41 protein-coding genes and 1 riboswitch are annotated in these 53,092 nt (G+C 50.3%); of the genes, 24 read left to right on the plus strand and 17 right to left on the minus strand.

Annotation, left to right across the window (positions count from 1 at the left end; translation table 11 throughout):
• Window positions 1–343: 343 nt before the first annotated feature.
• From BZG25_RS15925 to BZG25_RS14230, 3 genes are all read right to left on the minus strand, one after another.
• Window positions 344–697: a hypothetical protein gene (locus BZG25_RS15925; RefSeq protein ID WP_198531499.1), complete on the minus strand. Its 354-nt coding sequence runs from the start codon at window positions 695–697 to the stop codon at window positions 344–346.
• A 9-nt stretch (window positions 698–706) separates the two neighbouring features.
• Window positions 707–964 carry a glutathione S-transferase N-terminal domain-containing protein gene (locus BZG25_RS14225; protein ID WP_025744429.1) on the minus strand — a complete coding sequence of 86 codons (258 nt, stop codon included), beginning with the start codon at window positions 962–964 and terminating at the stop codon, window positions 707–709.
• A 185-nt stretch (window positions 965–1,149) separates the two neighbouring features.
• On the minus strand, window positions 1,150–1,668 hold the full coding sequence (locus BZG25_RS14230; RefSeq protein WP_077639306.1) for a GNAT family N-acetyltransferase: 519 nt from the start codon (window positions 1,666–1,668) through the stop codon (window positions 1,150–1,152).
• 466 nt (window positions 1,669–2,134) lie between these two features.
• Between BZG25_RS14230 and BZG25_RS14235 the strand changes: the two genes are divergently transcribed.
• The 4 genes from BZG25_RS14235 to BZG25_RS14250 all read left to right on the plus strand — a co-directional run bounded on the left by BZG25_RS14235 (window position 2,135) and on the right by BZG25_RS14250 (window position 4,447).
• Window positions 2,135–2,815, plus strand: a complete 681-nt coding sequence (locus BZG25_RS14235) for a hypothetical protein (RefSeq protein ID WP_052708106.1) — start codon at window positions 2,135–2,137, stop codon at window positions 2,813–2,815.
• Window positions 2,816–2,907: 92 nt separating this feature from the next.
• Window positions 2,908–3,240, plus strand: a complete 333-nt coding sequence (locus BZG25_RS14240) for a hypothetical protein (RefSeq protein ID WP_077579430.1) — start codon at window positions 2,908–2,910, stop codon at window positions 3,238–3,240.
• A 146-nt stretch (window positions 3,241–3,386) separates the two neighbouring features.
• On the plus strand, window positions 3,387–3,842 hold the full coding sequence (locus tag BZG25_RS14245; RefSeq protein ID WP_369795711.1) for a CreA family protein: 456 nt from the start codon (window positions 3,387–3,389) through the stop codon (window positions 3,840–3,842).
• Between the two features lie 50 nt (window positions 3,843–3,892).
• Window positions 3,893–4,447, plus strand: a complete 555-nt coding sequence (locus BZG25_RS14250) for a DUF1415 domain-containing protein (RefSeq protein WP_077579431.1) — start codon at window positions 3,893–3,895, stop codon at window positions 4,445–4,447.
• Here the strand turns inward: BZG25_RS14250 and BZG25_RS14255 are convergent.
• The gene (locus tag BZG25_RS14255) at window positions 4,408–5,103 is read right to left on the minus strand and encodes a fumarylacetoacetate hydrolase family protein (protein WP_077579432.1); all 696 of its coding nucleotides are present in this window, start codon (window positions 5,101–5,103) and stop codon (window positions 4,408–4,410) included. The genes BZG25_RS14250 and BZG25_RS14255 overlap by 40 nt on opposite strands.
• 154 nt (window positions 5,104–5,257) lie before the next feature.
• Between BZG25_RS14255 and BZG25_RS14260 the strand changes: the two genes are divergently transcribed.
• Window positions 5,258–5,950, plus strand: a complete 693-nt coding sequence (locus BZG25_RS14260) for an HAD-IA family hydrolase (RefSeq protein ID WP_077579433.1) — start codon at window positions 5,258–5,260, stop codon at window positions 5,948–5,950.
• On the opposite strand, the gene BZG25_RS14265 is transcribed toward BZG25_RS14260, so the two are convergent.
• Entirely contained in the window at window positions 5,906–6,625 is a 720-nt protein-coding gene (locus BZG25_RS14265) for a GntR family transcriptional regulator (protein ID WP_077579434.1), read from the minus strand. The two genes, BZG25_RS14260 and BZG25_RS14265, sit on opposite strands and share 45 nt — an antisense overlap.
• A 269-nt stretch (window positions 6,626–6,894) precedes the next feature.
• On the opposite strand from BZG25_RS14265, the gene BZG25_RS14270 reads away from it, so the two are divergent.
• On the plus strand, window positions 6,895–9,741 hold the full coding sequence (locus BZG25_RS14270) for a diguanylate cyclase (protein ID WP_198531500.1): 2,847 nt from the start codon (window positions 6,895–6,897) through the stop codon (window positions 9,739–9,741).
• 78 nt (window positions 9,742–9,819) lie between these two features.
• Here the strand turns inward: BZG25_RS14270 and putP are convergent, their stop codons facing one another.
• From putP to BZG25_RS14290, 4 genes are all read right to left on the minus strand, one after another.
• The gene (gene putP, locus BZG25_RS14275; protein WP_046075580.1) at window positions 9,820–11,316 is read right to left on the minus strand and encodes a sodium/proline symporter PutP; all 1,497 of its coding nucleotides are present in this window, start codon (window positions 11,314–11,316) and stop codon (window positions 9,820–9,822) included.
• 47 nt (window positions 11,317–11,363) lie between these two features.
• Window positions 11,364–12,074 carry an aldehyde dehydrogenase family protein gene (locus tag BZG25_RS14280; RefSeq protein ID WP_046075581.1) on the minus strand — a complete coding sequence of 237 codons (711 nt, stop codon included), beginning with the start codon at window positions 12,072–12,074 and terminating at the stop codon, window positions 11,364–11,366.
• Window positions 12,075–12,105: 31 nt separating this feature from the next.
• Window positions 12,106–15,219 (minus strand): bifunctional proline dehydrogenase/L-glutamate gamma-semialdehyde dehydrogenase PutA, encoded by a 3,114-nt coding sequence (putA, locus tag BZG25_RS14285; protein WP_077639307.1) that lies wholly within the window; start codon window positions 15,217–15,219, stop codon window positions 12,106–12,108.
• 231 nt (window positions 15,220–15,450) lie between these two features.
• A complete protein-coding gene (locus tag BZG25_RS14290; RefSeq protein WP_077606648.1) occupies window positions 15,451–16,227 on the minus strand; it encodes an AraC family transcriptional regulator in 777 nt (258 codons plus the stop codon).
• 583 nt (window positions 16,228–16,810) lie between these two features.
• Between BZG25_RS14290 and BZG25_RS14295 the strand changes: the two genes are divergently transcribed.
• Together BZG25_RS14295 and BZG25_RS14300 are read left to right on the plus strand one after the other, a co-directional pair.
• Window positions 16,811–18,664, plus strand: a complete 1,854-nt coding sequence (locus BZG25_RS14295) for an SUMF1/EgtB/PvdO family nonheme iron enzyme (RefSeq protein WP_046075584.1) — start codon at window positions 16,811–16,813, stop codon at window positions 18,662–18,664.
• Between the two features lie 501 nt (window positions 18,665–19,165).
• Window positions 19,166–19,864, plus strand: a complete 699-nt coding sequence (locus BZG25_RS14300) for a PAS domain-containing protein (RefSeq protein WP_077639308.1) — start codon at window positions 19,166–19,168, stop codon at window positions 19,862–19,864.
• A 96-nt stretch (window positions 19,865–19,960) separates the two neighbouring features.
• On the opposite strand, the gene pdxH is transcribed toward BZG25_RS14300, so the two are convergent.
• Window positions 19,961–20,599: a pyridoxamine 5'-phosphate oxidase gene (pdxH, locus tag BZG25_RS14305; protein ID WP_077639309.1), complete on the minus strand. Its 639-nt coding sequence runs from the start codon at window positions 20,597–20,599 to the stop codon at window positions 19,961–19,963.
• Between the two features lie 244 nt (window positions 20,600–20,843).
• Between pdxH and BZG25_RS14310 the strand changes: the two genes are divergently transcribed.
• Genes BZG25_RS14310 through BZG25_RS14335 form a run of 6 tightly spaced genes read left to right on the plus strand, consistent with a single transcriptional unit; the run spans window position 20,844 to window position 28,924 of the window.
• Window positions 20,844–22,244 (plus strand): HlyD family type I secretion periplasmic adaptor subunit, encoded by a 1,401-nt coding sequence (locus BZG25_RS14310; RefSeq protein ID WP_077579440.1) that lies wholly within the window; start codon window positions 20,844–20,846, stop codon window positions 22,242–22,244.
• 16 nt (window positions 22,245–22,260) lie between these two features.
• Window positions 22,261–23,589: a TolC family outer membrane protein gene (locus tag BZG25_RS14315; RefSeq protein ID WP_077639310.1), complete on the plus strand. Its 1,329-nt coding sequence runs from the start codon at window positions 22,261–22,263 to the stop codon at window positions 23,587–23,589.
• Window positions 23,586–24,194, plus strand: coding sequence for an OmpA family protein (locus BZG25_RS14320; protein ID WP_077639311.1), 609 nt, complete (start codon window positions 23,586–23,588; stop codon window positions 24,192–24,194). Before BZG25_RS14315 ends, BZG25_RS14320 begins: the two co-directional genes overlap by 4 nt.
• A 13-nt stretch (window positions 24,195–24,207) precedes the next feature.
• Window positions 24,208–24,873, plus strand: a complete 666-nt coding sequence (locus BZG25_RS14325; protein ID WP_077639312.1) for a transglutaminase-like cysteine peptidase — start codon at window positions 24,208–24,210, stop codon at window positions 24,871–24,873.
• A 6-nt stretch (window positions 24,874–24,879) separates the two neighbouring features.
• The gene (locus tag BZG25_RS14330) at window positions 24,880–26,814 is read left to right on the plus strand and encodes an EAL domain-containing protein (protein WP_046075591.1); all 1,935 of its coding nucleotides are present in this window, start codon (window positions 24,880–24,882) and stop codon (window positions 26,812–26,814) included.
• Window positions 26,807–28,924, plus strand: coding sequence for a type I secretion system permease/ATPase (locus BZG25_RS14335; protein ID WP_046075592.1), 2,118 nt, complete (start codon window positions 26,807–26,809; stop codon window positions 28,922–28,924). The genes BZG25_RS14330 and BZG25_RS14335 overlap by 8 nt, the downstream gene beginning before the upstream one ends.
• Before the next feature lie 22 nt (window positions 28,925–28,946).
• On the opposite strand, the gene BZG25_RS14340 is transcribed toward BZG25_RS14335, so the two are convergent.
• The 4 genes from BZG25_RS14340 to BZG25_RS14355 all read right to left on the minus strand — a co-directional run bounded on the left by BZG25_RS14340 (window position 28,947) and on the right by BZG25_RS14355 (window position 35,290).
• Window positions 28,947–30,611 carry a DUF342 domain-containing protein gene (locus tag BZG25_RS14340; protein WP_046075593.1) on the minus strand — a complete coding sequence of 555 codons (1,665 nt, stop codon included), beginning with the start codon at window positions 30,609–30,611 and terminating at the stop codon, window positions 28,947–28,949.
• A 363-nt stretch (window positions 30,612–30,974) separates the two neighbouring features.
• On the minus strand, window positions 30,975–32,999 hold the full coding sequence (locus BZG25_RS14345; RefSeq protein ID WP_077639313.1) for a GNAT family N-acetyltransferase: 2,025 nt from the start codon (window positions 32,997–32,999) through the stop codon (window positions 30,975–30,977).
• Between the two features lie 101 nt (window positions 33,000–33,100).
• Window positions 33,101–34,072 (minus strand): ParB/RepB/Spo0J family partition protein, encoded by a 972-nt coding sequence (locus tag BZG25_RS14350; protein ID WP_077639314.1) that lies wholly within the window; start codon window positions 34,070–34,072, stop codon window positions 33,101–33,103.
• A gap of 9 nt (window positions 34,073–34,081) precedes the next feature.
• A complete protein-coding gene (locus tag BZG25_RS14355; RefSeq protein WP_046076018.1) occupies window positions 34,082–35,290 on the minus strand; it encodes a ParA family protein in 1,209 nt (402 codons plus the stop codon).
• Window positions 35,291–36,648: 1,358 nt separating this feature from the next.
• On the opposite strand from BZG25_RS14355, the gene BZG25_RS14360 reads away from it, so the two are divergent.
• The 3 genes from BZG25_RS14360 (at window position 36,649) to BZG25_RS14370 (ending at window position 40,567) form a co-directional block, all read left to right on the plus strand.
• Window positions 36,649–38,628 (plus strand): replication initiator protein RctB domain-containing protein, encoded by a 1,980-nt coding sequence (locus BZG25_RS14360; protein ID WP_046075596.1) that lies wholly within the window; start codon window positions 36,649–36,651, stop codon window positions 38,626–38,628.
• Window positions 38,629–38,902: 274 nt separating this feature from the next.
• Window positions 38,903–39,778: a DMT family transporter gene (locus BZG25_RS14365; protein WP_338013044.1), complete on the plus strand. Its 876-nt coding sequence runs from the start codon at window positions 38,903–38,905 to the stop codon at window positions 39,776–39,778.
• Between the two features lie 159 nt (window positions 39,779–39,937).
• Window positions 39,938–40,567 (plus strand): GNAT family N-acetyltransferase, encoded by a 630-nt coding sequence (locus BZG25_RS14370; protein ID WP_077579449.1) that lies wholly within the window; start codon window positions 39,938–39,940, stop codon window positions 40,565–40,567.
• On the opposite strand, the gene BZG25_RS14375 is transcribed toward BZG25_RS14370, so the two are convergent.
• Window positions 40,535–42,793 (minus strand): EAL domain-containing protein, encoded by a 2,259-nt coding sequence (locus BZG25_RS14375; protein WP_198535234.1) that lies wholly within the window; start codon window positions 42,791–42,793, stop codon window positions 40,535–40,537. The genes BZG25_RS14370 and BZG25_RS14375 overlap by 33 nt on opposite strands.
• A gap of 478 nt (window positions 42,794–43,271) precedes the next feature.
• Between BZG25_RS14375 and BZG25_RS14380 the strand changes: the two genes are divergently transcribed.
• From BZG25_RS14380 to BZG25_RS14395, 4 genes are all read left to right on the plus strand, one after another.
• Complete coding sequence (locus BZG25_RS14380; RefSeq protein WP_077639316.1) at window positions 43,272–44,054, plus strand: HAD-IA family hydrolase; 783 nt, start codon at window positions 43,272–43,274, stop codon at window positions 44,052–44,054.
• Window positions 44,055–44,072: 18 nt separating this feature from the next.
• A complete protein-coding gene (locus BZG25_RS14385) occupies window positions 44,073–44,336 on the plus strand; it encodes a DUF3081 domain-containing protein (protein WP_074214461.1) in 264 nt (87 codons plus the stop codon).
• 73 nt (window positions 44,337–44,409) lie between these two features.
• Entirely contained in the window at window positions 44,410–46,305 is a 1,896-nt protein-coding gene (locus tag BZG25_RS14390) for an ATP-binding protein (RefSeq protein WP_077639317.1), read from the plus strand.
• Window positions 46,302–48,059: a bifunctional diguanylate cyclase/phosphodiesterase gene (locus BZG25_RS14395; RefSeq protein ID WP_077639318.1), complete on the plus strand. Its 1,758-nt coding sequence runs from the start codon at window positions 46,302–46,304 to the stop codon at window positions 48,057–48,059. Before BZG25_RS14390 ends, BZG25_RS14395 begins: the two co-directional genes overlap by 4 nt.
• Before the next feature lie 48 nt (window positions 48,060–48,107).
• Here BZG25_RS14395 and BZG25_RS14400 read toward each other — a convergent pair whose 3' ends face one another.
• A complete protein-coding gene (locus tag BZG25_RS14400; protein WP_077606658.1) occupies window positions 48,108–48,242 on the minus strand; it encodes an entericidin EcnAB in 135 nt (44 codons plus the stop codon).
• A gap of 127 nt (window positions 48,243–48,369) precedes the next feature.
• Window positions 48,370–48,470, plus strand: a riboswitch (TPP riboswitch).
• A gap of 61 nt (window positions 48,471–48,531) precedes the next feature.
• Here BZG25_RS14400 and thiD point away from each other — a divergent pair.
• Window positions 48,532–49,383, plus strand: a complete 852-nt coding sequence (gene thiD / locus BZG25_RS14405; protein WP_077639319.1) for a bifunctional hydroxymethylpyrimidine kinase/phosphomethylpyrimidine kinase — start codon at window positions 48,532–48,534, stop codon at window positions 49,381–49,383.
• 113 nt (window positions 49,384–49,496) lie between these two features.
• Here thiD and BZG25_RS14410 read toward each other — a convergent pair whose 3' ends face one another.
• On the minus strand, window positions 49,497–50,522 hold the full coding sequence (locus BZG25_RS14410; RefSeq protein ID WP_077639320.1) for a potassium channel family protein: 1,026 nt from the start codon (window positions 50,520–50,522) through the stop codon (window positions 49,497–49,499).
• A 174-nt stretch (window positions 50,523–50,696) separates the two neighbouring features.
• Between BZG25_RS14410 and BZG25_RS16215 the strand changes: the two genes are divergently transcribed.
• Window positions 50,697–51,797, plus strand: a complete 1,101-nt coding sequence (locus BZG25_RS16215) for a methyl-accepting chemotaxis protein (RefSeq protein WP_305794099.1) — start codon at window positions 50,697–50,699, stop codon at window positions 51,795–51,797.
• 80 nt (window positions 51,798–51,877) lie between these two features.
• A complete protein-coding gene (locus tag BZG25_RS14420) occupies window positions 51,878–52,780 on the plus strand; it encodes a homocysteine S-methyltransferase family protein (protein ID WP_077606662.1) in 903 nt (300 codons plus the stop codon).
• The last annotated feature ends 312 nt before the right edge of the window (window positions 52,781–53,092 follow it).

Here is a 53,092-nt window from a genome sequence, read left to right on the forward strand (position 1 = left end):
CCGGCAGTAATCAAACCCTGAGTTTCACCTTCAATCGAGATATAACATGGCGTTGGCATAATCGCTCCTTTGTATGTCATGGAAGACACATCGCCACCGTGGCGGTGTGCCTGCTCGCTGTCTTATCTTGCGAAATGCATGCCAAGTTTTTTGTCGATATAAATCAGCACCTTAGAATATGGCTGACCAATTTTTTGCACGTGCCAAGCAACTTCTTGCCAAGCCAAGCAAAAAGTTGCTTAGCCAGCAGGCTAACGAGTTGGTATTTGTGTTGTCATTTTCATCGCTATTTTTTTGAACCCACTTGGCATTGTTAGTGGGTCATCGCACACTTATTACTTCGTTACGATCGCTGTTTGCGTGCCCAGTGAATGTAGTCTTGGATCACAGGCTCAGCGAGTAAAAGGTCGAGGCTGTGTAATACGCGACCCAGGTGTTTTTCACTGAATTGGCGATGAATAAAAGCATGGCAAGGCCGACATACCCAAATACCGTGCTCACGCATGTAAGGTCGGGAAAAGCGCTTGGTGAACCATTTGTTGTTATGACAAGTTTTGGGGATCAAGTGATGGAAGGTCAGCGGCCTTGAGTGCTGACACAGTGCACAGGGCGTTGAAGAAGGCGGAGAGGCAGGCATACAGGTAATAATACTTAAAAAGAAGGTCGCATCGATAACTACGACCCTCGTAACCAGCATCTGGTTCAATTACGCGAAGTTGTCACGCAAGTATTCAATAATGTCGTCCGATTCATACATCCACTGTGTTTCGCCGCCTTGGTCAATACGCAGACAAGGCACCATGCCTTTGCCGCCTTCGGTCTGTAGGCGTTGCCATTCTTCGGCGTTAGCGTTCATATCCACCAGCGGAATATCTAACTTGAGCTCTGTCATGACTGCACGCACTTTATGGCAAAATGGGCAGTGCTCTTTGTGATACAAGCTTAGTCCGTTCAAATCAGCCATTATGTTTCCTTTTAGGTCATCAGGGCGGATTTTCAAATGCCGCCATATGTGTGAATTCATTCCACGTAATGATGGCATTGAACTTGGTCCCAACGCTAGTCATTAGCCTGTTTTATTGGCACTAAATGAGCAACTGAGTGCATACTGGAAATTAACCCATCACCTCAAGGTCGCTTGCTCATCACTCAAACACTGGATAATGTGTTCCGGTAACAAAGACAGTCAATCGTTTTACCAGCCACGTGTGCCACGTTGAATTTTTTATCGCATAGGTTAAACCCATTCCGCTCTAACACCGTTTGTGATGCAATGTTGGTCGTAGACGCCATGGCGTTGAGTGTCACAAGTCCGTGCTCGCGCGCGATCTCTAACGCATACTTTACCGCTCGAGAGGCAACCCCCTTCCCGGTATGTTGCTCTGCAATGCGATACCCTAACGAACCTGATGCAGATACCGCATCAATTTGGCTGATATTAACCCGTCCCAAAAGCTGGCCCTCGGCATCCGTAATCAACATCGATACGTGTTGTCCTTTCTGATGTAAGGCAAGTAATTCGCAGATGTGGTCATAAACGCCTGCTCGGCGATAAAACGCCTCACCGCGCGATTCAATATAGGTTTCAAAATAAGCACGGTTTTGTTGTTCAAAATGGAGCAACAAGTCCGTATCAGCCAGGATAAGAGGGCGGAGCAGTAACTGCATAACACGACCGAATTAATCCGGCCCATGTTCAAACTGTTTTAATGACTCATTAGGGGTGTGTTTTAAACCACCACATAGGCAGCTAGCAGAGAGCGTGGACATGAGCATATCCCTATCTAAAGTATCAGACTTCATTGTCTACTCTTGCCTAGTAAAAAACAATTAAAATGTTTGATTTCATAGGCATAACTGTCAGTTAATCTGCGCCAAAGATGTTTCCTTATCTCGTCGTCAAAGTATTTACAGTGTAAATACTTTGACACTGCGTCGATCCAACTAGACGCTTGACGAGCAAACGCTCACAATCCTGACGCCACCCTGAACATATAGTGACATTAGTCACATAAATTATTGCAGTTTATGAAAGCGCCCCGTAATATCATTGTCATAAAATTTGGGATAAAGGTCACATATACGTGACGTGATCTACGGACGGGCTGATCGTTTTTATCAAGTTGAGGGTGATATGACACTACTACGATCTTCATGTGCTGCTCGTGCCGTGCTCAAAGGGGCAGGCAAGTTTTTTGCTGTCGCGTGCTATCTCGCCGGTATTGCCGGCATTATTCATTACAGTGTGGCCGCGCATAATGTCGCATCAGAGTCTTCACTTATTGAGCTCTCACAGTTGCTCCTGCTGATCCTCACCGTATTCACGTTTCGCCGCGTCGCCAAGTTCAACCCTACGCTTTGTCACGCAGCAAAGCTTATGAGTGGTTTTTTCTTAGTGCTGATGATCCGTGAGCTCGATGCCACACTCGATATCGTAATGCATGGTTTCTGGAAGGTACCGGCATTGCTGGTCACCGGATTAACTCTTTGGCCAGCGATCAAACACGGCCGTGACACATTCACCAGCCTTGCCCATGCGCTGAGTGCCAAAAGCAGTACGATGCTGATTGTGGCATTGGGGCTACTGCTGGTTTACTCACGCTTATTTGGAATGGGCGAGCTATGGGAGCAAGCCATGGGAGCCATGTATGTGCGAGACGTTAAAAATATCGCCGAGGAAAGCACAGAATTAGTGGCATACTCACTCATTTGGCTCTCGGCACTGGGTTATTGGTTAGAGTCGGTAAAGCCAGGCCATATTGCCACTCCCGCCTCACTCACGCACTCGGCGGAGCATGATTTACCCGCTCAGTAACGCTTCAATTTCGTTCACAATTGCTCGGCGCCGCCAGTAGGCGGCGTCGTGGCTTGATGCTATCATTGGGGAAAAGAGCAGCAGGAGCCAAGATGATGGCACGGACGTTTGTTTTCCTTTTAATTGTTTTTTCTATATTTTCCTATGCAAACTCGGATGACTCATCTCAATCCGACAAAGTCATAACCCACAAAAACGAGACGATTTGCAAATCGACCTTTAGCCAAGAAATGATTAGCCAGCAAATGACGTTTAGTAATCAAGCTAATGCGCAAGACGTTAGGCGCATTGCCGAGCGTAAAATTGCTGCAGCCCGAAAAAAATTCGCCGATACCGGCAGCTACTGCGATGCCGCCCAAGTATTAATGACGTTCGAGCCTAAATCCCTAGCAGGTCAAGACGGAGATGCGCAGTTTCGCGAGTAATAGCGAACAGCCTGCCATTGACTTACATCTTTTTGTCGGCGACCAACAATCATAGGCCTTCTTGGTCAACGCACACTTTTCCTCCTCCCGTCTAGGCTGTGATACACTCCCGCCACGGATAAACAAGGGCTTTGATGATGAAAAAAATGCTATTTGTAGTCGCGCTAGCCGCGGCGCTGGCTGGTTGTGACAACGATGAAGTTGGGGACGTAAGCTTGGGGATGTTTACCATGAAAGACATCAAGCTTAACCATCTTGTTGATCCTGTGGTGAGCGGGGTAACGTGCCATGTCGCCTCTGTTGAAGCTGACTTAAGCTTTTCTGATCCCAGTGATAGTGCCATCTCTTGTCGTCAAACCGGTGAAATTACGCCAGAGATGATTGCCAATATCGATAAAAGCGCATCGGGCGAAGTGGTATTTAGAAAATCAAAAAGTATTTTCTTCAAGTCGATGAAGATTCGTCGGATCTTTGATGTAAAAAATCAAACCTTGATGTATCTCTCTTACTCAACAAAAGAAACATCCGGCAGCTTTAAGCATAGCTTGTCCACGGTTCCTCTTTGGGGCACCAAAGCCTATCAATCACAGTCACAACAATAATCGTCGCTGCGTGCCTTTTAGGTGCATGTGCTGATTTAGGCAACAACTCGATGAATACAGTAGAAACACACATAAACGCGTGGCTAGATGACGTGGTGATCGGGCTAAATCTTTGCCCTTTCGCTGCTAAGCCCCGTCGCAAACAACAAATTCATATTGATATTTGTGACGCCCAAGATGATAACGAGATTTTAACCGCGATTTATCAGGCTTTAGTCCATCTTGATCACACCGATCCTGCCATCACTGATACCACGGTGGTCGTGGTGCCCAACGCGCTCGCTGACTTTGATCACTACCTCGACTTAGTCGATGCTACCGAGGCGATGATTGACCACTACCACTGGCGGGGAATTTTCCAAGTTGCCAGTTTTCATCCCGACTACTGTTTTGAAGGCTGCGCCCCTGAAGATAGCGAGAACTTAACCAATCGCTCACCCTATCCATGCTTTCACTTAATCCGTGAGGCCAGTATGTCGCGCGCGCTCGCCCATTATGGCCAAGACCCAGAACAGATCCCCGCGCGTAACATTGCCCGTGTTTCAGCACTGACCCACGAAGAGCGTCAAGCACTCTTTCCTTGGGTAAAAGCCTCATCAGACTGAACCACTACCTGGGTTTGGGCAAGGTGTTGCCCCTCAAGCGACAGCGATAAAAGGTCGCCGTTTTCCAGCACACCAACCCCTTCGGGGGTGCCCGTCAACACAATGTCGCCTGGGTTCAACCAAAATGTTTGGCTTATATGCTGAATAAGCGTGATCACAGACATTAACATGGTCGCGCTATTTCCCTGCTGCCGCATCTCGCCATTGATGGACAATGAAAAGGCGACCTCACGCCAATCATCAGGCACCGCGACAAAACGTCCAACCGCTGCGCTCCCCGCGAACGCTTTCGCCCGCTCCCAAGGTAACCCTTTTTGTTTTAAGCGGCTTTGCGTTTCACGACGGGTCAAGTCCAGCGCCAGTGTCATCCCGCCCAAGGCGTCTTCAACGGCTTGCTTAGTGGCATGAAATAAAGGTTTGGTGATCAGCACCGCCAACTCGGTTTCGTAGTGAACGGGGGCAAATGACGCCACTATCGCCAGCTTGTCATCCAGAGGTTGGATTGCACTCGGCGGTTTCATAAACAGAACCGGCTCATCCGGAATAGGATTGTTAAGCTCTCGCGCATGGGCAGCATAATTACGTCCTACACACACCACCTGTCCAACGGGCAAATCGATCGCCCCACTCTTTAACCATTGATGTTGATAACGCATCGGTTTTGTCCTTGCTAATGAAAAGTCGATCCCTGACTAATTTTGATAACGAAAAAGGCAAGAATGCAAGACACAGTTGGCATTTCCCGTGTCACTGACTTGTTGATTTTTCTATCTCGTCCAAGGATACAAAGAGAGATTGAAGGGAGCACCTATGCCGCAACATCCATTTGATCCCCCCATTCATTGCGTCATTTTTGATTGCGAGGGAACCTTAGTTGACTCAGAGAAATTATCCCACCAAGCCTTGGTAGAAACCTTCTCTACCTTTGGTGTGCGTGTTGACCTGCAAGACTCGCTCGATCATTTTGAGGGCGGAAAACTGACCGATGTCCTCCAGCAAACCTGCGAGCGAAGCGGCGCACATATTCCTATTGATCAACTCGAGCCACGTTTTCGCCACTTATGTCGTCAGTATTTCGAGGCTGAGTTAGCGCCAGTAAAGGGCATTGAAACCGTCTTACAGGCGCTTGAACAGCAAGGGATTGATGTTTGTGTCGCATCAAATAGTCCGGTAGAAAAAATGGCCCATGCACTTCAACTCACCAAGCTGTTGCCCTATTTTGAGCATCGCTTATTCAGTGCCTTTGAGACTAACAGCTGGAAGCCGGCCCCGGATCTTCTTCACTACGCTGCGATGAATATGGCATGCCCCACTGCCCAGTGTGTGTTCATCGATGACACCAACAAGGGCATACAAGCGGGGATCAATGCCGAGATGCGTACCATCCACTTTAACCCCAACCCCAATGTACCCACTACGGTACACCCTTTGGTGACGCGGCTGTTTAAAAGTGAAGACTTACTCTCGTTTTTTCACAGGGCCAGCCTGAGCATCACGCGCTGAGCAACCACAGAGTGTCACCGCATGCTGCCGCCACCACTCCGTATCAATCCGGATAGTCTGGCCCCCGTGGGCGTGCTGGATGTGCCACTCTCGGGTCACCATTAACACTGGCGTACCAGCAGGCACGGCCAATACACTAGCACGCTCACTGTCTAGCGCTTCCCATGTGCTCGACCAATACACATCCGCATCGGCTGGCGTGTTTAACAACGTTGCTTGGTCGCCAGTTTGCCAGATGCTGGGGAAATAATCAGGATGGAGATACGTACGCACAAAGCCAACAGGGAGCTGTGCGATCTGAATCAGTCCCTCTCCCTCGAAGACCTGAGCAAATGGAGGCAGTTGCATCTGATCACTCACCGACGCCGACGCCATGGGCGTCTTTTGCGATAGCCAAGAAAATTGGCCACCGTGTTGAGAGAAATTGTGCTGCCAATCGACGAGTTGGCTGGGATCATACGCACAAGGGGTGGGCGCCACAAACCAGCCACGTCGCTCTCGCCGATATATGCGTCCTTCCGCCTCAAGCACTGCAAGTGCCTCTCGCAAGGTGACACGGGTAGTGGAAAAGGTGTCTGCAAGCTGGCGCTCACCTGGGAGTTTTTTGTCCGGCGCCAATAAACCGCGATCAATTTGCGCTAATAACTGCTGGCGAATCACCATAAATTGCATCATGAGCTGTCAGGCCTGCGTGATCTTTGTATCGCTAGTGTGATCTTTCTCAATTTGCTGTCAAAACCTGTCCATTATGTCCAAGAAATAAACAGTGATTAAGATAGAATCGCCAGTCTACTCGGAATCGGAGCAAAGAACAAAAGATGCACTTAAGGAACACGCTGAGACATATTTCCCCACAACTAGGCCGACGTCTCGTGTGTATTACGCTTTTTTGTTGGTTAGGTTTGGCAGGGCATATCACGCCCAGTTATGCCAAGGATAACCAATTGTCTGATTATTTTATTGAAACCTGGACCTCTGCCAACGGATTGCCGCATAACAGCATCAATGCCATTGCCCAAACCTCGGATGGCTACTTGTGGTTTGCCACCTGGGAGGGTGTGGCACGTTATAACGGTTTAGAGTTTGTGCGCTTTGACCGCGGCCCTGACACACAAATGAAAGATTCAGGTACGCGCGCCCTGGCGACAGGGCCTGACAATCAACTTTATGCCGGAGGGGCACGAGGCAGCTTAGTGATGCGACAAGGCTTTTCGTGGCAGGGCCTTCCCACAGCCCCCAGTCTCATTAATGATGCGCTCCATGACCAGACAGGTGGCTTGTGGTTAGCCGTAGAGGGAATGGGGATTGCTTACTACGCCCCTGAACAGCTCTCGCAACCCGATCCCACCCCACAGACATTTATCGATACCCTCAGTAGCTATCACTTGACCCAGACCGCCGATGGTCAAGTCTATGCGGCCACCGAAAAAGGGGTCTACCAACTGTCTTTGCAAAACGGCGCGACGCCTCTCTCTTTTCACAACCTGTTTCGCAAAGCCTTTTATGTCTCGAGTGGTCAGGATGGGAGCCTCCTAGTCGGCTCCGAAAATGGCGCTTGGCGCTATAAAAACAGTCGCTGGACGCCACTGGCGAGTGAGCTACTCCACCAAGCGATTACCATGGTTGAACAAGACAGCCGTGGCGCCTATTGGTTCGGGACCCTTAGCCACGGTATTGCTCACATGAAAGACCAACATATTGATTTTCTCGACGATCACCGCGGCCTGCCCAACAACCGGATATTATCCTGGTTTGAAGACAATGAGGGCAGCATTTGGATAGGCACTAACGGCGGTGCAATGCGGCTTAGATACGCACCTTTTGTGACGCTGACTAAAGACAATGGGCTAGCCGGTGACTATGTACGCACCGTACTTGCTGACGATAAAAATACGGTGTGGGCAGGGGCCAGTGAGGGGTTAAGCCAAATTGATATCGTACAAGGTAATGCCAAAGTACTCGCCAAGGACATATCGGTGCTCAGTCTCGCGCCTCGAGCACAAGGTGGGGTATGGGTGGGGACCTACCAACAAGGCCTCTACTACTGGCACCAAGGCGCGCTCACTCCCGCCGAAACACTGAACGATCAATTGCCTGACAATGAAGTCAGGGCGATTGTCGAACGTGATGGTGCATTATGGGTGGGCACACCACGTGGCTTGGTCACGTTTTCGTCTCTCCCAGGCAGTCAATCCGCGCACTCGTCAACCGTTTATCAAAAGCGTGCACGCTACAATAGTCAAAATAGTGCCCTACCCGGTAACTATGTTATGTCGTTAACGTTCGATGAAACGGGCAAGCTATGGATAGGCACCGGCAGCGGAGCCGGGTATCTGATCAATGAGACCATCACGCCGCTCGATTTCACCGATCAAGAGCAAGCGCAGTATGTTTTTGGCTTTTTTCACGAGCCTGGCTACGTATGGATGGCCACTGATCGGGGTATTGTCCGTTATCGACAATCTGATAGCCAACTCGCGTTAGTCGGCCGACCACATGGTCTACCGATTGATAAGTTCTTTCAAATCATCAAAGGCGATGACCAAAGTTTTTGGTTGTCCAGTAACCGAGGGATCTGGCGGGTCAACTATCATCACGCGCATCAAGTGGCGGATAAAACCCGCGCGCGTATTGACTTTGAGCATTATGATCAAAGCGATGGCATGCTGAATAGTCAGGCTAACGGCGGCTCTAATCCTGCGGCGACAAAAACCGCGGCAGGCGATATTATCTTCGCCACCGCCCAAGGCGTGACGAGTGTTAAACCCGCTCGATTGTCACAGATGCTCAGCCAGCCCTTGCCGATCGTGATGCAGAACGTGCACTTTGATGGCCAAGCGATTAACCCAGAGGCGAGCAACAGAGCTCCTGCTGGTACCAATCGCGTCTCCTTTTCCTATGCTGCGCTTGGCTATACCATGCCAGAACAAATCCAGTACCGCACCCAACTAGAGGGCTTTGAGTCTGAATGGGCCTACCGTCACGAAAACCATATTGCCGAATATACGAATTTACCACCGGGTGACTACACCTTTAAAGTCAGTGCTCGCTACCCCTATAGCAACTGGAGTGATGATGTGCTTAGCTATCGCTTCAGTGTGACCCCCTCGCTTTGGCAACGGTCAGATATACGTGCGCTGGGGTTCTTGGCCTTAGTCACCCTCGCCTACGGCGCCTTTATGTGGCGAATCCGCCGAATGCAACAAAAAGAGGCGCAGCTAAAAGCGCTGGTGGAAGAGAAAACACACGCGCTACAAGCGCAAGCTGACGATTTTGAACGTATGTCGAAAGAGGATGCATTAACCGGCCTTGCGAATCGACGCGCCTTTGACGAATACTGGCACCTGGCCTTTGATGAAGCCAACCAGTCGGGGCAGCCCTTGCAAGTAGCGATTTTAGATATTGATCATTTTAAGCGCATCAACGATCAGCATTCACACCTGGTTGGCGACCAGATTATCCAACGAATCGGAAGCTTTTTAGATAAAGAACGCGAGCAATTAAGTCATATCGCCCGCTGGGGCGGCGAGGAATTTACGTTACTGTTTGCAGGGACACCGGCCGATGGTTATCACTACTTTGATGGATTACGCCGTCGTATCGCGGCATTGACCCTTGACGACATTGCGCCGTCATTAAAAGTGACGGTCAGCATTGGTGTGGCTGGCAATCATCAGGCTAGCGATTATGTCGATGGCCTCAAGCAAGCTGACCAAGCCTTGTACCGTGCCAAGCGTGACGGACGGAACTGTGTGCGCCAACGTAGCGGACACGAGTCACAGCCATCCTAAACGTGAACGCCAAAGAAAAAAGGAGCGCGAATGCGCTCCTTTATACGATGCTTTGAATAGAGGCTTTATGGCCAAGGCTTAGGCCATGGTTTCTAAGCTCTTTTCATAAGACTCGTATTGTTTTGATACCGACTCGCTTGGGCCACCGGTTGCTTTACTCACCACAATCGCGCCCAATCCAGCAAAGATAAAGCCAGGAACGATTTCATACAAATCGAAAATGCCGCCTGAAAGCTGTTTCCATACCACAACTGTCACGCCGCCGACCAAAATCGCTGTCAGTGCACCGTTACGGTTCATGTCACGCCAGAACAGACTGAGCAGCAGTGCTGGGCCAAAGGCAGCCCCAAAGCCCGCCCATGCATACGACACGAGGCCGAGGACTGAGCTTTCTGGATCCATCGCTAAGCCAAGCGCAATCGCCGAGAGTAAGATAACAGCGCCGCGACCAACCATCACCACTTCTTGCGTAGAAGCATCAGGACGGAACACTTGCTTATAGAAATCTTCCGCTAACGCAGACGACGAAACCAGTAGCTGTGAATCCGCGGTACTCATGATCGCAGCCAAAATGGCGGCAAGCAGGATACCTGCGATAACAGGGTGGAATGCCGCGTTAACGAGAAGCATGAAGATTTTCTCGCCATCCTTCAGATCGGCTGTCATGTCGTTTTGTACGTACAAAATGCCCACCAGCCCGATAAGCACCGCACCAAACATTGACAGCGCAGACCAACCAACGGCTATACGGCGCGCGGTAGTGATGTCTTTGTTTGAACGGGTGGCTTGGAAACGTGCCAAAATATGTGGCTGTCCAAAGTAACCCAGTCCCCATGCGGCCAGCGATACAATGCCGATCCAAGATAGCGGCTCGCCCTCAACATCACGCCAAAGCGTCATCAACTCAGGGTTAACAGCCGCCACATCGCTGCCAAGCTTAAAGATGCTCCCGTCCATGATCACGAAAGGCACAATCAGCAGGGCTGCCGCCATCAACAAACCTTGTACCAAGTCAGTCCAAGATACCGCCAAGAAGCCGCCGAACAAGGTGTAAGACACAACACAGATGGTGCCAATGACCACCGCAGTGGTGTAATCAAACCCAAACACCGTGGTGAAGAGTTTGCCGCCTGCAACCAAGCCGGAGCTGGTGTAGAAAAGGAAGAAAAGCAAAATGAAGAAAGCAGAGATGGTTTGCAGCAGTTTTGATTTATCTTCAAAACGGCGGGCAAAAAACTCCGGTAACGTCAATGCGTTATCTGCTTCAATACTGTATGTACGCAGGCGTTTGGCACAAATTAACCAGTTCAGGTAAGTCCCTAACAGCAAACCGCCTGCTAACCAAAGTGATTCCATTCCCGCAGCGTAGGCATAGCCAGGAAGGCCAAGCAGCAACCAACCACTCATATCTGATGCACCCGCTGACAATGCAGCAGGCCATGGGCCTAAAGAACGCCCCCCGAGGAAGTAGTCTTCGGAGTTGGATGTGCGTTTGTAGGCATATACACCAATGGCAAGCATCATGATGAGATATGCCAGAAAGGTTGCACTGATGGCATAGCTATTGTCTATCATATCTGTCCCTCAATTACATGGCCCCAACCGGGGCCATTTCTGGAAAGTTAATGTTCACCACTGCCGAGTTCCAGAAGCGTGGCATTACCACCTACAGCAGTGATATTTATGGTTCGGGTGCATTCGGTCACAAAACGCAACACATAGTCAGGCGTGCCGATCACGGGATAGTCAGCCGTGTCAGTTTCCGCAACCAGTGTGGCAATCACACCCTTACGTTGTGCGAGCTGGCGATTGACATGTCGCACATGTGCGTCCTCCCCTGTCGTTGCCAACCCGACGATATGCGGATGAACCAGCAGATCGCTGAGCGCGTCAATACCAACGCGAACCGCCACACGGTCTGGGCATCCGGCTTTAATGAGGTCGGCCAGTACAGCGTCGACCATATCAGCGTGAGTGCCCTCAACACTCACTACCACACAATTACCAGCGACCAAGGCGGCGGCTAACTGGCCACATAAGGCAACGGACGTCAGCGAGGCATCGCCCGTCACCGCGACGGTGCCACGCCCGGCGGTATAGAGCTCGTTAGTTTCCCCCGTTGGCCCTGGTAATTCATGTACTTTGTTGAGCAGCCGCTCTGCGCTGTCGCACTGAAAACGGATCATGCTCGCCGCTTGGGCAAAGTCATCGCCCCGTGCGGCAACGGTTTCAGACCACCGCTGTAGTAAAGTGATGCGGCCAGCAACGGTTTGATCGTTCCAGTCTTCCCATACCGCGTCACACTGCTCTAAAACGTTATTTAATTGCTCCATCACGCTTCTCCTGATCTTGATACCAACCGACTTATTGAACGTTTACTGACGCTTGTGTAAAGCGGTAGAGATAATGTGGTCCGCCCGCTTTCGGGCCGGTGCCTGACAGGCCACGGCCACCAAATGGCTGAACCCCAACTACCGCGCCGACTTGATCGCGGTTTACATAGCAGTTACCCACGCGCGCTCGGTGCTCAATATGAGCACATGTGGTTTCATTACGGCTATGCACACCCATTGTCAGACCGAAACCAGTGCGGTTGATATCATCAATCACTTTGTCGAGTTCGTTTGCGCGATAACGAACAATGTGCAAAATCGGACCAAAGTGCTCTTCGCTCAGCTGGTCAATGCTGCGAATTTCAAAGGCCGTTGGCGGGACAAAGGTGCCTTTATCACACTCAGACGAGAGCGGGACTTGGGTGACCAATTTGCCGCTGCGCTTCATTTGTTCAATGTGAGCAAGCAATTTGTCTTTCGCGGTTTGATCAATCACCGGACCCACATCGGTAGAAAGGCGCTCTGGTCGCCCCACCGACAACTCAGCCATTGCGCCTTTAATCAGGCTAATTACACGGTCTGCAATATCCTCTTGAATGTAGAGAACACGCAGGGCTGAACAACGCTGACCCGCGGACGCAAACGCTGAGCGCAATACATCACGCACCACTTGCTCAGGTAATGCGGTACTGTCTACCAGCATAGCGTTTTGTCCGCCGGTTTCTGCCACCACAGGCACAGGATCAGCGTCACGCTCAGCCAATGTACGTGTGATACGCTGAGCAGTAGGCGTTGACCCTGTGAATGCCACACCGGCAATGCGGCTGTCTTCGGTCAATGGCGCACCCACCACAGGTCCACTGCCCGGGAGCAGTTGGATGACGCCAGCTGGGATCCCGGTTTCAAGTAGCAACTCAATCGCGCGATAAGCGATAATGGAGGTTTGCTCTGCCGGTTTTGCCACCACGGTATTACCGGCTACCAGCGCCGCACTGACTTGCCCCAAGAAGATAGCCAATGGGAAGTTCCACGGGCTAATACAGGTAAATACGCCACGACCTTGATAGCTTACGGACTGTATCTGGCCGTCAAAGCCTGTGTATGAAAGCGGCTCGCCCTGCAACGCTTCGGCCTGCTCGGGGTAGTAACGCAAAAAGTCGACCGCTTCACGCACTTCATCAATGCTGTCGTGAATCGTTTTACCGGCTTCGCGATGACAAATCGCCACCAATTCACCCAAATTCGCTTCGAGTTTATCAGCCAGGTCAAGTAAGTACTTACCACGCTCACTAACCGCTGTTTTCGACCACTCTGGGTAAGCATTCGCGGCAATATCGAGTGCATTGTTCACCTGATCAGACGTCGCCCAGTCAACTTGGCCGACAGGCTCCTCGCGATCATAAGGCGCAGCGATAGGATGCGTATCGCCAGCCAGACGCTGGCCATTGACAATGGGGCCGGCCTGCCATTGGTACGCGCTCATAAAAGGCGCAACGCTTGCAGTGAATGGTTGCCATTCTGAGTCGATATCAGTGGCTACGCCTTGAGAGTTCTTACGCGACGCGCCAAAGATATCTAACGGCAAGGGGATACGATCGTTATGCAGTGTTTGATTGGCACGCAATGTATCGACAGGATCGGCGATAAGATCATCAATCGGGCAACGCGCGTCGACCAAACGGTGAACGAACGAGCTATTTGCGCCATTTTCCAGTAAGCGACGCACCAAATAAGGGAGCAAGTCTTTGTGGCTGCCCACTGGGGCATAAATGCGCACCTCGGTGTTAAATAAGGCTTTTGCATGGTTGTACAGCGCGTCACCCATGCCATGAAGGCGCTGGAACTCAAAGTCTTGATGGGATGCCATTGAGGCTATCGCGGCAATGGTATGGGCGTTATGACTGGCAAATTGCGGATAAATGAGGCCGCGGACATGCTCGCTCAACAGAAAACGGGCACAGGCGAGATATGAGACATCAGTCGCCTCTTTACGGGTGAATACCGGATAGCCATGGTGTCCACCTTGCTGGCACAGTTTAATCTCGCTATCCCAGTACGCCCCTTTTACCAAGCGCATTGGGATCACATCACCTTGCTCTTTTGCTAACGCCGCTAACCAAGTAATCACAGGGAGCGCACGTTTTGAATAGGCTTGCACCACCAAACCAAATTTACCCCAGCCCTGAACCACAGGATCGCGATATAGCTTTTCAAATAGGGCTAGCGAGAGTTCTAGACGATCCGCTTCTTCAGCATCAATGGTGATCGCCACATCTTTTTCACGGGCACGCTTGAGCAGTACCAACACAGTGTCGAACATTTCGTTCATCATGCGATCGTAGTTGGCTGCTTCATAGCGCGGATGCAAAGCCGACAGCTTAATCGACACCGACGGCGATGGACCTTGGTAGCTAGATTTGGCTTCGCCCACAGATTCAATGGCTTGTAAGTAGTCCGCTAAGTAGGCTTTAGCATCTTCTTGAGTGAGTGCCGCTTCCCCTAACATATCGAATGAGTAGGTAAAGCCGTTATTGCGGGGGCCTTCACCGTTCTTTTGCGCCTCATCAATATCACGGCCAAGCACGAACTGGTGGCCCATGATTTTCATCGCCTGATGCATGGCTTGGCGAATCACCGGCTCGGACATTTTGTTAACAAGACGGTTTATAACAGAGGCTGGTTTCCCTTCGGTGCTTTCATCCAAAGTCACCACTTTTCCGGTGAGCATCAGTCCCCACGTTGAGGCATTAACAAACAGGGAGTCAGAGTGGCGCAAATGGGCTTTCCAGTCAGCAACACTCAGTTTATCGCGGATAAGTGCATCGGCGGTGTGCGAATCAGGGATGCGCATCAGCGCTTCAGCCAGACACATCAACAAAATCCCTTCACGGGTATCCAGGCTGTACTCAAGCAAGAGCGCATCAATCATTTGAACGGCTTTTTTATCCGCCCGTACCTGCTCAATCAACTGCGTGGCTTGACGACGTGTTTGCTCACGCTCACTGTCAGTGGCTTCCGCTAAGGGAATTAACTGTTGAAGCCATAGGCTTTCGTCAACGCAATACAGCGGAGAGATTTCAGACCAGATCTGCGCTAGTGGGCGCTCGATAAACGAGGGCTGCATAGCATCGATGGCTTTAAACATAGTGGTATCCTCACTCACGTCCTCCCAAACTCGGGCAGGAAAAATGTTACGTCATTGTTACTTTGCGATCGATTCTATGCGTGGTCTATCAGTAGGGTCTTACAAAATACACCGGCATTATTGCAAAATCCTCCGATGATTAACAAATAAAGCTGTCGATCGCCATAATGGCATAACAAATGAAGTGCATATTATTGATGCCTGAGACGGCGAAAGCACATCGGGCCAAGCTTAAACCGAGCCCTTAAACTTGGCAGGAGAAAGGCCAAAATAGCGAGAAAATGCATTAGTGAAACCGCTTTGGCTAGAGAAACCGCAGCTATCGGCAATTTGTGCCATGGTCAATTCACTTTCTTTAATCAGTTGTTTCGCTAAGGCAAAGCGTTTTTCAAGCACATATTGATGTGGCGTGGTGCCCACCTGCTCTTTAAATAACTGGTGGAATTGGCTTTCAGCCAGAAAAACACTGCCCGCTAACTGCGCCACCGAGATTTTGCGGCTGATGTGCTGATGAATATAACGGTCAATGATATCCATGTTTAAACGGTGACCATCACGTCGCGGCGAAACATGATCACGGAAATGGCGATGTAACACGCACATCAGCGTATCCGCACAAGCGCGGCTAAGCAGCAAATCAGACGGGTTGGCGATCATCTCTGCGGTCAGCGCCTTGATCAGCATTTGCGCGTGAGTGTCGAGTTGGAAGTAAGGCTCGCGACTAAACAAACGCGCAATGTTGTCATGCATGGACGCATGTCCCACCCATTCTTGGTATGGAAGATTAATCACCAGAATTTCATTACGTCCAACCCCGGTAAATGCATGCTCGTGTGATTCCTCCACCAAACAGCCTTGGCCTGGGCCAACCAGACTGCCACGCCCATCAACATCGAATTCCGTTTGCCCTTGCAGACCAATCACGACCTGCTTGTACTCATGGCTATGGTGAAGCTGTTGCCGAGGCAAGGCGATCACTTCAGAGACTTTGGGTGTTTTCACCACCATGGCTATCCCTCTCGGTGCGGATTACGGGTTTGCCGCCAAACATTCAAGTACCTTTTCCTCATTCTGGCACGCTTATCACCCGTGTGCGACTGGATTCTATGTGCTTATTCTCAACTTTACGGAACAATGATCAAGTAGTGCATTTTTTACGGCCTCTGTCATTTTGACGCTAAAAATGCGAAGGATCCCTCATGTATTTCTTGTTGATCGGATGAAAGCCGGATGTAACGCGATAAAAAAACCACCACAAAAATAGATAAAAAATATAAAATTCAAACACTTAAACCTTGTTCGATGAAAGCCTCACTGACTTGATCATTGTTTCGAGGCGATCAAAGGGGATCAACACCTTGATCATTCTTCCGTTTTATCGTGTCTTCACGCAATCTTATTTGAAGCAAGCCACCGCTTAAGGTAATCTCGCATAAACATAAAAACCATGAGCACAGTTGCACCGATCACGTCGCAGAATGCTGACTGCCGTCAAATAATTAGCACGGTTTGCGTGGCAACGCGGGTTTCCGTGATAGTCTACTTTTTGGACATAGGTATTATTATTGCGACATGCGTAAGCAAGGGAACTATGACAACGAAATATATAAAAGCGTTATGCTTAGCGCTCCCTCCCCTACTGCTAACCGAGTTGGCGTTCGCTGAAAACGCGTCTTCCGCTGATAATCTCGATCCGGTCAGTGAGTTGGTTGAGAAACTCCGCGATAAAGAAGATACGTTGGAGGCTCGAAACGATGAACTGGCTCTGCAGCAGGCGAAATTGGATGACCTTTTGGTCAAGCGCGCGACGTTAGAAGATGAGCTGAGCAACCTGAAACGCAAACGCAGTAATGCTAAAGCAGAGCTGGATGCGAAATTTCAGGATTTAATTGCCGATCCGAGCACAGATATCAGCCCGTATCAGCAGGCCTACCAACAAGCATGGCAGCAGGTGAACAACCATCAGCAAACACAAGCTGCCAACGAGTCCGCCATTATTGAGCAGAAGAAACGACTGGCGAAACTTGAACGAGAACAAGCACTATTGGCAACAACCCTTGAGAATTTACATGAGGCCATGCGCGAAGCACGCGCGGAACGTCTACGTAAAGAGCTCACCCAAAAAGACACTATTGAAGTTGTCCATAGCTTGACCTGTTCGCCCAACATGACATTGTCGGCGTGCGCGAACCAAGGTGAGACGCTGACCATGCAAAAAGCGATTCGTGACTTCCGAGGCCAGGTAACGGACTTTGTCACCGAATCCAATGCAGTGAAGCAAAACATCGATAAAGTCGCGTTTAATATCCACGTCACTAACAGTGAAGTTGTTGACGCAGGCTTTACCGGTGGCATGGACTACACAACGCGTATTAAAGCGGAGCTGGTAAGCCGTCCTGATAAAACGGCGGCATGTCGACTGCTTGATCTTGAAGACAGATACTGTGTTGAAACCACCCAAGCACAGCAGCAAGCCAATCGTAAACAGCAGGCGAAACGCTGGGTTAACGTGACAATACGGTCTAATCGTTACGATGACAGTGTGACCATTAATGATGTGTCATACGGAAGTACGCCCGTAGAACTCATGCTGCCAGTGGGCAATCATGACCTAACGGTCACTAAACCTGGTTTTGTGCCTTATGATCGCGAAGTCTACCTCGGTAAAGATCAAGTGGTGTGGGCCAAACTGAAAGAGCAGCCTAATCAGCCGCCAAGCCCAGGTAAAAAATTCACTGACCCTGTTGCCAATAATCTCGAAGCACCGCAAATGGTGGTGATCGGCGCTGGCGAATACAAAGTAGGGCCAGATGCACGTGAAAATGTGGCTATTCAGCAATCATTTGCGATGGGCGCAACGCCCGTCACGGTGGAGCAATTTGACGCCTTTGTGACAGCCTCCGGTTATGTCACCGCGGCCGAACAAGGCAATGGCTGCAATATGCTGGTGAATGGCGAGATCAACCAAAGCCTAGAGACAGATTGGCGTCAACCCGGCTTTGATCAAGCGGCTGACTCTCCGGTCGTTTGTGTGAATAAAGATGATGCCGAGGCTTACACCAAGTGGCTAAGCCAACAAACGGGGCAGCGCTACGCACTTCCAAACGATGTTGAGTGGGAAGTGGCCGCCCGTGGTGGCACGGAAAGCGATTACTGGTGGGGCAATGAAATCGGTGTCGGCAACGCCAATACAGGCTGGAGCGGCACAGTATGGTCAAACGACCGCACCTCACCGGTTAAAAGCTTTCCGCCTAACCCATTCGGTGTTTATGACACCGCGGGGAATGTTTGGGAGTGGGTGAGCAATGATACGCCTGTCGCTCGCGGCGGTGCGTGGAACTTTTCACCTCAACGCTCACGCGTTTCCGAGCGTTTGGAGTTAGGCGAAAACACCAGCGCTAACTACCTTGGGTTCCGCGTGGTGCGAGATATCAAAACTCCTTAATCTCGTCACCATGGTAGAAACAAACGCCGCTATCCGTAGCGGCGTTTTTTGTGTGGGGGCAAGCCATTTTGTCTTGATGCTTTTGACCCTAGACACCGACACAACCTAAAAAAGATCAAGCCTGCTTGAACGGGCGAAAACCAACAATCTTTATATTAAGTTGCTTGATTCGATGTCAATAGGTCAAATCCCCCCTACCCAACGTCTAGTCTTCTGGATATAGTAAACCCCGTAAACGCGATTTGTCCCGATGAATGCGTTTATAGCAGTTCCTAACACTGTTAGGTGCAGTCAGATACCAGCGTCGTCACTTACCCTCAGACATCCGCTTGGTATCTCGACAACCTCTTCTACACGTCGTACAGGATATGTCCTGAAAGGGAAATCTTGTCTTTGCCGGCTTTATGCCGGCTTTTTTTTATGCTCCAATAGCTTGTCCGTTTTTCTATATCTTGATGGGCGCTTGCGTCCAATAATAATAACAATGAATGGGTAAGCAATATGAGTCACGTTCCCCCTGCTCTGTCTATGCTAGAGCAATTACCTGGCTGTTGGGGCTGCAAAGATACTCAGTCGGTGTTTGTCTACGCCAATAGTGAATACTGCCGCCTCATGGGCCTTACACAACCGCAAGACTGCATAGGCAAAACCGACCATGATATGCCCTGCCCCACCACGCGTTGCGCCGATCAATTTCAAGCGCAAGACCAATATGTGATGAAAACAGGCAAGCGACTCCGTGTGCTCGATATTCATCCTTATGCCAATGGCCGTTGGCATGCGCACCTGTTTACCAAAACGCCTTGGTTCAATGAAAAGGGGCATATTTGTGGGGTCATGTTCTGTGGCCAGGAGCTCAGTGATACCGCTATTTTAGAAGTCGGGCATTGGGTGTGCCGTGCCGTCACCCACCCTGAACAAACCTTGTGCGATCATCACCATAGTGACTCTCAGGTACACCTGACGTCACGAGAGCGGGAGGTCCTTTTCCTTCATCTGCATGGTAAGAAACCGCAATTGATCGCACAGACATTGTCGGTGTCCGTCAAAACCATTGAGAACCACTTTGCGCATTTACGCGAAAAGTTCGATGTCGACTCCAAAGCAGGTTTATTAGAGCATGCGATCGCGCAAGGGTTTGGCTCCGCGATTCCCGAAAGCTTATTAACCCAACAATTGTCTGTGGTGCTGCGAGATTAACCAAGCAGCCCCCAACTCAACCGTGCGCCATCTCGCCGTCATTCTGGGAGGACGAGATGGCGTCTCCCACCGCTATCGTCAAGGTCGCGTCACAAGCTACGGCGCTAGGCGCTCAATCGCCCAGCGATTACCCTCTTGGCGCTGATATAAGAAACGGTCGTGCAAGCGGTGCTCGCCACCTTGCCAAAACTCAATACTTTGGGGCTTGATTCGATAGCCGCCCCAGAATGTAGGGACAGGCACTTCCCCTTTCTCGAACTGCTTTTTCAGCTCTAAAAACTTGCCTTCTAACGCCGAGCGTGCTGATAAGCGTTCGCTTTGCTTGCTTGCCCATGCCGCGATCTGACTTTCTTTGGGGCGGGAAGTGAAATACTTAAATACCTCTTTTTTACTCAGAGGCTCCGCCTCACCCATAATATGGACTTGTCGCTCAATAAAATGCCAAGGAAAGTGCAAACTAATCTTGCTGTTTTTTTTCAAATGTAGCGCTTTGCGACTCCCCAAGTTGGTGTAAAAAACAAACCCCTCTTGATTAAAGTCTTTAAGCAAAACGATGCGCTGAAAAGGTTGCCCATCTTCATCGACAGTGGCGACAGTCATTGCGGTTGGATCAGGCACTTGGGTATCAATGGCTTGTTGTAACCACTGGCCAAATAAATCCATAGGCGCGTCGGGTAAATCGTCACGACGCAATCCCCCTTGGGTGTATTCTCTTCGAATATCTGACAACTCCATTGCTTTCTCCAATTCGTTTATTTTCAGCTATTTTGCGCAGGTACCTAACGATACACAAGTGCAATTTATTACCGTGGCGACAGAAACAGGGATCAATGACCTCGACGCTTTTCATTGCTCAGGCTTGGCGACGTGAGCGGTCTATATTCTCATCGCGCTGGCCCACTCGGAGAGTGAGAAAGTCTGCAAAAAATCAGCACCATAGACTAAGCTTGAAGGAAGTGAAACACCCGATGGGGGTCAGATGGCGATACGTGATAAATCTCGCGCGAGCTTGCCCCGAGATGAGCACCTCGATTACATCGATGACAAGACGGCCGCACTTTTGCTCAACACGCCGAAAAGTGCTCGCGTTTTGCTATGGACTATCGTGCTATTTTTGATTGTCGCCACGGCCTGGGCATCACAAGCACAGCTCGATAAAGTGACCGTCGGACAAGGAAAAGTGATCCCCTCTTCACAGCTTCAAGTCGTGCAAAACCTTGAGGGGGGCTTGGTCAAAGCGCTCTTAGTCCAAGAAGGCGACAAAGTGAATAAAGGGCAACGGCTTATCCTCATTGACGATACCCTCTTTCGCGCCAATTTCCGAGAAAGAGAACAAGAGTTGCTCGGTCTACGCGCAGATAGGTTGCGCCTGCAAGCGTTGCTCGCCGCTATTCGTGTCGATGAAACCGTGCCTTTTGAGCAATGGCGAGAAAGTATTCTGCTTGAGCGCCAACCACTCTTGTTTCCGGACGTCTTTACCACGACACGCCCAAACTTGATCACGCAGACACAAGCGCGATATCAAGAACAGCTTTCTAATATTCAAAATCAGCTCTATGTGACCGCGCAAAAAATCCGGCAAAAGGAACAAGAGCTTGTCGAATTGGAGTCTCGAATCGCGAATCTCGAACAAAGCCAAGCATTCGCGCAAGAGGAGCTCGATATCACACGCCCGCTTGCCGATGAAGGCGTTGTCCCCAAAATCGACTTACTCAAGCTCCAGCGCCAATTAAATGATACTCAGCGTGAGTTATCCTCAGCGCAGCTTTCTCTCCCTTCCGTGGTCTCCTCATTGCGCGAAGCTGTTTTCCAACGTATTGATGTTGCATTAACGTTTCGCACCGACCAGCAAGAGCGACTCAACCAAGTAGAGAAGCAAATTGCCGCGATGTCTGAAGGGCGTGTTGGATTACAGGATAAAGTCTCACGCACCGTCGTAACCTCGCCTGTCAATGGAACGGTTAAAAAGCTGCACGTCAACACAGTAGGCGGTGTCATCCAACCAGGTATGGACATTATAGAAATCGTACCGTCCGAGGATAACCTCTTGATTGAGGCGAAAATTGCCCCTCAAGATATTGCTTTCTTACGTCCAGGCCTTAATGCCGTGGTCAAATTCAGCGCTTACGATTTTACCGTCTATGGCGGACTGGATGGCAAGCTTGAAACCATCAGTGCTGATACCATCGAAGACGAAGAGGGAAACAGTTTTTATCTCGCCAAAATACGTGCCGAAAAAGACAGCTTGGGCACAGAAAAAAGCTTACCCATAATTCCAGGCATGACAGCCTCCGTCGACATTATCACGGGTAAACGCACGGTTTTGGATTACTTACTTAATCCCATTACGCGCGCGCAAAAAACAGCATTGCGCGAATAAAGAGGCAACAGGCTTTATGGCTTACCACTTTCCTTGGCAACCATTTTGGTTCATCGCCCTTACAATTGGATTAGTCGCCCCGGCTCATAGCCAGTCCCTTGAGCAAGCCGTAGTGACAACGCTGGCCACGGATCCTGAGTTGCGTGGCGCATTTCATCAGCTACAAAGCCTTCATGAGAGAACAAAGGCCAGTGAGGGCGACTATCTACCCGACGTTGATTTGAATGCGGGGATTGGCTACGAACGCATCGATAATGATACAACACAAGCGCAAGATGACCTCGATTTTGCGAGAAAAGATGCCACCCTCAACGTTCGGCAATTAGTGTGGGATGGACAAACACACAACAACATTGCTCGTAATCGTTATGAGACTGAGAGCCAGCGCTTTCAACTGCGTTCCGATGCCTCCGATAAAGCACTCCAGGTTGCAGAAGTGTATCTTGAGATACTTAAAGCCCAGCAGGTGCTAGATCTCTCTAGCGCGAATATGACGGTACATGAGGAGATTCTGTCTGATATTCGTCGCCGAGCAGATACGGGGATCGGCTCAACGGCCGATCTCTCCCAAGTCCAAGCGCGTGTTGCACGGGCCCGAGCCAACCTCTTATCCGCTGAAACCAACCTAGAGGATGCCTTTACCGCATTTTTTCGCGTGGTTGGCGAGCCCGCAAACAATCCTGTCCAACCCGTTATTGATGACGCTCGCCTCCCAACCTCACTGGAGAGTGCCCTTGAACAAGCCGTCAAACGTAACCCGCTACTCAAGCTGGCGCGTTACGATATTGAAGCGGCAAAATCACAGTATCAACAATTTAAAGGGGCGCACCACCCAAACATCAGTCTAGAAGTCAGCCAAACTTGGGCGGATGAAGTCAGCGGCGTGGATGATTTTAGTGATGAATTTAGCGCCATGCTACGCGTGCGTTACCAACTGTTTAATGGCGGTAGCGATCAAGCCGATATCCGACGAGGCGCCTATGAGGTAAATCGAACCAAAGATATCTTTGATAACGCCTATCGGCAATTGGAAGAAAGCACCCGATTAGCTTGGAGTGCGTTTCAGCTCACTGAGCAACAAAAAGTCCTTTTGCAGCAGCAAGTTGATGCCGCTTCGGATACAGTGCAAGCGTATGAAAAACAATTTAGAATTGGACGACGAACGCTGCTCGACCTGCTAAATACTGAAAACGAGTTACTAGAGGCGAGGCGCGCTTACCTAAACGCAAACTATGATCATTTGCTTGCACAGTATCGTTTACTCAACAATACCGGTCATTTATTGGAAGCGTTGAGAGTATCCTTACCCGAACAGTGGCAAGGGACAGAAGGAGAAACGGAATGAAAGTATTCGGACTGAGCCTCATTCTTGTGCTCGTAACCGGATGTACGGTGGCACTCTCTCCGCCCCCTACGGCCAAGCAAATTCATGACGTGACCGACAGTGATCAAGATGGCGTGATCAACGCCCGTGATAGATGCGCCAATACGCCACGCGGCGCCGTCGTTGATAATCAAGGCTGTCCCAATTACATTCAACCTACCAGCGAGCACCCGTCACCCACCGCATCAGCACGACAAATCGATGTGTTCTTTGCCCTCGATACCGCAAAAGTGACGACCGACGCTATAACCGATATCGACGCTATGGCAGACTTTCTCATGAATTACCCTGATACTGAGCTCCGTTTAACCGGTCACGCCAGTGCGGACGGTTCGACATCCTACAATCACGCGCTCTCTTATCGTCGAGCAATGACTGTTAAACGTGCGCTTATCGATCGTGGCATTACACCACAACGAATCGACGTGGTTGCCAAAGGAGAGACGGACGCTAAGCATGGTAGTGAATCGGCCGATAAGTATCGGCGAGTCAGTGGTGAAGTATTGAATTTTAAAGGGGATGTCGAGAAAGCATGGACCATCTTCACGCGTCGACCTCAGTCTTAAAGCGAAAATATTTATGAAGCAATGGCATATTGCCGGGTTATGTTTGTTGCTCTCTCTCAGCGCGATGAGCCTGACCACCAAAGAGTCACGCTGGGTGGGGCAAGTGTCGAGTTTTTATGGTGAACGCGCGGGTAAGCGTGTCACGGCATGGCGCAACATGGTGGAAAATACGCAAGGCGTGTCAGAGCTAGAAAAGCTGCGCAAAGTGAACGATTTTTTTAATCAGCTGTATTTTGTCGATGATATCGACTTATGGGGAAAAAAAGACTATTGGGCAACGCCCTTAGAGTTTCTTGGCGCAGCGGCCGGTGATTGTGAAGACTTTAGTATTGCAAAATATTTTTCTCTTCGCGAATTAGGCATTGATGATAAAAAACTGCGCCTGGTGTACGTAAAAGCAATCCGTCTCGACCAATTTCATATGGTCGTTGCGTATTACCCAACGCCATCATCCGAGCCGTTGCTACTCGATAACTTAGATCCAACAATTAAACGTGCGTCGTTACGACGCGATCTACTGCCAATATATAGCTTCAATGGTAGCCGACTATGGTTAATGAAAGAACGCGGCCAAGGCGAGCTTGCAGGCAACGCTTCCCGGCTTGGCCTTTGGAACGATTTACGTAGCCGTATCGACACCTTAAAGATGCAAAAACCGATTAGACAATTTGATAGGTAAACACCGATGACGTTATTCAATCAAATATTCTCGTGGATGCTAGTGATTTTCTTCTGCATAGTGCTGGCCGTCTTCGGTATCGAGCTGAATACCACACGCAACTTTTTACTCAATCAGCAAACCTCTGATGTCAACAACACGGTGAATTCGATGGGGCTAGCCTTAGCACCCTACTTAGAATCGGATGATAAAGTCGCCGCCGAGTCGGTGATCAATGCGTTTTTTGATGGCGGTTTTTACCGCGAAGTTAATCTGACCTTGCTGTCAGATAACAGTGAGATTGTTCGCGAGTATCCCGTACAAATCCAGGGTGTGCCCCAGTGGTTTATCGACCTCGATGTTTTCCCTGTGATCACCGAAAAACAAACCATCACCAGTGGTTGGATGCAGCTTGCCGAAGTCGAAGTGGTCGCGCATCCAGGTTATGCGTATAAGCAACTGTGGAAATCATTTGTCCAGTTAGGGACAATTTTGGCAATCATCTTTTTGGTCGCGTCCGTGATCATTGGTTGGCAATTACAGCGATCGCTGAGACCCCTTGCCCGTATTACGGCTAAAGCAGGCGAAATCGCCAAAAACAAGTTTGGTGATCCCATTCCGCTCCCTCCCACGACAGAGCTAAAAACCGTGGTCAGTGCCATTAATGTCATGACCGATCAGCTCAAACACTACTTTGAACAACAGGCAAAAGAAGCCGATAGGTTACGTAAAACCGCCTACCGAGATGCGGTATCTGGCCTTGGCAACCGCAGCTTCTATGTTGGCCAGCTTAAATCTTGGTTAACTGAATCGGGTGTTGGCGGTATGGTCTTAATCAAAGTGGATCTCATTGGAGAGGCCTATAAAAACCAAGGCTTCGAATCTGGGGATCGTATTGTTGAGCAATTTGCGAATAACCTCACCACCACGATTATCAGCGACGACAGCATGACAGCTGCGCGCTTGAGCAAAGATGAATTTGTGATCCTAGCGCCTAACTCAGACCCCGATGACTTGCGCTTACTCGGCGAGAGTGTGCTCGCCATGGTAGTAGACATGCAAGCGGATCCGACCGGTCTCACGCCGCCTAAGGTAGCAGTGGGGTTAGCCATCAACGGCGGCGGAAATCAGGATGCCAGTGTGCTGCTGTCACAAGCGGATAACGCCTTGTCACAGGCACGCAATACGCCGGAGCACCCTGTCGTACTGATTGACCAATCTATCGGTGACGCTGCAATGGGTAAACAGCAATGGAAAGCACTGCTTCATGAAGCCGTGGCCAAAGAGCTGTTTGTGTTCAAATACCAACCCGCCACAGACAGCGAATCAAACCGGTTGCATCAAGAGGTCTTTTCCGCGATAGAAAAGGATGAGCACTATTATGGCGCTGGCCACTTTTTAGGGGCGGTAGAGCAGCTCCAACTGGGTGAAACCCTCGATAAATATGTCATTACTCACGTGATTAAAACCTTGTCTCAAGACGCTAGCGTCGGCCCATTGGCGGTTAACCTCACCTTAAGTAGTGTAACCAATGCGTCATTTATTCGTTGGTTGGGGACAACCTTGTACCAGCACCGCAAACTGGCAGGCCAACTGTTATTTGAGATCCCAGAGGTCGCTTTTGTCCGTCACGCTGACCACACTGGCTTGTTGACCGATCAAATCCGTCAAGCAGGCTTCCAATTTGGGGTCGATAATTATGGCCGCAACTTCCAGTCTTTGGATTACTTACAACGCTTTAAGCCCGATTACGTAAAAATAGACTTTGCCTATACCAGTCATATAGAAGACGACGCCCAAGGGCATGTTTTGGCATCCATTTGTCGTACCGCGCATAACTTAAACATCACTACTATCGCGACACGCGTGGAAACAGAAGCACAGCTTGCGCGCCTTTCCGAGCTGTTCGTCAATGGTTTCCAAGGCTATATCTTCAATAATACTCAGGACAGCCATGGTTAAAGATCCGCTTCTGCAATCATTGATTTATGTATCGCGTTACTTCGGTAACGCGAACTCCCCCGATGCCCTTGTGTCTGGGCTCCCCATCTCCGACGGCTACCTGTCACCTTTTTTACTGCCCCGCGCGGCTGAACGTGCGGGGATTGTCGCGAAAGAAGAAGCGATGCCACTCGAGCGCCTCTCTTCGCTGCTCTGCCCGGCTATTTTGCTAATGAAAGATAACGACGCGTGCGTCGTACTAGAAATGGATGCGAAAAAGGGGCGTGCGGAAATCGTTTTGCCGCATGCGGATATGACACCGCGTTGGGTGATGCTTGATGATCTTAACGATGCGTATCTGGGGCGCCTTTTTTTGCTGAAAAAGCAATATCGCTTTGATGAACGCGCGCCAACAGCACAGGTGAAGGATGAGGGCCATTGGTTTTGGGGCACGCTCTGGCAATCACGTCATATTTATCGGGATGTCTTAATCGCTTCACTCTTTATCAATGTCTTTGCGATTAGTGTGCCGCTATTTTCTCGCCTCGTTTACGACAAAATCGTGCCTAACTTGGCCTTCGATTCACTGTGGGTGCTCGCGAGTGGGATTTTGGTCATTTTTGTCTTCGACTTACTCCTTAAACTGCTGCGCAGTTACTTTATTGATATTGCAGGTAAGAAAACAGATTTACTCATTTCTTCACGCATATATGCCAAAGTCATAGGGGTAAGAATGGACGCCAAGCCCCCTTCAGTCGGGGCCTTTGCACGGCATATGCAAGAATTTGAATCCATCCGCGAGTTTTTTACCTCGGCGTCTATATCCACCCTCATCGACCTCCCCTTTGCCATCATCTTCTTGCTCGTGATTTGGTTTGTCGCCGGTCCTTTAGTAATCGTGCCTATCATTGCGGTCACGTTATTGGTCATCCATGCATGGCTAATTCAAAAGCCCCTGCGGCGCACAATTGAGGAAGGGACACGTCTGTCTTCACAAAAGAACGCCAACCTCATAGAAAGCCTGTCAGGGCTTGAGACCATTAAAATATTCGGGGCGGAGAGTCAGTTTCAGTATCGCTGGGAAGAAGCGGTGGCCCATATGGCAAACTGGAGCATCAAAACACGCCGTCTCACAGACTCAGTCCATAACTCGGCCAGTTTTGTTCAGCAGTTTGTCATCGTCAGTATGATTGTATTTGGTGTTTACCAAATAGCCGCGGGCGAACTGACAATGGGGGGATTGATTGCGGCAAGTATGCTGAGCTCAAGAGCAGTAGCGCCCTTGGTTCAATTGTCTTTGCTCTCGACACGCTATCACCAAGCAAAATCAGCACTCGATATCATCGACCAACTGATGGCATTGCCATCAGAACAAACCGAAGGTAAGCGTTATCTACATCGCCCGATGCTGCGTGGCAAAATTGAGCTCGATAAGGTTGACTTTCATTACCCTAACACCACTGCCCTCGCCTTACGCCAAGTGTCCTTTCGCATTTATCCCGGCGAAAAAGTCGGTATTATTGGCCGAGTGGGCTCAGGAAAAACAACGCTTGCCCGCCTGATAGTCGGCCTTTATTCTCCCACCCAAGGCTCGGTTGCCATCGATGATACCGATATCTCTCAACTTCATTATATCGACGTTCGTCGCAATGTCGGTTTTGTCCCTCAAGAGCCGACGCTATTCTTTGGCTCAATCAGAGAGAATATGACCCTCGGCCAGCCACTTGCCGATGATATTGATATTATGGACGCCGCTGCCCGCTCGGGCGTGTTAAGTTTTACCCAATACCATGCCTCAGGACTAGAAAGACAAGTTGGTGAAGGTGGCGTCTTATTGTCTGGGGGACAGCGACAAGCCGTTGCAATTGCTCGCGCCTTTTTAGGCCGCCCACCTGTGATTTTACTCGATGAGCCAACCAGTCAGATGGATAACCGCACAGAGCAGTTCATTAAAACGCAGCTAAAAGATTTACGCAGAGAGGAGACACTCATTCTCAGTACCCACAAAACCAGCATGCTGGATGTGGTTGACCGTCTTATTGTGATGGAGGAAGGATGTGTGGTCGCAGATGGACCGAAAAAGGCAGTGCTTCAGGCCTTAAAAGAAGGAAAAATCCGTAAAGTTGGCTAACAGTTTACACTGTAAACCAGTATCAACCATTGGCTTGATACGGTTTTAATTCAATCGCGGCATTATCATAAAATAGATGTGATGGGCCGTGCTCTGAGTGAACCAAGTGCTTTTCTTCGCCGATAGTACAGTGAACACGACTAAGTAGCGACTTAGTCGCAATGATACTGGCCGTTTGGTATCCGCTCTCTATCGCTGCGTCTGTTTCTTCTACCATGGCTTCTATTTCACTTAGCGCGGTAGAAAGGTGCTCGCGTGTCGAGCTTATTCTTTCAACCATGGCCGCGTCACGCTTCTCTTCTGGGATCGCTTCAAGCTTTTTCTCTGCCGCCTGGATCTTATCCAATTGGGCACTTTTCTCTTCCCAGCTTTTATTTAAATTGACGAGTTCCCGTTTAAGTATTGGCAGACGCGGAAAGCAATGTATATACGTATGCGCCCCTGCGCTCGCGCCGATAATCACCGCCTGGACTTTTTCGCCCACTTCATGCTTACCGCCCGCCAACGTGCCTTTGCGCTTGGTGGCATCACTAATAACGATTGACTGCCCTACATGCGTTTTGCAATGCATCGCATGCAAGGTAAGTTCTAGGTTTTGATTGGCACAGAGTGTGGCATATTGCGCGAACTTGGCGACAATATTGCCCTCCGCAACCAGGGTGCAGTTGATGTCAGAGTCTGCTGCGACTTGTCGACCAATGATCCCATTTTGGACGATAATGTCTGCGCCAGCGGTAATGGTCGCTGATTCCACTACCCCTCCCACGGTGACCGTTCCCGATGCTGTGACCTTCATACCCACTTCAACATCACCTTTAATCACCACACTGCCTTCAAAGTTGACATGCCCGGTGCCGACATCAACCGCATCTAAGCTCAATGCATCATCGACCGCCACGCCGTCTTTTTGTAACCGTGGGATCCCAGCCATGGTCGCCACTAGAATATTAGGGTCTTTGTTACTTAACTCGCTGCCTGGGTGCGCGGTCAATGTCATTGGCTTACCGGAAGATGTCGATAACACCGACCCAGTTACAGTAAAGCCCTCATAGCCCGATGTTTCAGGGATCAGTTTAGCTAAAGGCTGTCCTTGCTTAACCATCACCATTTCACCCAAATCACGCATGTCAACGGTTCCATCCTCACGCTGTTTGGGACGGCGAACACGCTCGGCAGGATCTTCAATGAGATAGACAAGGTGCGCATCTTCGCCGGCAACCGGCTGCCGACCGAATGCGACGGGAACATCAAGGTATTCACCAGGTTTGAGCTTTCCTGACGCGGAGAGAAGTTTTTGCAGGGTCGGCTTTTTTATCCCTCGAACGATATTGGCATCACGCAGCGTCGAGAGAATGTCATCGGCTTTCAGTCCACGCCCGCCACACGCGCCGTTAACGATCAAATAGGCCGTCATTTTATCGTCGGCGATGCGCGCTTCGATGGTTGCATCACGGCGTTCTGCAATAATGAAGTCTTCCGACTCAGCATCATCCGGCGACGCGTTTAACTTGGTTAATGCTGACTCTATCGTATCATCAAAACAAAAAAAGCCCTCGACTTGGTTGCTCACCAACCAGTCCTTGATTTGTTTTTTCTCTATCGGTTGGCCATTGGTATGCTCGACTTTCCCTGCCGATAAGTATACACGCTGACCATCCTGAGAGACGCGGAGGATATCGTCTAGCATCTCGCTTCCTGCCTATCTAATCCCTGTGGCGGCCTTATTAGCCAGATAAACCACTTGGCAATGCGCTTGCTCCATCATCTCGAGGAGCTTGCACTCGACTGTTGTCACTGATTAGATTAGTCCAAATCTAATGCAAGTGTGCGCAATTGTCTCATTTATAATAAATTATACAGGTTTATCCCGCTTGGGAGCAGGTTCACTGATAAAAACGTGACCAGGATAGGATTAATTCAGTCGCCCTCAGCACGGCTCCCATAATGAAGGGTAGTAGACCGATTTACAGTGTAAATAAACGTAATAAGCGACAGCGTTTACACTGTAAACCAAGCCACTGCCACGTGTTCAGTTTACAGTGTAAATGGGTCATGTCGTCATGTGTGTTTGAATATAATTCCGTATCCGGGATTCCGCATCCCTCTTTCCTGCCAGCAGATATCGGGTGCAGACAACAGACCAAGGCAACCCTAACAAAATACGGCTAACCAGAATGGGTAACGTGGTATTTTCGTCGTCTTTCTGGACGCGACCTATATGATGATATAACCAAGCCTGTAAGCTTGAGAGGGCAGCATCGACCCCCACCCCTCCGGCAACAAATCCATCAATTTGTTGTCTTACTTCCTCCGATAGCGGTGCAGTTGGTAACCCAGCAATGATAGAGGCAGCGATGTCAGTTTCCATCCGTTGATGGCTCGTGAGCATCTGAATGGGAAGGTTTTGCCTAAATAAGCGTAACGCCTGATCACACCATTTCAAAGGCTGGATAGGCTTAAGCATTTGCAGCGAATAGCACCCACTGGCTTGATCGCGTTTTAATCCCAATTTAACCGGCTTAAATCCTTGCTTAAACCAAAACGGCGTCAGCACGGCGGTTGCACCGAAGCTAACACCGACCCCGACCACTGAGGCTTCAGCCGCGTGTTTATTCACGGTCGCGAGCAACCGTTGACCGACGCCTTGCTGTCGATAAGGCTCAGACACGGCAATGCGTTGGACTCGCCAGAGCCTGTCGTGCAGAACCTCCGCGAGCCCCAAATGCGCGGCGACCGATTGGCTAAACAGATGCCCTTTTATCCGGCGTTGCCCTGCGACCACCGCGTGACAAGTTTGCCAATCTATTCCTCCTTCTTGGCTCACCACACACGCGGCAACCAACTTATTATTGAGCCAGCCAGCAAAGATTAAGCCGGCGTCATCGTCCAGAAGACGGGCTAAGTCGTTAGGCGATGTTTGATAATGGGCCGCGATCAGTAATGTGAATAACTGCCGTAAACACGCCTCATCTCGATACAACTGCTGACGGCTAAGCGGCTCAATCACCATATCGTTCACCCACCCTGTTTCGAGCATATCGGTCTGATCGCTGCCTACGTCGTCGCCATTCAGTAAAAAGAGGGCGTTCAACGTGCGCTCAACCGGATCATCGTCAGCCCATCGCATAGGCGCCGTGAGCTTCAATGTGCGCCACTGCGGCTGCTCGACGTCCAACATTTGCTTGAGTCGGAGCGTAAAAGCACGTCCTGTCCCTTCATAGCCATGCTCGGTCGTCGCAATCGCAACGCGACTGTATTGATTCAGCCATTGGCTGATTATCGGAAGTGGGATTGCCGCCGCTTCATCAACCAATAACAAGTCTGCTGCTGGCGCATCCTGTAGCAGCGCATCAGGGGCAATAAAGCGTATCTGGCTTCCTTGATAGTCGATATGTTGGCCAGCATCATCGATCTGAAGGGTGGCTTTCAGATGATGAAAAAGCGTTGATGCATGGGCAGGGGAAGGCGATGACACAATGATGCGTCTTGGTTTTTTCATCATCAAATTAGCCGCGGCCATCCCTAATGCGGCTGATTTCCCCCGACCGCGGTCAGCGGTTAGCAGCAGGGGACGGCGCCGATGTCCAGTCACGACTTTTTCCACGGCAGCAATCGCATCATCCTGAGTCACTGAATGCGTTTGATGTTTCGCTGGACGTTGCTGGGGTAAACGATGCAGCCAATGACAATTAAATGCGACGCTATCATCTTCACTCAAACAGCGAAGAAGGCGTTGTACGGACGGAGGCATTTCGTTATCGAGGGCGGCAATTCGGAGCACAATGAGCGCACCCGCGCGGCAACAACCGACTATGGCGCAAAAGGCCTCCGCATTAAATTGCGCATTCACCTCCACCACGATATGACCACATTCTTGTCCCAGCTTTTGATGTGCTTGGCGCCAACTCAAACCATATTCTGTGTTTCCCACAAGCAGCGGGGGCTGAGTCTCACCAAAGCCGGCCAGTACAGTCGCCAAGTCCTGATCGACACAAACCAGTTGACGGTGGGAGTCGTGCGCTGCACGTAAGATCAGTGGCTCAAAAAAGTCTTCCAATGTGGGTAATGTCATCATGTTTCCATAAGGCTTTTACCAAGCGGATAGGAGATGATAACACGCAAAAAAAAACGACACGCTAGGCATGTCGTTTTTAACGCTGGGGCATGTGCAAAATATTAGTTTTCTAGCGCTTGTTTAATCAGTGCCAGAATTCGGTCTGCGTCCTCATCACTGACTTTCCTTAAACTAATATTCAGGTTATTTCCTTTGCGACGATAAGACGCACGTCCGTCCAATAAGGTTTTGGCTTGCTCTCGTTCACTCGATGTCGGCTCGACAAGTTCATCTTTAAACTGCTCAATCAACTGGGTGACTTCTCGCGTAATACGCGTCACTCCTTGCGCCTCTACCTGTTGCCATAAAGGCGTGTCACCAAGCTTGGCAACCAGCTTTTGTTGCAGGGACGCATCAAGGCTAAAATATAAGCGATGCAACTTCACGATGGTTGGCCGTCCCAGCTCAGACACACTCGGGTAGGCTTGCAGTAGTGGTAAGGGCAGGGCCGCGGCTTTTAAGGCACCGCTGACCAAGGCTTCGCTACACTGACACGCACTCGCCAATGCTTTTTGATCACTCACTTCCCCACTGTCTAACATTGCCTGCATCTCCTTACCGCGTTCATAAAGCGATAAAGGTTTGTGCGCATTGGCGACATCGGACAAGAATTTAGCATGGCGTGTACTGATGCCTTTCGCCACGTAGACTAAGAAATCTTGTTCTGCAATCAGACACGACATGCGGCGTCGGCTACCGTCGAGGACTTCAATACGACCATCGTCAAGCCAACGACCCACAGCAGGGTACTGCTGGCCATGTGCTTTTAACGTTACCAAAATATCGGATAACGCGAGTTCATTCAGAAATGACTGCTCTCGCGCATTCTTATCAAAAACGGTCGTTTTATCTCGGATCTCACTGGCAGGGACTTTTACCAGCTCAAATTCAACCGTGTGTTCACCGGCGACCGCAAGTTCAATGACTGCCGCTTTCTCACTCGCTGCACTCTGAGCTTCTTGCGTTGTCGTTGCTCGTCGCTTGTCTGCTTTGGCAAACAAACGCGCATTTAAATCAGAGGTCTTAATGGCCATTTTTTGTGATTACTCCTGATTGAGCTGAGACCAGTGGCTGTGCAGCACACGCTCTAGTTCTAAACCGACACGATGGACGGCATCTTGGGCTGTCGACAAGGTCTTCTTACCGCCTTCAAAATCTTGAGAGGTAAGATCAAAGACTGTGCTGTAAGTGTCGGCACAGGTCTCAAACGCGCGACTTCTTGGAATGGTCGCCATCATTACTTGTTCACCCAAAAGATAATTCATTTCCGTTAAGACCGAAATCTGTTTTTTGTTGTCATCTTCAAACATAGTCGGCATTAAACGAACAAACTCAAGGCCATGCCAGTCTTCAGGGAACATCTCATAGACTTGTGGCAGATGCTGGAAAAAGTTCACCGTCGACGCCCAATCGAGGCGTTTTGCCGCACAAGGGATCACTAACGAGTTCGAGGCGTACATCGCATTCCACACCAGCGGATCGATATGCGGGCCTGTATCTATCATGATAATGTCAAACTCATCACTGATTGGGTCGATGACTTTTTCTTGCAGCAACTCAACCACGTTCAGAGACTGGCTAGTCGCCAGTGCTTGCCATGCCTCAGCATTAAACATCGCGTCTTCTGGAAAGGCCGCCATGGTTTTTAAGTTTGGATACTGTGTCGGCAGTAAGACATTACGCATCATGAAGTCTTTGTCTGCAGGCTGGGGCGTATTATCCAGCATGACGTCAACGGCGGAGTAAATCCCCTCTTGCTCGGTCAAACTAATTTGTGGATTGAGGAACAGTCGCAATGAGCCTTGTGGATCCAAGTCGATTAAGCAAATGCGATAACGCTTTTCCAAGTTGAGGGCCATACATGCCGCTAAGTGCACCGCACTCATGGATTTACCCGTTCCGCCTTTCTGGTTCTGGATGTTTACCACCCAAGGCTTATGGGTTTTTCCTTTACGCTCATGGAAAGTCGGCACGTTCGCCGCATCCATGATTTGGTGCGCCTCATCGAGTGTAATCGAATAATGGTTAGCATTGTTTTTAGTGAACTGATGTCCCTCTTGCTCCATGCGAGAGATCGCTTCATCGAGCTTTCGCCGCGTTAATCCCGAACGCGTTTCCATTAATGCTTTTGACATCGGTGGAAAGAGTTGGTCGTGGCGTTCTTCCATTACAATCTCGACCCGATCAGACTGAACCTGTTTCGTCTGCGCGGCGATATTGCGGAGGTTTTCAATCGTCTTTTCCCTATCCATATTCTTTTTCGCCTTAACGAGAAATAATTGCCGATTGTACAGCACATTCCATTCAAAACAATAAAAAGGTGAACAAAAGCCAATCAAATAAAGATCCTGCTCACAATTGTTATCATGGATGATTGATGAAAACATCGACGAATAGTTGGTTATACTCACTTCGACAAACCATGCGATAAATTCCTCACATTTAAAATGTCACAGCGTCACTTATTTACAATGTAAACAGTTGATAGAGTCGGAAGCCTATCTTTGAATGGCTAATTTACGGTACCCGATCGTTGAACCGAATTTATCGCCTTTTACCCCTTAAGAGGGGAGAGCGGTTAACAATCTCACCCATTAGCCGTTCATGCGATGGCTTACCGCGGTTTTGATCATTTTTCCCGTAACGATGATCAAGGTGTTCGGCCTTAATGGATGCTAATACTTGATCATGCTTTCGAGAGTAAAGGCGCTGTTGGGGAAGCATGATCAAGCAGAATTATGGGTTAAATCATCGGCAAATCTGCGCGATGTGTCTCTGTATATTACGGAACAATGATCAAGACTGGCTGTAAAGACTACCAGCCTGTGCGGTTGTTCGGAACGATATAGTCGAACCGCCAAATTACGGATAACGTCAGGTGTAACAAGGGATCGAGAAGGATCCGGGCATTCCATCCATATCACGTGGACTAAACAACGGTTTACATCAAGATGATCGAACAGCACGATCTCATACATGATCATTGTTCCACTAACCGGACACATACATTCCTATGGCAGTTATACTGTCAATGTCATTTCGATTTGGAGGATGAGAGTGAAATAGCCGCTAGACTTATCGGCAACATGCACGCTTTTTCATCAAATCAGCTAAAAAAGCGCTGTCTTGATCATTGTTCCTAAGCCTCATTAGCCTGATTAACCACCGAATCCAATAACGTCATCACCCGCGACATCCTATAGCTGTGGATAAGATGTGTATCACGCTTGATCATTGTTTCAGTTATTATCTGATCATTAATGCGGTAAGCTGTTGATCATTGATGCAGGCCTCACTTGATCATCGTTGGTGCATGATGTTGATCATGCCTCCAAGACATTGATGATCATGCTTTCGAGATGGCTGAAATTATAATTCATAAAAATCATGGTTTTATAACAAACCAGCCACTCGGATCATAAGATCAGATCATCAAATTAGATCAGAATAATCATAAAGATCAGTTAAAAAGCGCAATAAAAAAGATCTTTCTTTTTGGGTCTTTTTTTATTAGTCTTTCCCTGGAAGAGTGATCGATTTACGGTTTCCGTCACCTCAATTTAAAAAAAATGCGTGTTGAGTATCCCCGTGACAAAGGATTTAAGCTGACATGAGTGCCAGTAAACCCGAAAAAATCTTGATAAAAGCCCCTCGTTCCCACAAAGACGGGCATTTGTTCGCCGTACACGATCAGTTGATTGATTGGCTTGCACAGTATGAGCACTTTAAAGGGGTAACCAAAAGTATTCTAGAGCTACTGAACTTAATTTCAGTACGCGGTTTTGCCTCTCAAGACGGGTATGTATCCACCACAGAATTGGTTGACGCAACAGACGGGCAACTCACTCGCGCAGCCATCCAACAACGACTCCGTGCCGCTGTCCAGTTAGGACTGTTCATTCAGCAACCCGTGAGGTTTGAAGAAGGACTCGCAGGCAAAACCATGCTGCATCAGTTTGTTAATCCCAGCCGATTGATTTCATCACTCGGCAGTGCAGGCTTGATGACAGAAAAAAGTCGCGATGCCGTCAAGCAAAAACGGTCGAAAGCGTTAGCGCAAACGCAAGTTAATCGACAATTGCTCAGTGAGCATGGACTAGGCACCCCTCCGATGATGCCTGGTGAAAAAGATCAAATTTTGGTCTCGCCGACCAGTTGGGCTGGGATCATTGATCAAGCGCTTGCTCCACCGCGAACCAAAAAGGGTTATCAGAAGTCGATGGTGGCGATCAGCGGCACTAAGGCGATCATTGAAACGCGATCGGCTAAGTCGATCATGACGGTTGATGATCTGATGACACTGTTCGCCCTGTTCACCCTCACGGTGCAGTATCATGATCATCATTTACCCAATTACGAGTTACAGACCCAATCTATAGGCAACAAAACACCGATCTATATCACTGATATCCTGCAGTTACGGGGTAAAAAAGACAGTGGTCCTGCGCGTGATGCCATCCGCGAGAGCATTGATAGAATCGAGTTTACTGACTTTCAGCTTCATGAACTAACAGGTCGTTGGCTGAGTGAAAACATGCCAGAAGGGTTCAAAAGTGACCGATTCCGGTTCTTAGCCAGAACCATTACCGCTTCCGAGGAAGCGCCCAAAGAGGGTGAAGACGGTGAGGTCAGGATCAAGCCCAACCTTTATATCTTGGTATGGGAGCCCTCGTTCTTTGAAGAATTGATGACGCGTGATTACTTCTTTTTATTCCCACCAGAAATATTGCGTCAGCATACCTTGGTGTTTCAACTCTATTCGCTCTTCAGAAGCCGTATGTCGCGTCGACTCGAAGATACCATGCTACTTAGCGAGCTAAACCAAAAAATGGCCCGTAATATCGAATGGCGCCGTTTTTCCAGTGATTTAACCCGGGAGCTCAGAAAGCTGGCTGAAGGTAAGGTGACAGAGTCTGTGTTTGCGGTGAACTTGTGGGGATATCACTTAACATTAACGCGCGAAGATGAAGAGAAAAAATATCCTGACTATCGCATGGATATAAAGTGCAACGTCGACGAAGTGATCCGCTACTCTCGTGCCAAAATGTATAACGAGGGTAAACGCTCGTTGGCCCCCACTATGCCCAATCCGCTGAGAAATGAGATCCTTCCTAGCCAAGACCTTGATCAGCTTTCCGGGATCATTGATGGCGAGTTTGAACCGATTCAGCGCAAAGAGAAGAGCAGTGGCCGGTTAGGGCGTCGTGTGAAACAACGTAAGCACTTGGTTGAGATTAATGCGGATGAGCTGACCATTGTGCTCTCAAAGTATACGTCTGAGGAGGCGTTGCAACGAAGCATTACCGCGCTGTCGGCGATGACAGGCCATCCTTCCTCCGTGATTACCGAAGAATGTCAGGGTTATCTCGAAAAACTGGATTGGTTGCGGGTCGGTGATCAGGTCGTCTCCTATGAAACGCTCAGCCGTACGATTGAGTTTTACAATCAACAACAGCTCGATAGACATCTTTCTATTGAAAAGTTGATATCTGGGTTAGCCGTGCGAAGAAAAGTCTGTCAGCGCGTGTTTGAGGGCCATCTCGATGGGCAAGTGCTCAAGGCCTTGGATGACATAGCGATGGGAGGGTAGTGACCGATTTTGCAGGTTGTTGACGTGGTAATGACACAACCTTTGATGAGCGGCGTAAACTACTCACTGATAGATACCTTTGTCCTATTGGGTGCCTTGATGGCACCATTTGGCTAATCACTTGCCGAGCGGGCTTTGCCCGCTTTTTTCTTCCTTGCCAACGATGATGCGTTTCCCTCTTTGTCGTGGGGTCACGTCAGCTATTGGTTTTATTCTGCGTTTTACAGTGTAAACTGCCTACTTTCTTCCACGCTATATTGGGCTTTGCGAGGCCATGATGCCATTTCTCTTGCCATTGGCGGCGGTGCTCATTTGGTCGGTCAACACGATTGTAAACAAGATGTCTGTCACTGTGATTGCACCGGGTGCGATGGCATTCTATCGGTGGTTTTTTGCCATTTTGGTATTAACGCCGTTTTGTTTACCGACATTATGGCGCCAACGACGTTCGGTGCGTTGCTATGCACCACGTCTTGCCATTCTAGCGCTGTTAGGCATGGTCACTAACCAATCCGTTGCCTATTTTGCTGCGCAAACCACGACGGCGACCAATATGGCGCTGATTATGTCGTTGGTGCCCATGTTGAGCTTGTTGATCAGTGTGCCTGTGCTGTCACAGCCGTTGACGATGCGTGCGATCCTCGGGGCCGTGTTATCCTTCGCTGGCTTGGTGTATATGCTAACGCTGGGCAAACCGCTTTCTCTTTTTCACGCAGGCGCGTCGGTGGGAGACGGGCTAATGCTGGTATGTGCGTCCTCGTATGCGCTGTATTGCGTTTTACTTAAACGTTGGTCGATGGCGCTGTCCAATTGGGTGTCTGTGTATGTACAAGCTGTATTTGCGGTGGTGATGTTGTTGCCCGTTCTGTGGATGGCGCCCAGTCCCGCCATCCCCGCTGACGCCTATCCGCTAGTGGGGTTTGCCGCCTTAGGCGCTTCCGTGCTTGCGCCTGCGATTTGGCTAAACGCTATCGCGCTCAATGGGGCGAGTCGAACGGCGATGTACATGAACCTTTTACCCGTGATGACTGCGGCTATTGCAGTGGCGGTACTGGGAGAAATACTGACTCAGTATCACATCCTCGGTGGAGGACTTGTGATGCTGGGCGTTGCCATATCACAGCAATCAAGGCAGCCGTCCTGTCAGTAACCGTCTACACTCAATTAAGTGGGTTCTTTGACGGAGGTCGCCAATGTGGTGGTTAATTGAGTTAGACTGGGTACCCTTGTGGGTCATACCGACAAGCGGTCGCGCTGAGCGGACAGCGTCGTCGCCCATCATTTGGTAAAGAGAGAGCAATAATCTTACATGGATGTGGATGTATCTGAATGTTGCGTCGTCACCATTCGGCCTGCGCAGCGCAACGAAGCGCGCTACTTTTGGCGTAATATATATTATTCCCGTGCTTGGAAGCAGTATGATGCGCCGTATACACCGATAGATCCGGTGTCGTTTTGGTCGTTTCGTTTTGGGCTTTTTCGTCGTTTCATCGTGGGTGACACGGCGCAGGTGATTTGTGTGGACAATAAGCCTGTGGGTTATGTCACCCTGTATTGGGAAGACAAGCGCACGCGTTGGTTGGAAGTGGGGATCACTATTTTCGATCCTGTCCACTGGGGCAAAGGTATCGGCCGACGTGCTCTGACGCAGTGGATTGACCAATTGTTTATTCGCCACCAAGTCAACCGAATCGGCTTGACCACTTGGTCGGGGAACACGGGGATGATGCGCTGTGCTAAAGCACTAGGGATGCGCGAAGAGGGGCGCTTACGCGCCGTCCGTTATTATCAAGGTGAGTACTATGACTCACTCCGTTATGGGGTATTGCGCGATGAGTGGTTGCAGCAAGCTGCGCCAGTGCGTCAAAACGGTCCCTCGTCCGCCAACACCCTGGCCGCTGTCGCCTCAACCATGCACCAAGACCATTCGCTGGTTTGATTGCGGCAGTAACCAATCTTCAAGTGCTGTCCGTTCAATCGGCCGAGAGAGCACATACCCTTGCAAGTAGTCACATTGGTGTTGGCGCAGCCAGCATAGCTGCTGTTTCGTCTCGACGCCTTCTGCTACTACGGTTAAACCGACGGCATGTGCCATGGCAATCATTCCTCGACACAGGGGCGCCGCTTTACCGTTAGGCTGATCGATATCCATAATAAAACTGCGATCCATCTTAATCACGCTAAACGGATATTGGCGCAGCAGCGAGAGGGATGAATACCCGGTGCCAAAGTCATCGAGGTACAGTTTTATTCCCAGTGCGTGAAGCTGACGCAAGTTCCTCCCCACCGTTTCTGAGTGCTCAAGTAAGGCCGTCTCCGTCATTTCTAACCCCAGACACTGAGGCGCGAACTGGTGCCTGGCGATCAGTGAGGCGACGTCATCGGCGAAGGTGGCTGACTGACACTGCTTGGCGGACACATTCACGGTGATAGAAGGGCATTGATTGGCAGGGAAGCGGGTGTGCCAGTTATCCAATACGTCGGCGACTTGCTCGAGCACCCAGTCGCCAAGCTCAATAATATAACCGGTTTCTTCTGCGATTGGGATGAACTCTGCGGGCGAGATCCGCCCTAGCGTCGGATGCTGCCACCGGAGCAGTGCCTCTGCATGGCTGAGTGTTTCTTGTTCGCCATCAAAAATAGGTTGAAACATCAGATGAAACTGCTGCTGTGCCAACCCTTTTTTTAAGTCTTGTTCGACAATAAAACGTTGCTGGACTTTGGCAAGCATGGCCGGCTGGAAAATCGCGAGGCGTTCACGGGTTTGCTTGGCGTGATACATGGCAATATCCGCCTGCTGAATAATATCCGTCACCGACGCATTGGCCTTGTTAACTGATGCAATACCAACGCTGGCGGACAAGTTAATCATATGGTCGTCCACCTTGTACGGTGTGCTGAGTGCCTGCAGCAGGTGCTTGGCTTTGGTTTGTGCTAATGCCAGTGAACTGTCGGCTTTAAGCAAAATGATGAATTCGTCGCCCCCAAAGCGAAATACACGCTCGCCACTGACCGATTGTGTTAAACGTTTGGCAACCTGCTTAAGGAGCTTATCGCCCGTTACATGACCGAGAGAGTCGTTAACCACTTTAAACCGATCCAGATCGATAAACAGCAAGGTAAAGTGCTCGCTGTACTGGGCGCTTACTTGCTCAAGTGCGCCCTCCAAGGCATGGTCGAGCGCCGCTCGGTTTGCCAGTCCAGTTAGACTGTCGTGCTGGGCTTGATGGGTGAGTTGGCGGGTCTGCTTGTTGACTAGGTGTTGTGCTAATGAAAGTCGATTGGCGTATGACCAAAAACTGGCAAGAACCGATAAGCCGAGTGACAGTACCAATAGTCCAACCAGCACCCCGTAGAGTAGCCCCGTGTGCAAGCCGCGCAGATGGGTGAATCTAACCACTAACCCTTCTTCGCTGCCGGCAATCGGAACAGTGATATCGGGTGAGTGAGTATTTCGCCATTTTTGCAATGCTTGCGTTGAGTGCGTGGTAAACATTTGCTGGTGGCCAAAGGCTTCGCGGGCGATTAGCCCCATATCGGGCGCGGGGGTGTCATCTTGCCAGAGTGTGGGTAGAAAGGTATCAAAATAAAGTGTGGTGGAGAGAAAACCGGCTAATTGGCCGTCTCGTGCAGTAATGGCCGCGAACCAACGCACCCCATGTCCTTGCTCGTCGTGAATCAGTCTTGCCACCGGTTGGCGCTTAAAATAGGCACGCTCCATGGTGACGGTATTCTCGCATTGCGCATCCGCGCGCCAACCTAAATATCCCTCTGCTGCGGCTTTGGGGGACAAGTAAAGCGCGGGAAACGTATCACCTCGCATCACCCACTGGCAGGCGTGGTTATTGAGTGGCGGAAAGGGGTGATAGTGACCTTGTTGCGCGGCAAACTGTTTTAACTCAGCGCGATTGACCCGAGGTAGCCACATGACGCTATCAAGCCCTGAGCGCTTTTGGGTATGGTTATCGATAAAGGCATGGAATTTATCACGCGTTGGGCCGCCTTCTTGTTGCAGATAAAGCTGCGCCGATAGTTGTAGCTCATAGAGCTGAGAAAACGCTTTACTGAGTGCGTGACGCTGCTTTTCAACATCGGTAGAAAATCGGCTTTGCTGACGCTGGTTTTCCAAGGTATAGACTGACCAACCTGCGATCAGCGCAATCATAATAACCGTTAGGTAACGCCATAGAGGCTGTGAGGAAAAATACCGCATATAAAGAATACATCGAGTCTCACTATCGAGAGAGACAGGGTAGAGTGCATCGATGACAATCTGTGCCTATTTAGATTTCATTTTTGTGACAAAGCGATGGTTTTCGATCGCAGGGCGCAGTCAGCCGATCAAAACAATCGTCAAAAACGTGACGGTTTTTTATACAGGGTTAAGGTCGGTATCGGTGAGTGCGAAGATATGTAAATGTGAAATTGATCACGGTATGGTTAGGGGCTTGATTCGCCTCTGAAGTTTGGGCGCAATCGGTCAGTTATACAATTTTGTCTCGGTGATTCGATACATTCTGCCTGCGGTTTTGGTAGGACGCGTTCTCGTTCTCTGCTAACTTTCAAAGACTCGTTGGATAGCAAGTCCGATCCACCGTTCCCTTTCCTTTCTGGCGATAACACACTGATTGTGGAGGCGTTCCATGAAAAAATTGGAGAATATCTCTGCGATATGCTTTGACTTAGACGGCACGATCGCAGACCCTTTTGATGATCTTTATGACGCTGTCCTCGGCATGTTGCGAGGGTTTAATTTGCCAGAGGAAGAGCCCAGTGCGATTCGAGACTGGATTGGTGATGGTGCGGATTTATTGATCCATCGGGTGCTCACGCGACACATTGATGGGCGTGTTTCCACCACTGTGCTTAATCAAGCGCGGGCTTTGTTTTTGTCCTCCTATCTGGGCAATAAACCGCCAAAAACTCGACTCTATCCAGGAGTGCTTGCTTGCCTTGAAGGACTCTCTCAGCGCCAGTTCCCGATGATATGTACCACGGACATGCAAACGGCGCATGCGAACAGCCTTCTTAGAGCGCTTGGGGTCAGCCATTTTTTTACCCGTATCTTAGGAACGGATGCGATCGCGGCCGGAAAGCCGGATCCCGATAGTATTTATGAGGCGGCTGCCATCCTCGCGGTTCAGCCCACGGAGTTGCTCGTCGTCGGTGATGCCGTAAACGATGTTCACGCTGCCAGGGCAGCAGGCTCACCCGTCGTGTGTGTCGATTATGGCTATAATTACGGTACGGCGATCCAAACGATGGGGCCAGACACTACCCTTGATACATTGGCATCTTTGCCCAATATTATTTCTAAGCCGAGCCGGCTCAATGTGGCAGGCCATGCATTGGCCTCTCCCCCGGTATTGGCAGGGCCGCTTTGTAGTCGTCGACAACGACTGGGAGGTGGAGCACAATTTCGCTAACACAGCCAGGAGGGAAGCGTGAAAAACGAACTCAATCCTACGCACCTACTTCGCGCTTTTGAGATAGTGACAGAGTATGGTGAAGAAATTGAAGATGGACACCGCCTAGATGGCATCGACGCTTTCTCAGATTATGACGGCTATACCATTTATTTAGCGGGTAATGGGGTACAGTTACGCGTGGGGTTCCACAATACCTATGACCTTGACTATGAGCATGAAAACCTGAAAGAGCAGTTCCTGAAGAAGGTGGACGCTTTGGTCAAAAATTACAAAAAGTAACCACGATAAAACCTCTCTAGGTACGTGGTATAACGCCCCAATGGATGGGGCGTTTTTTGTTTGAGGCGGGAAAATGAACGAGCAATCAACCATGGACGGTAGGTGTGCACGCGGCTCACAGGCTCATTATAAAGCACTGGTGGACAGTGCTGCGGCAGCCATTTTAGTGATTGATGAGAGAGGGATTATCCTTGACGCCAACCCTTTCACCCATACTCTGCTTGGCTACGCGCAAAACCAGTTAGTTGGTCAGGATGTTGAGTGTTTAATGCCCCCTGAGCATCAGGGCAAACACGGCCAGTACTTAAAGAAGTATCTGTCCACCGGTGAACCCAATGTGATTGGTACTGGTCGGCGTGTTATGGCAAGGCACCGTGAGGGACATTTAGTGCCTGTCCACTTGGCAGTGAGCGAAGTGTGGGTCGATGCGCGACGTGAGTTTATCGGCATTATGTCTGACTTAAGCGCATTAACCCATGCCCAAGCCACTGTTCAGCACGAGCGAAATAGGCTGAAAACCATCATCGATGCGATCGGCAATCCTGTGTTTGTCAGAGAATTAGGTGGTCAATATGCGTTAGCAAACCGAGCCTGTTTGCAAGCGGTGAATGTTGACCATGTTACCCAATTGGCTGAGGCGTTTGGTAAAGCGCTTCCTGATGGCATGCGTGACACCCTCAACGCTCTCGATCACCAATTGACTGCCGACGGTGGGCCCGTCCACATTGATGTGACACTGCGCGATGGCCGCACCTTTAAGCTGGCGAAAACCCTGATTCATCACCTTGCCGGTGAGCCTTACGCCATTGTCACTGTGGCTTATGACGCCACCCCACTTTTACAGGCCATGCAAGAGGCTGAGCGCGCCAATCAAGCAAAAAGTGATTTCTTATCGGCGATGAGCCACGAGTTACGCACGCCGTTGAACAGTGTTTTGGGTTATGCGCAGTTATTGCTTAAATCGCCCGATCCAACCCTTTCAGACAGTCAGCACCAGTATGTTGAACAAATCCACCAAAGTGGCCGTCATTTGCTTGCCTTGATCAATGATGTCTTGGATCTGGCAAAAATTGAGGCCGGCAAAACCACCATTAACCCGACCTGGTACCCAGCTATGGCACTGGTCAATGATGCCATTCACACGTTAGCGCCACTTGCCGAACGACAAAAGGTGAGCCTACAAAGCCATTTGCCTCAAGGGCTGGACGGAGAGCTTTATGTGGACCCGATCCGGTTTAAGCAAGTATTGATTAATTTGCTTAGCAACGCGGTCAAATATAACCACCCTCAAGGAAGCGTATGGGTTGACGCACGCGAGGCCGGTGGCAACCTCACACTTTGCGTCAATGACACTGGGATTGGCATTGCATCTGATCAGCTAGCCGGCTTGTTTGAGCCCTTTAATCGTCTGATGGCAGAAGATTCACTGATTGAAGGCGCGGGGGTTGGCTTGGCCGTGACCCATCAACTGGTGGCAAAGATGCAAGGCCGTATTGAGGTAACAAGTCAAGTGGGTGAGGGGAGTTGTTTCTCCGTCACTTTCCCTTATCGGTCAGCGTTGTCATCCGCCGGCTCAGAGGGCAAGGTGTTGCGGCAGGCAAGTTTATCCTTAAAGCAACCTCACCGTGTGTTGTATATCGACCGAGACAGCCATCAGCAGCGACTGATGGCTGATTGCTTTGAGGATTGGCCCTTGCTGACATTGCATTGTGCGCATGATGTCTCACTGGCAGACGCAATGGCACACACATTGGCGCCGTCGCTTTTGATCATCAATGGCGATGATGCTGCAACGCTCCAGGATCATGGGTTGCAATTCATTGAGGGGAGATCCGTGATTGTGCTTGAAACGGAACAAAACAAGCCTCACCACCTGCATACTCCCTCATCGTTTAAGCGGCTCCAGCACCCCGTATCGTCATCCGATCTTGCTGCGGCTATCCAATCGTTACTGGAGGACAGGGAATGATAAAGTCATCATTACAAGCGACTATTTTGATCATTGACGATCGGCGGGAAAACATTGACTTGCTCTCTGCCATGCTCAAGCAAGCAGGATACCAGCACTTGATTGGCTTAACGGATCCGAGTTTGGTCACCGATCACCTTTCCCCAGTTCCGGATCTTATCTTACTCGATATGCGTATGCCGCAGCGCTCAGGACTTATGGTGTTGGACGATCTTAACCATGCCCTCGGTGAGCATTGCCCGCCGGTTATGGTGCTGACTGCAGATAACGATCTGAATTTGCGTAACCAAGCCTTGTGCCGCGGAGCGATTGATTATATCAGCAAGCCGTTTGATTATGACGAAGTGCTTCAGCGTATTCATAATCTGCTGCAGTTACAGCTCAAAACGTTAAAACAGCGAGACCAGGCCGCGCGCTTGCAAATGTTGGTGAATAAACAAACCGCCGCGTTGCGTGCCCTCTCTCTCACCCATTCTTTAACAGGGCTCCCCAATCGTCGAGCCTTGTTAGATGCAGCGGAACGACAATTAATGCGAGGCTCCGTCACTGTGCTCATGATTGCGCTTGATGGGATGGAGGCAGTGACCCAGCACCAAGGGCACTTAATGACAGAGGCCCTGTATAAGCACATTGCGGAGCTGCTGGCGAACAGTACGGTAGCGCGCTCGCATCGAGTGGGAGTGTGGGATAGCTCGAGACTAGTGATGCTGATTGAAGGCGAGGGTGACGATGCGGCGCAAAAAGCGGCGAGGATTCACCGATTGATCAATGGGCACCACACGTTAGAAGGGCGGTTAATGTTCTTACATTGCCATATTGGGATCAGCCGCGCCCATTCTGAAAACGAGGATGTCGCCCAGCTTTTTCGCCAAGCGATTTTAGCCATTCCAACCAATGAGCAGCCTGTGGCTGAGTATCAACCTGAACTCGATAATAAAGCCCAGCGTGAGCATTTGATCCGTACTGAGCTCGGCGCGGCCTTGCAAAGTAACCATCTATCCTTAGTGTATCAACCTAAGTGGCGACTTGATGGGGGGCTGCTGGTGGGGGCCGAAGCATTACTGCGCTGGCAACACCCAACGCTCGGGGCGATAAGCCCCGCCGAGTTTATTCCCATCGCTGAGCGCAGTGCCGATATGATGCAACTGGGCGATAAAGTGTTAATGATGGCACTGGAGGCGGTGGCGCAATGGCGGGCTCGCGCCCTGGTTGACGAGTGCTTTCATTTGTCGGTAAATGTGTCTGCCCAGCAGCTCCGTCATGGTTTTGCCGAGAGTGTGCTGGCTCGCTGCCATGCGACAAATATCCCGCCGGCCATTATTCAATTGGAAGTCACGGAATCGGCACTGATCCAGCAAATCTCGGTGGCATTGCGAGAGCTACAACAATTGCGGGAGGCTGGTATGCATATCGCGTTGGATGACTTTGGCACCGGATATAGCTCATTGAGCTACCTTAAACAGTTACCCGTTGATTGGGTTAAACTCGACCGCAGTTTTATTCAAGACCTAGCCACTAACGCCAGTGACAAACACTTGGTGGGTAGCGTGATTGATTTGGCGCATGGGTTTGGTCATGGCGTGGTCGCCGAAGGGGTGGAAAAAGTCAGCCAGCAGCAGGTGCTGCAGACGATTGGCTGCGACCAAGTACAGGGCTTTTTATATGCAAAGCCGCTTGCTATAACCGACTTTGAGCACATTTTATCGCAAGGTAGACACGCGATGAACGCCGAGATCTCGCCTACCGCGCATTAAATGACGCCTCGGTGCGCTAGATTTGGCCCGCACCGAGGTCACTCTGAATTATTCAGTGGCTTCATGGACGGTTTCTTTAGTGTCCTCCCACACTTTTGATGAGTCTTCTTTTACTCCTTCCCAGGTGTTTGAGCAGCCGGCAACAAATAAGGTGGTGATCACAAGCAATAACGATAGCTTCATAGGAACTCCTGTTCGCACATTTTTTGTCACGCGTATTTTACGCATTACTTATCCTACTCGAACCTCGAAAAAGGCTCCAGCGGCGAATAATACGCTTGCGCTTTGCTTGTGGGGTTAATATCCTGAACACAGTTAGTCGGGGAGCAAGTGATTGCTGAGACTGCGAAAGCAGGACCCGTAGAACCTGATCCAGTTAGCACTGGCGGAGGGAACTGACTCGTTCAGCACACGAAGTGGCACATTCTGGCTCGCTTTGTCTCCTTCCGCCCCTGATGAATAAGGGGCCATTATGAACCTATCTCCACCTGTTATTCTTACCATCGCCGGCTCAGACAGCGGTGGCGGTGCCGGCATTCAAGCCGATATTAAAGCGATTTCAGCCACCGGCGGTTATGCGTGCTCGGTGATCACCGCGTTAACCGCACAAAACACCTGTGGCGTTGAGGCCGTCTCGGCGGTTGATCCTGGTTTTGTCCGCGCCCAGCTAGATGCGGTGTTGTACGATATGCCGGTGCGTGCGGTGAAAATCGGCATGCTCGCCAACCAAGCGATTATTCGCGAAGTAGCCGCCGTGCTGGCGCGATCGCCTCACTTACCGGTGATTTTAGATCCCGTGATGGTGGCCACCAGCGGCGATCCTTTGTTGGATGAACACGCCATGACAGCGTTGATTGAAGCGCTGATCTCACGCGCAACCGTGCTCACCCCCAACTTGCCGGAGGCGGCGCGATTAACCGGTCAGCCTGTCCCTACCTCCATTGAGCAAATGCATGCGTTAGTCCCCGCCTTGCGTCGCCTCGGCTGCCCGTACGTGATGCTCAAAGGCGGCCATTTACACCACGTTCCTGAAAGTGTGGATATGTGGATTAGCCGAGATACTTGCCAAACCCTGAGCGCCCGTCGGGTTGAGACCGCGAATACGCACGGCACAGGCTGTTCACTGTCTGCCGCTATCGCCTCGTTTTACGCCCAAGGGATGACGCCTATCGAGGCCGGGCGCGCGGCGAAGCATTATCTCACCGACGCCTTGGCGCATAGTCAGCAGTTAAAGGTGGGAAGAGGCGCGGGGCCTGTGCATCATTTTTACGCCTACCCAGTCGAAGCGCGTCATCACGATGCGCAAGAAGCCTCAGTCGAATAGGCCGTTTTTCGCGAATAGGGCACGTAAAGCGAGTCCGCCGCTGCTAAGGTGAAGCGGCGGACTGCTCGGGAAAGGCTAACAGCCAGTGTCGCGTGTGATAAATGGTGTCCGAATCACGCCGCCGACCAATGCGGTAAACGCTCGGCAGCAATGTAGAACACGCGATCGCCGGGGGCGACGTCTGTTTTAAGGTTGGGGTTAAGGGTAATACCTTCACCTTTGTCGAGACCAATTAAGGTTGCATCGTATTCATGCTTTAATTGATTGAACAAGGTGCCCACATCCGTGGCGCTCGCATCGGTGGGGTAACGCGCGCAATACTGTGTCATCCCTTGTGCGGTGCTTAATAGCTCGTGATGTAACTGGCTGGAACCCGGGTCGACAGCGGCTTTTGCCAGCATTTCCACCGACACAGACGGCACACACTCGGCGTGCGGATAGTGCTGTTTTAATATTTGGCTGAGTGCATCATCTTGAAAGTAAGCGAGCAGATGCGCGGACGGGTTTTTGTGCGCGCAGAACAGAGCCGCAGACAGGGTAATATCGTCTTCTGGGTTATCGATAATAATGCTCGAAGCACTATCAATCCCCGCACGGGCAATCCCCTCGGCATCGGTAAAGCTGGTTACACGCACAAATTCCACCTCGCCGGGGAGCGGGTTTTCCATTTCGGGACGCACGCAAAGCACAATCGGGCGATCGCCATGCACACCGCTTTGTAGTAGGCGAATGAGCTGGATAGTGCGTTGACCATTCCACCCCAACACCAGAATATGATTTTTCACTGTAAGACTCCGTTTTCCTTGTAATCCACGTCGCCAATAATCGACCAACGCACTGGTTACATGCCCAATCACAACGGCGAACAGCCCTAGCCCACCGGGAATAATCCAAAAGGCGGTAATCCACTGTCCTGCTTCTGTCGCTGGCGAATAATCGCCATAGCCGACGGTGGACGCTGTGACCATTAAGTAATAGATATAGCGGCCGAGTGACTGGGTCATCTCTGTTTCACCGGCGCCGTGTAAAAGTAGCCAGCCAATCCCGCCATAGGCGAGTACCACCAACCCCAAAATACGCCCGTCTAAATGCGCGAAGTGGCTGATAATCCAACGTTTAAAAAGCAACCAAAAGGTCATAGCGTTTCGCTCATTTTCTGCAGAAACGCCAGTATGGCGGGAATTATTATCGGTTTACAGTGTAAATCAAACGATTGGCGCAAAATGGATCACATTTCGCTTGGCTCATCATACATCGCCAATATTAAGCGTTAAAATATTATAAAAAGCTTAATTACTTAATTGGGAGTCAGCGTGTTTATATCTCGTCGTCAACTTGAACAAGAGCAGCAAAAACAAGTCGCTCTGCAGCAAAAAATTGAGCAGATCAACCATACCATCGACGCGCTGAATGCAGAGAAAGAGGCATTGCAGGCAGAGTTAGCCACCGTAGAGAAAAAACGCCAAACGGGAAAAGCCATCGACGCCAACTTATGCCACTTCGGTGACTCAATCAATGCGACGCAATCGTCTCTGGCCACCTTGGCAGACACCATCAACGGTGAAAAAGAACGGGTAACGGACGTGAGCCATCAGGCGGCGTCATGTGCCGAACAAGTCAATGATCTTGCGCGTCATGTGCAGTCGTTATCCGCGCAATGTCAGCAATCGTCGGAAGCAATTCGTGCGCTCGACCAGCATGCCCAAGAGGTGAGCGGTATTGTGAAGTTGATTCGCGATGTCGCCGATCAAACCAATCTTTTAGCGTTAAACGCAGCGATTGAAGCGGCACGTGCCGGTGAGCAGGGTCGAGGGTTTGCGGTGGTCGCCGATGAAGTGCGTAGCTTATCAGAACGTACAGCCAGCGCCACGCAAGATATCACCCAGCTGGTCGAGAAGATTCGCGCTGGGAGTGGGCATGCTTGCACACTCACCGATCAGCTTGCCAGTGACGCGATTGAATATAGCGAGCAAGGCCAACAGGTGGCCGATGCGATGGCCACGCAGAGTGAGCAAGCACAGCATAGCCGTACCACTATTAAAGCCTCTGCGCTGCGTGCTTTTTGTGAACTGGCGAAACTTGACCATATTAGCTTTAAATTTGCGATATACCGCGTGGTGCTGGGTGAAGACAGCATGACCTCGGACGATATCACCGATCACACCCAATGCCGCCTCGGCCAATGGTATGAACAGGGTGAAGGCCAGCAGTATTTCGCACAGTTGCAAACGTTTAAAGCCATTGCCGTGCCTCACGAGCAAGTGCATACCCACGCGAAAGCAGCGGTGGCAGCGTTTCATGCTCAGCAACCCGAGCAAATGGTCACTGCATTAAAAGAGATGGAAAGCGCCAGCATGACGGTGATTGATAAGCTTGAACATCTCGCGATTGAAGGCAGTGAAGAGGTAGCGTAACAACGGGGTGTTAAATCGATAAGCACATGGTAACCTCAAGCTAAACTAAGGATAAATAGCCGAAGGAGGCTGAAGTTACCATGACATCGATAGCGTTACTCGATGGCGGCCTAGGGCAAGAAATTTATCAACGTGGGCCGGATGTGAGCTCGAAGCTTTGGTCGGTCGCGGTGATGTTAAAACATGCCAATATTGTTAAAGACGTGCACAAAGACTTTATTCGGGCCGGTGCGAAAACGCATACCCTGAATACCTACCCAGCGACCCCCACGCGTCTGGCCAAAGCGGGATTGAGCGACAAAATAGACATTATTTACCAGAAAGCCTTCGAAGCGCTGCAGCAAGCGGTGGATGAGACAAGCGCCGATGTTGATATTGCCGGCTGTTTGCCGCCGCTGGTGGGCAGTTATCTCGGTCAGCCGCAACGCAGCTTTGACGATATGAAAGCCGAGTTCTGCCACATTGCGCGTCTGCAGCCTCACGTGGATGTGTTTTTAATCGAAACCATGACCAACACCCTAGAAGCGCGTGCAGCGTGCGCCGCCGCCCGTGAGCAAGGTAAACCGTTTGGGGTTGCGTTTCGGTTAGAGCCTAATGGCGCACTCCGCTCTGGCGAGTCGCTAGAGCAAGCCATGCACGCGGTCACTGAATATGCACCGACAGCAGTGATGCTCAATTGCTGCGACCCAGAAGTGCTTACCACGGCGATGCCAAAGATGGCGACCCAGGCTGACATTGTGGGTGGATATGCCAACGCGTTTAAATCGGTAGAAGACATGGCCAAAGGCAGCAAAGCCGATGCCCTGCAAGCGCGGGAAGATCTCTCCCCCTTAGTCCACACCGAGCGCGTACAACAATGGATTGCCGACGGTGCCCTGGTGGTCGGCGGCTGCTGCGAAATTACCCCCGCGCATATCCAACACCTCGCACAAACCCTTGAACAGTCTCACGAGATCATCAAGTTCTCGCAGTTAGCAGATTAACTCGTTCCCACGCTCCGGCGTGGCAATGCATACCGAAGCCGATGTACCACTCGTTCCCACGCTCCCGCGTGGGAATGCATACCGAAGCCAATGCACCACTCGTTCCCGCGCTCTGGCGTGGGAATGCATACTGTAGCCAATTCACCACTCGTTCCCACGCTTCTGCCGCGTGCTCTAAGAGCTGGTTTAAATCAGATGGCTGGTGGGCAGGGGAGTTGTCTGCAGGGGTGAACAGGGGAGTGTGTGACGTACGCATAGGGAGTCTCCTTTAAGTGATTGATGTGGCTATGCGTATCGATGACATATATCTGA

It is taken from the genome of Salinivibrio sp. ML198 (genome assembly GCF_001996015.1).
Lineage (GTDB): Bacteria > Pseudomonadota > Gammaproteobacteria > Enterobacterales > Vibrionaceae > Salinivibrio > Salinivibrio siamensis.

Excerpts from the sequence above, each read along its gene's own strand:
- BZG25_RS15925 (WP_198531499.1), bottom strand. The coding sequence starts at position 697 with ATGCTGGTTACGAGGGTCGTAGTTATCGATGCGACCTTCTTTTTAAGT.
- BZG25_RS14225 (WP_025744429.1), bottom strand. The coding sequence starts at position 964 with ATGGCTGATTTGAACGGACTAAGCTTGTATCACAAAGAGCACTGCCCA.
- BZG25_RS14230 (WP_077639306.1), bottom strand. The coding sequence starts at position 1,668 with ATGCAGTTACTGCTCCGCCCTCTTATCCTGGCTGATACGGACTTGTTG.
- BZG25_RS14235 (WP_052708106.1), top strand. The coding sequence starts at position 2,135 with ATGACACTACTACGATCTTCATGTGCTGCTCGTGCCGTGCTCAAAGGG.
- BZG25_RS14240 (WP_077579430.1), top strand. The coding sequence starts at position 2,908 with ATGATGGCACGGACGTTTGTTTTCCTTTTAATTGTTTTTTCTATATTT.
- BZG25_RS14245 (WP_369795711.1), top strand. The coding sequence starts at position 3,387 with ATGCTATTTGTAGTCGCGCTAGCCGCGGCGCTGGCTGGTTGTGACAAC.
- BZG25_RS14250 (WP_077579431.1), top strand. The coding sequence starts at position 3,893 with ATGAATACAGTAGAAACACACATAAACGCGTGGCTAGATGACGTGGTG.
- BZG25_RS14255 (WP_077579432.1), bottom strand. The coding sequence starts at position 5,103 with ATGCGTTATCAACATCAATGGTTAAAGAGTGGGGCGATCGATTTGCCC.
- BZG25_RS14260 (WP_077579433.1), top strand. The coding sequence starts at position 5,258 with ATGCCGCAACATCCATTTGATCCCCCCATTCATTGCGTCATTTTTGAT.
- BZG25_RS14265 (WP_077579434.1), bottom strand. The coding sequence starts at position 6,625 with ATGATGCAATTTATGGTGATTCGCCAGCAGTTATTAGCGCAAATTGAT.
- putP (WP_046075580.1), bottom strand. The coding sequence starts at position 11,316 with ATGATAGACAATAGCTATGCCATCAGTGCAACCTTTCTGGCATATCTC.
- BZG25_RS14280 (WP_046075581.1), bottom strand. The coding sequence starts at position 12,074 with ATGGAGCAATTAAATAACGTTTTAGAGCAGTGTGACGCGGTATGGGAA.
- putA (WP_077639307.1), bottom strand. The coding sequence starts at position 15,219 with ATGTTTAAAGCCATCGATGCTATGCAGCCCTCGTTTATCGAGCGCCCA.
- BZG25_RS14290 (WP_077606648.1), bottom strand. The coding sequence starts at position 16,227 with ATGGTGGTGAAAACACCCAAAGTCTCTGAAGTGATCGCCTTGCCTCGG.
- BZG25_RS14295 (WP_046075584.1), top strand. The coding sequence starts at position 16,811 with ATGACAACGAAATATATAAAAGCGTTATGCTTAGCGCTCCCTCCCCTA.
- BZG25_RS14300 (WP_077639308.1), top strand. The coding sequence starts at position 19,166 with ATGAGTCACGTTCCCCCTGCTCTGTCTATGCTAGAGCAATTACCTGGC.
- pdxH (WP_077639309.1), bottom strand. The coding sequence starts at position 20,599 with ATGGAGTTGTCAGATATTCGAAGAGAATACACCCAAGGGGGATTGCGT.
- BZG25_RS14310 (WP_077579440.1), top strand. The coding sequence starts at position 20,844 with ATGGCGATACGTGATAAATCTCGCGCGAGCTTGCCCCGAGATGAGCAC.
- BZG25_RS14315 (WP_077639310.1), top strand. The coding sequence starts at position 22,261 with ATGGCTTACCACTTTCCTTGGCAACCATTTTGGTTCATCGCCCTTACA.
- BZG25_RS14320 (WP_077639311.1), top strand. The coding sequence starts at position 23,586 with ATGAAAGTATTCGGACTGAGCCTCATTCTTGTGCTCGTAACCGGATGT.
- BZG25_RS14325 (WP_077639312.1), top strand. The coding sequence starts at position 24,208 with ATGAAGCAATGGCATATTGCCGGGTTATGTTTGTTGCTCTCTCTCAGC.
- BZG25_RS14330 (WP_046075591.1), top strand. The coding sequence starts at position 24,880 with ATGACGTTATTCAATCAAATATTCTCGTGGATGCTAGTGATTTTCTTC.
- BZG25_RS14335 (WP_046075592.1), top strand. The coding sequence starts at position 26,807 with ATGGTTAAAGATCCGCTTCTGCAATCATTGATTTATGTATCGCGTTAC.
- BZG25_RS14340 (WP_046075593.1), bottom strand. The coding sequence starts at position 30,611 with ATGCTAGACGATATCCTCCGCGTCTCTCAGGATGGTCAGCGTGTATAC.
- BZG25_RS14345 (WP_077639313.1), bottom strand. The coding sequence starts at position 32,999 with ATGATGACATTACCCACATTGGAAGACTTTTTTGAGCCACTGATCTTA.
- BZG25_RS14350 (WP_077639314.1), bottom strand. The coding sequence starts at position 34,072 with ATGGCCATTAAGACCTCTGATTTAAATGCGCGTTTGTTTGCCAAAGCA.
- BZG25_RS14355 (WP_046076018.1), bottom strand. The coding sequence starts at position 35,290 with ATGGATAGGGAAAAGACGATTGAAAACCTCCGCAATATCGCCGCGCAG.
- BZG25_RS14360 (WP_046075596.1), top strand. The coding sequence starts at position 36,649 with ATGAGTGCCAGTAAACCCGAAAAAATCTTGATAAAAGCCCCTCGTTCC.
- BZG25_RS14365 (WP_338013044.1), top strand. The coding sequence starts at position 38,903 with ATGATGCCATTTCTCTTGCCATTGGCGGCGGTGCTCATTTGGTCGGTC.
- BZG25_RS14370 (WP_077579449.1), top strand. The coding sequence starts at position 39,938 with ATGGATGTGGATGTATCTGAATGTTGCGTCGTCACCATTCGGCCTGCG.
- BZG25_RS14375 (WP_198535234.1), bottom strand. The coding sequence starts at position 42,793 with ATGATTGCGCTGATCGCAGGTTGGTCAGTCTATACCTTGGAAAACCAG.
- BZG25_RS14380 (WP_077639316.1), top strand. The coding sequence starts at position 43,272 with ATGAAAAAATTGGAGAATATCTCTGCGATATGCTTTGACTTAGACGGC.
- BZG25_RS14390 (WP_077639317.1), top strand. The coding sequence starts at position 44,410 with ATGAACGAGCAATCAACCATGGACGGTAGGTGTGCACGCGGCTCACAG.
- BZG25_RS14395 (WP_077639318.1), top strand. The coding sequence starts at position 46,302 with ATGATAAAGTCATCATTACAAGCGACTATTTTGATCATTGACGATCGG.
- BZG25_RS14400 (WP_077606658.1), bottom strand. The coding sequence starts at position 48,242 with ATGAAGCTATCGTTATTGCTTGTGATCACCACCTTATTTGTTGCCGGC.
- thiD (WP_077639319.1), top strand. The coding sequence starts at position 48,532 with ATGAACCTATCTCCACCTGTTATTCTTACCATCGCCGGCTCAGACAGC.
- BZG25_RS14410 (WP_077639320.1), bottom strand. The coding sequence starts at position 50,522 with ATGACCTTTTGGTTGCTTTTTAAACGTTGGATTATCAGCCACTTCGCG.
- BZG25_RS14420 (WP_077606662.1), top strand. The coding sequence starts at position 51,878 with ATGACATCGATAGCGTTACTCGATGGCGGCCTAGGGCAAGAAATTTAT.